Here is a 48,931-nt window from a genome sequence, read left to right as displayed (position 1 = left end):
GACCCGAGCGGGGTCCGCGGCAGCCGTTCCCAGGGAGCGCCTGAGGAGATCCGAAGGCGCCCCCCGGGGGCGGTGACTCGTGCCACTGGCTTCGCCACGCGCGCAAACGCACGCGGAACGGTTTGGGCGAATCGTTTCTGCACCCCTTGGGACAAGCATGCGCACCACCCACAACTTCATACGGCTCGACTCGCACCGCTTTCGCACCACCTCCAAGACACCCACGTCCCTGCCGACGTGTTACCCGACCGGAGGAAGCCGTGGCCCAGTCGCCCAGGTTTCGCAAAGACGCAGTCGCAGTACCGCAGGTCTCCGGGGAGAAACACCCGGTCGACGAGACCCTGCCACCTCTGAAGATGTTCACCAGCGGACTCCAGCACGTGGCCGCCATGTACGCGGGTGTCGTGGCCCCGCCCATGATCGTCGGTCCTGCCGTCGGGCTCTCCGCCACCGAGACCGCGTTCCTGATGGGCGCCTCGCTCTTCACCGCGGGCCTCGCCACCCTGCTCCAGACCCTCGGCTTCTGGAAGATCGGCGCCAAACTCCCCTTCGTCAACGGCGTTTCCTTCGCCGGTGTGACCCCGATGATCGCGATCGGAAAGGGGGAGGGGGACGACGCCCTCCCCGTCATCTTCGGCGCGATCATCGTCGCCGGAGTCGTCGGCTTCTTCGCCGCCCCCTACTTCGGCAAGCTGGTCCGCTTCTTCCCGCCGGTCGTGACGGGCACGGTCATCACCCTGATCGGCGTCTCGCTCCTGCCCGTCGCCTTCAACTGGTCGCAGGGCGGGAACAGTACGGCCACCGACTACGGCTCGGTGAAGAACATCGGCATGGCCGCGGTCACCCTGGTCATCGTGCTGCTGATGCGCAAGTTCCTGCGCGGGTTCCTCCAGCAGATATCCATCCTGCTCGGCCTGGTCGCGGGCACGCTCATCGCCCTCCCGCTCGGCATGACCGGCTTCGACGCCGTCAAGAACGCCTCGGTGATCGGCTTCCCGACCCCGTTCCACTTCGGCGCCCCGCAGTTCCAGGTCGCCGCGATCATCTCGATGTGCATCGTCATGCTGGTCTGCATGACCGAGTCCACCGCCGACATCCTGGCCCTGGGCAGGATCGTCGGCCGGCCGGCGGACGCGAAGACCATCGCGGGGGGCCTGCGCGCCGACACCCTCGGCAGCGCGATCAGCCCGCTGTTCAACGGCTTCATGTGCAGCGCCTTCGCCCAGAACATCGGGCTCGTCGCCATGACCAGGGTACGCAGCCGGTTCGTGGTCGCCGCGGGCGGCGGCATCCTGATCCTGCTCGGTCTGTGCCCGATGGCGGCCTCCGTCATCGGCGTCGTCCCGCTGCCGGTCCTCGGCGGCGCCGGCATCGTCCTCTTCGGGTCGGTCGCGGCCAGCGGCATCCAGACCCTGGCCGGCGCTGCCATGGAGAAGGGCGAGAACGCCCTGATCGTCGCCGCCTCCGTGGGCATCGGCCTGATCCCGATCGCCGCGCCGGATTTCTACCACGCCTTCCCGAAGGACCTGCTGGTCGTCCTCGACTCCGGCATCAGCACCGGCTGCGTCGTGGCCATCCTGCTGAACCTGGCCTTCAACCACCTCGGCGTTCGAAGGGCCGCGGCCGCGGGAGCCGCTCCGGACCCGGTGCCGGTGCACTAGACCGTGTCGTCGAAGTCCCGTCCGGCCGACGCTGCTTTGACGACATTCCCCGGCGTCCGGCCCCGGCTGGAGCGTACGGCGGTGCGGACGCCACCCACTGCGGGTGTGGCGTCCGCACCGCCGCGTCCGTCCTCAGCAGGTCGAGTGGAAGAGGCCGCCGACCCGCTCGGTCTCGGCCAGCCGGTTGTAGAGGGTTACCGCGGTGGTCGTCTCCTCGACGTGCACCTCGACCCCGGCCGCCCGGAGCGTATCGAGGGTCTCCGGCATGACCCCCAGGCGCTGGTCCATGCCCCGGCCCAGGACGACCGCCGTCACCCCGACATCGAGGAGCTCGCGCACGTCCTGCGGCTGGATGCCGGGATAGTGGTGGGTGCCGTGCTCGGCCCAGTCCCACGGGCGGCCGCCGCCCGGGTAGAGCTTGAAGTCCTTGCCGGGCGCGAGCCCTTCGGCCTCGATGAGCCCCCAGGAGACGTGCGTGATACGCGGGGACACTGCCGCAGCGGGCGCGGGTGTCGGAGCCGGATCCGGAGCCGCCTCTGGAGCGGGGGGAGTCCACAGCATCAGGTTGCTCATCAGGTCGGCCTGCTCGATCGCGTCGTCCAGGGCGTGGTGCGTGTGACGCCGCTTCGACAGCAGTTCGCGGGGCATCCGGCCCTTGACGGCCGCCCTCAGCGGCACCCGCGCCTTCGTCGCGTAGAGGGTCTTCATGTCCAGGCAGCCGGAGTGGCCGAAGGGGCTGTCCCCGCCGAAGCGCATCAGGTACCAGTACAGGAAGGTCCAGTCGAAGGAGGCCGGGTAGCCGCACATCACCGGCTGCGCCCCCGCGGAGACCTCCCGTACCCAGGTGCAGAACTCGGCCATGGCGACCGCCGGATCGGCGCCCTCCCGCACCAGCCGGTCGCGGTCCAGCCCGCTGACGGCGAGCGCCTCGGGGACGTACGCGTCGCTGATCGGCCGCAGCTCCCGGTAGAAGGTCCGCTCCTGCGGATCGGCGGCCGTATACGAGGCGCCGTCCTGCCGGCCGGCGACCGCGGCCCCGAAGCTGATCATCGAATACGGTCCGGGAATGGGTCCGTCGGCCTCGATGTCGACGGAGATGTAAAGACCGGGACGTGCGGTACGGGCTGCCATGCGCGAGAGCATGCCAGCCCGCACCGCGCCGTTCACCCGGATTTACCCGGTCCCACGCACGGTGGCCGGCCGTGGCCGGTGCGTGCGTCCGGCGGCCGGTCGACGGCGGACGCGGGCGGGGGGAGGATGGAAGGCGGGGAGCCTCGGAGCGAAGGAACGGTCATGTTCGCAGACACCAAGGCATTCAGCGGATTCTCGGTCGACGACCTCGGCAAGGCCAAGGAGTTCTACGAAGGCACCCTCGGCCTGCGCGTCTCGGAGCACACGGACATGGGCCTGCTGTCGCTGCACCTGGCGGGTGACACCACCGTCATGGTCTACCAGAAGGACGACCACGAGCCCGCGACCTTCACGATCCTCAATTTCCCCGTCGACGACGTCGCCCGGGCCGTCGACGAGCTCACCACCCGCGGCGTCCGGTTCGAGCGCTACGACGGGTTCGACATGGACGCCAGGGGAATCGTCCGGCCGGCGGGGAACGAGCCGACCATCGCCTGGTTCAAGGACCCGGCGGGCAACGTCCTGTCGGTGCTGGACGGATCCCCCTAGCCGGCGCTTCCTCCGGTTCGAGGCCCCGGAGCGCCTAGGAGGCCGGGGTCAGGAACATTGCGGTGTGGTCCCCGCCCGCGGTGTTCTTGCAGCTGAAGCCCGAGGTTGCGGGCTGGGCGACGGCCAGGGACAGGCAGCGCCCGGCCGCCAGCTGGCCGAAGTAGTTCGGGTGCATGGACTCCTGGATCAGACCCTGCGACTCGTTGTTGTCGATCCAGCGTGCCCATTCGCTCGTCTTCGCCGACGCCGGGACGGTGGAGCTCACCTGCTTGCTCGCCTTGGCGCACACCTCACGGCCCTGCAGCATGTCCCGCAGGTCCAGGAACTGCACCCCCTTGGCCGCGGCTACGCCCTTGATGCGGCCTGCGATCTGCGGCACGAGCGAGTCCCGCGCCCAGTCCGAGTCCAGGTTCCAGAAGGGGCAGCCGCCCGTGTTGAGCCGGCTCCAGTCGCTCTGGGTGTACCGGTTCTCCGCGCCGCGCGGGATCGGCGACGGGTAGGACTGCAGCACGATCCGGTACGAGGAGTCGGCGTACCCGGCCGCGCGCATCACGGCCCGCACCTCGTCCACGGACTTCCCGACCTTGCCCATGACCGCGTCGATCTTCTGGTCGACGGCGTACTGCTGGTCGTCGTGGCAGTAGGAGTTCCAGATGATGAAGTCGTACGCGCAGTTCTTGATGATGTCGGCGAAGCCCAGGTCGTTCCCGCCGACGGACAGGGCGATGACCTTGACGTCGTGGCTCGCGGCCACCGCGGCGAGCTGATCGGCCTGCGGGGCCTCGCCCTTGAAGGCGACGCCGCCGTTGGAGGCGCGGAAGACGTTGTCCGAGACCGCCCCCGAGCAGGCCAGGTTCACGGCGACGTCGGCGATCGGTCCGGCGCTGCGCACCTCGGCGGAGTCGGAGCGGTGGCAGCCGCCCGCGGTGGGTCCGTAGACCTTGCCGGGGTCGTAGGTGCTGCCGCTGACCCAGCCCCGGTCGGTGCCGTTGCGGCTCCCGGTGTTGGTCAGGCTGTTGCCCTTCCAGCGTCCGGCCTCGCCGGAGATGTAGCTGTCACCCATGGAGACCACGGCGGTGGGCCCGTTTCCGGGGCTGGCCGCGGAGGTGCCGGCGCCGGCGCCCACCAGGGCGGTGACGGCGAGCGGAAGAACCATCCCGGCACCGGCCAGTCGTCGCACGCGACTGCGGTCACGGTCCTTGCGGACGTTGCGGAATCCGATCACAGCGGAACTCCTGCGTTCGGCCACGCCGAAGTCGGCAACGACTGCGTTGCGTGGCTGGGAAGTGGGGGTACCGCCGGCCGGTGGCATCGGAAAGGTGACACGGGGCCGCTTGTTACCGCTAGGTACAGGCAAGTTACGAACAAGTAACAACAGGCCGGTCGTTCGGCGCCCCCGCCTGCGGACTCAGCGCCTCCGCAGCCTCGGAACCTCCGGCGGGGCCTCCGGCGAAACCTCCGGCGGGGCCTGACGGCCCGTCCGGCCGCCCGGGACCCCGCCCCGGCCGCGCTACCGGCCTGTGCCTACGCCGTGTTGTGGAATGCAAACGGCTCCGCCCCCGTGCCGTGAGGCGACGGGGGCGGAGCCGGCCGGCTTCGACTGCTGTGCGTTCCAGTCGAACCCGGGTCTCAGCCGACCAGTTGGTCGTATGCGGGGAGCGTGAGGAAGTCCGCGTAGTCCGCATCCAGGGAGACCTGGAGGAGGAGGTCGTGTGCCTGCTGCCACTTGCCGGACGCAAAGGCCTCCTCGCCGACCTCGGCGCGGATGGCGGCCAGTTCCCCGGCCGCGATCGTACGGGTCAGTTCGGCCGTGGCCGTCTCGCCGTTCTCGAACACGACACCGGCGTTGATCCACTGCCAGATCTGCGAGCGCGAGATCTCGGCGGTGGCCGCGTCCTCCATCAGGCCGAAGATGCCGACGGCGCCGAGGCCGCGCAGCCAGGCCTCGATGTAGCGGATGCCGACCTGGATCGCGTTGCGCAGGCCCTCGTACGTCGGCTTCGCGTCCAGGGAGTCGATCGCGATGAGCTCGCCAGGGGCCACCGAGACGTCCTCGCGCAGCCGGTCCTTCTGGTTCGGCTTCTCGCCGAGCACCGCGTCGAAGGAGGCCATCGCGATCGGGACCAGGTCGGGGTGCGCGACCCAGGAGCCGTCGAAGCCGTCGCCCGCCTCGCGGTCCTTGTCGGCCTTGACCTTCTCGAAGGCGACCTTGTTGACCTCGGCGTCCTTGCGGGACGGGATGAAGGCCGCCATGCCGCCGATGGCGTGTGCGCCGCGCTTGTGGCAGGTGCGGACCAGCAGTTCGGTGTACGCCCGCATGAACGGGGCGGTCATCGTCACCGCGTTGCGGTCCGGCAGGACGAACTTCTCGCCGCCGTCGCGGAAGTTCTTCACGATGGAGAACAGGTAGTCCCAGCGGCCCGCGTTCAGGCCGGCCGCGTGGTCGCGGAGCTCGTAGAGGATCTCCTCCATCTCGTACGCGGCGGTGATCGTCTCGATGAGGACGGTCGCGCGGACGGAGCCCTGCGGGATGCCGACGTAGTCCTGGGAGAAGACGAAGATCTCGTTCCAGAGGCGCGCCTCCAGGTGCGACTCCGTCTTCGGCAGGTAGAAGTACGGGCCCTTGCCGAGGGCGATCAGGCGCTTCGCGTTGTGGAAGAAGTACAGGCCGAAGTCCACGAGTGCGCCGGAGGCCGGGCCGCCCTCGAACTGCAGGTGGCGCTCCTCCAGGTGCCAGCCGCGCGGCCGCATGACGACCGTCGCCAGCTCCTCGGCGGGCTTGAGGGCGTAGGCCTTGCCGGTGCGCGCGTCGGTGAAGTCGATGCGGCGCTCGTACGCGTCGATGAGGTTGAGCTGGCCGAGGACGACGTTCTCCCACGTGGGAGCCGAGGCGTCCTCGAAGTCGGCGAGCCAGACCTTGGCGCCCGAGTTCAGGGCGTTGATGGTCATCTTGCGGTCCGTCGGACCGGTGATCTCCACACGACGGTCGTTCAGCGCGGCCGGGGCCGGCGCCACCTTCCAGTCGCCCTCGCGGACCTGTGCGGTGTCCGGGAGGAAGTCGAGGGTGGAGGTCCGGGCGATCTCGGCACGGCGCTCGGCGCGGCGGGCCAGGAGCTCGACGCGGCGGGGGGCGAACCGCCGGTGGAGCTCGGCCACGAAGGCGAGGGCCGCTTCGGTGAGGACTTCGTCCTGCCGGGGCAGGGGCTCGGCGTCGACGATGGCCAGCGGGGACGGCGCTGGTGCGGACATATCTGTCACTCCTTCAGCGGCGGTGCCTGGCGGCCGCGGGGGAATGCTCGCGCGAGACGGCACGCAGTGCCGTCGGGTGTGGAGAGTTCCGGGATACGGTCGCGGGCGCCGTCTGTGGGTTCAGGGCGCTTCTGACCAGTGGATAGTAATTTCCTCATGGTGGAAGTTCAATGGTTTGTTGATGTCGAGATTCTCTTGGTCGACAGATTCCGCCGTCTGGTGGCCCTCAGTGCCATTGTCGTCACGCCGTGCTCAGAGCAGACGTGCCAGGTCGGTGGGCGTGTCGATGTCATAGGCCTCCGCGACGTCCGAGCACTCCACCAGCATGAGCTCTTCGGCATGTCGTGCGAGGTGCACCCGCGCGCCCTTGTCGCCCGTCGCCGTCGCCGCGATGTCGGCCCAGCGGTCCGAGCCGAACAGCACGGGGTGGCCGCGCTCCCCGTCGTACGCCGCCGCCACCAGGCTCGCGGGGGAGCGATAGGCCTCCCGGACCCTGGCCACGGCCGCCGGGCCGATGCCCGGCTGGTCCACCAGCGAGACCAGGGCCGCTCGGGCGTCCGTACCGGCCAGTGAGGTGAGGCCGACCCGCAGGGAGGAGCCCATCCCCTCCGCCCAGTCGGGGTTGTCCACGACCACGCAGCCGTTCAGGTCGGCGCGCTCGCGGACCTCGCAGGCCGAGGCGCCGAGCACCACGTGCACCGGGCCGCAGCCCGCATCGCGCAGCACCCGTACGGCGTTCTCGACCAGCGGGCGGCCGCGGTAGGGGAGCAGTGCCTTGGGCCGCCCGCCGAGCCGGCGGCCGCCGCCGGCCGCCAGGAGCAGGCCCGCGATCACGGGTGGAGCGGAGTGGGAGTTGGCTGACATGCCACCGATTCTCGCTCCTGCACGCGATCCCGTGAGCGCCGCTGCAAGATGCGCCTTACGGAGGCCACCACGGCCTCGATCCGCAGCGGCCGGGAGATCCGGCTCTCGGCGGCAGCCAGCAGGGCACGTTCGTCACGGTCGGTCAACATCTCGGCGTCTCCTTGCCAATCGGGGGCCAATACGGCGAGTCTGGTCCCCGATTGGCCTGGCCGTCAGAGCCAATCAGGGGAGGTTGGCATGGCAAACGGGCGAGTGGTCCACACAGCGGACAGAACCATCGGCAGCCGTCAGCTGGCGGCCCTGCTGCCGGCCGACGTGCTGGCCCGCCCCGGCTACCGGGCGCTCGCCCACGCCGTCCGCGCGCTGATCCTCGACGGCCGCATCGCCCTGCACGTCCGGCTGCCCGCCGAACGTGAGCTCGCCGAGGCGGTCGGCGCCAGCCGGGCCACCGTCACCGGCGCCTACGACCTGCTGCGCGAGAGCGGCTACGTCCGCAGCCGGCGCGGCTCCGGCACCTGGACCGAGCTTCCCGACGGCCACCTGCCGGTCGGCTCGCCCGCCCTCATCGGCGGCGGCACCGGGGGCCGGCCCGACGGTGACCCCGGGGTCGACCTCGCCATCGCCGCCATGGGCGCACCCGAGGGCAGCCTCGCCGAGGCCTTCGCATGGGCCGCACCCCGACTGTCCGGGCTCGCCCGCCACCCCGGGTACCACCCCTTCGGCCTGCCCGACCTGCGCACGGCCGTCGCCGACCGGTTCACCCGGCGCGGGCTGCCCACGCGTCCCGAGCAGATCCTCGTCACGGCCGGAGCCCAGCAGGCCTTCGCACTGGTCGTCAGCATGCTCTGCCGGGCCGGGGACCGGGTCGTGACCGAGAACCCCACCTACGCCAACGCCCTCGACGCCCTGCGCCACGCACGCCTGCGCACCGCGTCCATCGCCGTCTCCGACGCGGGCTGGGACATGGAGATCGCCGAGTCCACGCTGCGCCAGACCGTGCCGAGGATGGCGTACGTCATCCCCGACTTCCAGAACCCGACGGGCGCCCTGATGCCGCCGGAGCAGCGGCTGCGGCTGCTGGCGGCGACCCGCGCGACCGGGACCTGGCTGGTGGTCGACGAGACCATCGCCGACATCGCGCTGGACGTCCCCGCACCCGTGCCGATGGCCTCCCTCGCCCCGCGCGGCGGCGCCGATCACGTGATCACCATCGGCTCGCTCAGCAAGACGCACTGGGGCGGCCTGCGCGTGGGGTGGGTCCGGGCCACCGCGAAGATGATCACCGAGCTGACGGCCGTACGGGTCTCGGCCGACATGACCGGCTCGGTGCTCGACCAGCTGGTCGCGCTCCCGCTGATGGACGACATGGACCGGTCACTGCCCGCGCGGCTCGCGCAGCTGCGGATCCAGCGCGAGGCCCTGGTGCAGTCGCTCCAGCGGTACACCCCCGAATGGTCCTGGCAGCTCCCGCCGGGCGGGCTCTCGCTCTGGGTCGACCTGGGCGAGTCGGTGAGCTCCGCACTGGCCGAGCGGGCGGCGGCCGCCGGTGTGCACATCGGCCGCGGTGCGCGCTTCGGGGTGGACCCGGGCACTTTCGAACACCGCCTCCGGATTCCGTACACGCTCCCGCCGGACCGGTTGGAGGAGGGTGTGCGCCGGCTGGCGAGCGCCTTCCACGACGGGGTCCCGCTGCCGTCGGCGGTGGAACGGCCGCACTGGGTCGCATAGGGGGTGGGCCTCCGCCGGGAGGGCTCCTGCGACCCGGCGGAGGAGGAGTCAGGAGACGCTCAGGGCCACCAGGCAGGTGTCGTCCTCGTGCTCCTCGGGCGTGTACGCGTCCATGATGCGGTCGAGGGTGTCCTGGGGGCCGAGCCCGCCACAGCCCGCGAGCACCTTGCGCAGGAGGTCGATGCCGTCGGCGATGTCCTCGCCCCGGCGCTCGACCATGCCGTCCGTGTAGAGCAGGAGGAGATCGCCGGGAAGAAGGTCCGTGGTCGCGGTCTCGTACTCATGTCCGGGCAGCAGCCCGAAGAGCGGGCCGCGGTGCTCCGTGTCCAGCACCGAGGCCGTCCCGTCGCGCAGCAGCAGCGGCGCCGGATGGCCGGCGCACGCCCAGCGGAACCGCCGCTCCCGGTCGATGTGCCCGATGACACCGGTCGCGGTCTCGGCGGCCGGGTCGGCGCACAGCAGCTCGTTGAGCCAGGTGGTGAGCTGGCCCGCATGGGTCCCCGGGGAGTGGGCGAGACCCGCGAGGGCGTGCCGCTGCTGCGCCATCCGGGCCACCGCGCTCAGCCCGTGCCCGCAGGCATCGCCGATGGCGAGCAGGATCCGTCCGTCCGGCAGCAGGCGGCATTTGTACCAGTCCCCGCCCACCGCCGCGTCCGTCTCCGCCGGCATGTACGCGGCCGCCACGGACAGTCCCGCCTGGGCGAGCTCGGCGGAGTGCGTCGGCAGCAGTGCCTCCCGCAGGGTGGCGGCGACCCGCCGCTCGGCGGCCGCCTCCTCCCGCAGCCGGTCGGACTGCCTGCGCGTCGCAGCCAGCCGCTGCCGGCTGCGCACCTGCGACGTCAGATCCCGCGCGATGACGTGCACCGACCAGGGAAGCCCGTCGGTCGCGATCACGGGGTGCCCCACCAGGTGCAGGGTGCGCACCTCGCCGAGCACGCTGAAGCGGATCTCGGTCCCCGACGGCTCCTCTCCGTCGACCAGCGCCAGCAGGAACCTCCCGAAGCGCGGTACGTCGTCCAGCAGGACCGTGTCACACAGTTCCGCGAGCGACAGGGGCCGGGACGGATCGCTGCGGAAGATCGACGACAGCCCCTCCGACCAGGTGATCTCCCCCGACAGCAGGTCCCAGGTGCCCCAGCCCATGGACGCGATGTACTGCGCGTCGAGCGACAGCAGCTCCATGCGGTTGTGGGCGGCGCGCCACGTCGCCAGCACCTTGCCGCCGCAGGACGAGGCGTCGTACAGCAGCTTCGTACGGTGCAGACCGTCGCTGCGCTGCTCCGTGTAGTCCAGGGCGTACGCCTTGAGGGCGCGGCCGGTGCTCAGGACGGAGTCCAGGGCGCCGACCAGGCCTCCGACCGCGGCCCCGGGCTGCACTTCGAGCAGCCGCCGGCCGATCTGGCGGTCGGGAGCGTCCAGCCACTCGGCGGCACGGACGTGGTTGCCGGCCTTGACCGTGAAGTCGACCGTCTGCCCGGACTCGTCGCGTACGGGTGTGAACAGCGCGGCCGACAAGGGAATGGCGGGCAGGGTCGCGCAGACGCACGCCCACGGATCGTGCCCTTCGCCCTCGTCACCGCAGCCGTGCCCGGGCCCTCCCGTACCGCACGAGCAGTGCTCCTCGTCCTCGTCCGCCCGCCGCGCCCCGGCCGGAGCGGGGCTTTCGTCGAGCCGGACCCCGGCCCCGTGCCGTGCGGCGTCCCGCAGAGCTCTCACCTCGCGGGCGAGATGCTGCTTGAGCGTGTCGGGGTCCTGGGGGATTACGGGGCTCATGGGTCACCACCGGCGGGGTCGCTGGCACGGACGGAGCGCCGCGGGGTCACGCCGCGACCGTGCCCGTGCGCAGGCTGGTCAGGAGTCGGGTCGGGAGTCCGGTCGGGAGTCCGTCAGTAGTCCGGTCAGGAGTTCAGGTACAGGATCCCCCGGTCCCGTCCGCACAGCTCGCGCAGCAGAGGGCCGGGGCATGGGGGCGGTGGCCCGGTCCCCTCCGTTCGTCCGCTGGTCCGGTGCTGTGCGAGGGGCGCCTGCCCTCGCGCCGACCGTCCACGCGCCCCCGGACACCGAAGAGGCCGTCCGGCCCATCGGGCCGGGACGTCCGGCCGCGCCCGAGCCCCCGCGGCCCCGCCGGCCTGCCGCTACGGGGTGCGGATCAGTCGGCGGGTGGCGGCGGCCGCGACCGCCGAGGTGCGGGAGTCGACTCCGAGCTTGGCGTAGATGTGCACCAGATGGGACTTGACCGTGGCCTGGCTGAGGAAGAGCTTCTTGGAGATCTGCTGGTTCGACAGGCCGTCAGCGACCAGCTGCAGCACCTCCAGCTCCCGCTTCGTCAGCGCCTCCGCCGGAGTCCGCATCCGGTCCATCAGGCGCAGCGCCACCGCCGGGGCCAGCGCGGACTGGCCCGCCGCGGCCGTTCGTACGGCCGCAGCCAGCTCCTCCGGCGGGGCGTCCTTGAGCAGGTAGCCGGAGGCGCCCGCCTCCACCGCCGCCAGGATGTCCGCGTCCGTGTCGTACGTGGTCAGCACCAGCACCCGGGGGGCGCCCGGACGGGCGGTGATCAGGGCCGTCGCCTCGGAGCCGTGCATGCCGGTCCCGAACTGGAGGTCCATCAGGACCACGTCCACCGGCTCGCGGGCCGCCAGCTCCACCGCACGCTCGGCGGTCGCGGCCTCGGCCACCACCGCGAAGTCGGCTTCGGTGTCCAGCACCGCGCGCAGCCCCGCCCGGACCACCGGGTGGTCGTCGGCGAGCAGGAGACGGATGGTCACGGTGCCTCCACGGGTTCCAGCGGCAACGGCAGGGTGACGGCCACGGCGGTGCCCTGGCCGGGATCGGACTCGACGGTGAACAGCCCGCCCAGGGTCTCGGCGCGCGAGCGCATCGCGGGCAGCCCGAAGCCCCCGTCGCCGGAGCCGGAGCCGCAGCCCGACGCGGCCGCGGAGGGATCGAAGCCGTGGCCGTCGTCGACGATGTCCAGCGTGACCGAGGCGTCCATGAAGGTCAGGGTGATCTCGGCCCGCCCGGCCCGTGCGTGCCGCACCACATTGGCCAGCGCCGACTGCGCGATCCGCAGCAGGGCCACCTCGTACGGGGTGGGCAGCACCCGTGGGCTGCCGCTCAGCGAGAACCGGACCCGCGGCCCCGGCACACCCGTGCACAGCCGTTCCAGCGCGGCGGCGAGCGATCCGTGCTCCAGGTCGGGCGGGGTCAGGGCCCGTACGAAGCGGCGGGCCTCGGCGAGGTTGTCCTGGGCGGCCTCCCGGGCCCGGGCGATGTGCTCCAGGGCGGGCGCCTCCTGCGGCAGCGCCCGCTCGGCGGCCCGCAGCAGCAGCTGGATGGACGACAGTCCCTGGGCGAGGGTGTCGTGGATCTCCCGGGCCAAACGCTCGCGCTCGGCCAGGATGCCGGCGCCCCGCTCGGCCGCGGCCAGCTCGGCCCGCGTCGTGATGAGCTCCTCGATCAGCTCGCGGCGGCGTTCGCTCTCGCGGTACAGCGCCTGGTAGCCCAGGACGGTCGCCACCGCCACCGCCCCGCCCAGCAGCGGCCCGAGGAAGGCCCCGGGCGTCACCGCGCTGCTGTGCGCGAGGAAGCCGCCGATGGCCGCGCAGGCGGTCACCGCGACGGCCGCGACGCCCCAGCGCAGCCGCAGCAGGTGCAGTTCGAGGAAGTACAGCGGGAAGGCGATCCACAGCCCGTCGGGGGAGACCGCGAGCAGCGCCGACCAGGCCGCCCCGAGCCCGGCAAGCCACACGGCCCCGGCGCTCGGCGAACGGTGCACCGCGGGGGTCCGTACGCCGCCCGCGTATACGGTGGCCAGCACCGCGCAGGCGGCGACCACCCAGCCGGCCCGCGGCGCGGAGTCGGCGACCGCCCGCCCGGCGGCGAGGGCGAGCAGCCCGAACAGCAGCGCGTGCAGGCACAGCCGCAGCACTTTCGACACGGGGGTGGGGGCGCGGGAGGCGGGGGGAACGGGCGGACCGGGGGGAACGGGCGGACCGGGCGGTCCGGGGGGAACGGGAGCAGTCATGGCCCGACCAGCGTAAGTGGGCGGGGAGCGGTCCCGGTCAACCGAAAGTTCGATGTCCGGGTGCACCCTTCGATACGAGGATCGCTCCTGTGGCGCGATGCCTTGTGTCCACGCGGAACACCAGGGTGGGGGACATGTTCGTCGCATGGAGAGATCTACGGTTCGCCAAGGGCCGCTTCGCCCTCATGGGCTCGGTCGTTCTGCTGATCACGCTGCTGGTCGGCCTGTTGTCGGGGCTCACCTCCGGCCTGGCCCGGGAGAACATCTCGGCCATCACCGGCCTGCCCGCGTCCCACCTGGCCTTCGCCGCGCCCACCGGGGACCAGAAGGTGTCCTTCACCAACTCCCAGGTGCCCGAGTCCGCCTGGCTGGCCTGGAGGGGCCGGCCGGGGGTGACGGCCGCGGAGCCGCTCGGCATCCGCACCACCAACGCCGTCTCGGGTGAGCGCACCGCGGCCGTCTCCGTCTTCGGCGTGGACCCGGCCGGGGGCCTCGGTCCGCGGAAGGCCGGCCTCACCCAGGGCCGGGTCGTCCTTGCCGAGAAGGCCGCGAAGGAGCTGGGCGGCATCACGGCCGGCGCCAAGCTCAGGATCGGCCCGCTCGAACTGACCGTGGCCGCCGTCTCCGGGACCGCCGCCTACAGCCACACCCCGGTCGTGTGGATGGACCTCAACGACTGGCAGCGCATCGGCAACCCCGGTACCTCCATCGACACCCTCGCCACCGTCGTCGCCGTCTCCGGCAGCGGCCTGGACCTCGCCGCCGCGGACGAGGCCGCCTCCACCAAGGCGCGGACCGTCGACGAGGCCCTGGGCGCCATCGGCTCGTACCAGGCCGAGAACGGCTCGCTCCAGCTGATGCGGGGCTTCCTCTTCGTCATCTCGGCCCTGGTCATAGGGGCCTTCTTCACGGTGTGGACGATCCAGCGCAGCGGTGACGTCGCCGTCCTGAAGGCACTGGGTGCCTCCACCCCGTACCTCCTCAAGGACGCCCTCGGCCAGGCCGTGGTGATGCTGGCGATCGGAACCGGCCTGGGCACCGCGCTCGCCGCCGGTTTCGGTGCACTGATCAGCGGCGGTGACGTGCCCTTCGTCCTGGACGCCGCCACGGTGCTCGTCCCGGCCGCGATCATGATCCTGCTCGGCGCGCTGGGCGCGGCCCTGTCCATCCGGCGGATCACCGCCGTCGACCCGCTGACCGCCCTCGGGAGCGCCCGATGACCCTGCTCGTCCACGACGTCACGCTCACCTACCCCGACGGCGACAGCCGGCTCACCGCCCTCGACGCGGTCCGCCTGGAAGTGCCCGCCGGAACGCTGACGGCGGTGATCGGACCCTCCGGATCCGGCAAGTCCAGCCTGCTCGCGGTCGCCGCCACGCTCGTGACGCCGGACTGCGGCCGGGTCGTCGTCGCGGGCCGGGACACCACCGGCCTGAGCCCCGCCGAGAAGTCGGCCCTGCGCCGGGAGAAGATCGGCATCGTCTTCCAGCAGCCGAACCTGCCGGCCTCGCTGACGGCCGCCGAACAGCTCCAGGTCATGGCGCACCTCTCCGGCCGCCCCGCGCGGGCGGCGCACCGCCGCGCGCTCGAACTGCTGGACGCGGTCGGCCTGGCCGACAAGGCCGGGAGGCGTCCCCACCAGCTCTCCGGCGGCCAGCGCCAGCGGGTGAACATCGCCCGCGCCCTGATGAACGAGCCGGCCGTCCTGCTGGTCGACGAGCCGACCAGCGCGCTGGACCACGAGCGCGGCGCGGCCGTGCTCGACCTGCTGGTCAGCCTCACCCGCGAGCGCTCCACCGCCACGGTGCTGGTCACCCACGACCACGCCCACCTGGAGCGGATGGACCGTACGGCGACGATGGCCGACGGCCGCCTCACCCAGGGCCCGGACCCGGTCCGGGCGCCCTGAGCGGCGTACGGGACTGCCCCGGCGCCCCTCGTGGAGAGGGGCGCCGGGGCAGTCCGCGCGGGGCTGGGGGCTACGCCGGGGTCTGGTTGGACAGCGCCACCGACAGCTCGGCGGCGACGCCCTGCAGAATCGGCACGAACGACTCGGCCACGGCCTCGGTGACACGGCCGGCCGGACCCGAGATGGAGATCGCGGCGGCGGTCGGCGAGTTCGGCACGGAGACCGCGAGGCAGCGGACTCCTATTTCCTGCTCGTTGTCGTCGACCGCGTAGCCCACCTTGCGGACCTGCTCCAGCGCGTCGAGGAAGCCCTCGGGCGTGGTGATGGTCTTCTCGGTCGCCGCCGGCATCCCGGTGCGGGCGAGAAGGGCGCGCACCTCTTCGGCCGGGGTGTGGGCCAGGAGCGCCTTGCCCACACCGGTCGAGTGCGGCAGCACCCGGCGGCCGACTTCGGTGAACATGCGCATGGAGTGCTTGGACGGCACCTGGGCGACGTAGACGATCTCGTCCCCGTCGAGCAGCGCCATGTTCGCCGTCTCGCCGGTCTCCTCGACCAGCCGGGCGAGGTAGGGGCGGGCCCAGGTCCCCAGCAGGCGCGACGCGGACTCGCCGAGGCGGATCAGGCGGGGGCCGAGGGAGTACCGTCGGTTGGGCTGCTGGCGGACGTAACCGCACGCCACCAGGGTGCGCATCAGGCGGTGGATCGTGGGCAGGGGCAGACCGCTGGCGGCGGAGAGCTCGCTGAGGCCGACCTCACCCCCGGCATCGGCCATGCGTTCGAGCAGATCGAAGGCGCGCTCAAGAGACTGGACGCCACCGCTGGCGGCAGGGGTCTTCGAGGAAGCGTCGGTGGTGCTGGCGCTGGACGTCGGCACGGCGCGGTCCTTTCGGTGCTGGCAGGCAAGAGAGCAGCCTACCCGGCGGTCGGCGTCGGCCCTAGTGCTGGGGTCAGGGCCGTCGCCGCCGGTCAGAGAGGGTTTGTCCTGGTGGCGGACGTCCTCGGGAAGTTACCCGCCACGCCCCCGGCGGCGGTAGCTCCATTCTGTATAGCGAAATCCTAATTCCATGCTGTGGAAACATCCAACGGTGATCCCGGGGTGTCAGTGGTCCGTCCGGGCGCTCTTGACTGGCTCCGGATCGCCGGGAAGACTCCGTCAACAGAACGTTGAATTTCGCTCTGTGGAAGTAGATGGGGAGGTTCCGGTGTCCGACGTGGCTGTGGAACTGGTACTGCGCTCGACGCGCGTCATCACCCCCGAGGGGACGCGTGCCGCTTCGGTGGCCGTCGCCGGCGGGAAGATCACGGCCGTGCTGGCGTACGAGGCCGAGGTACCGGACGGAGCCCGGCTGCAGGACTTCGGCGACGACGTCCTGCTCCCCGGCCTGGTCGACACCCACGTCCACGTGAACGACCCGGGCCGCACCGAGTGGGAAGGCTTCTGGACGGCCACCCGCGCCGCGGCGGCCGGAGGCGTCACCACGATCCTCGACATGCCGCTGAACTCCCTGCCGCCGACCACCACGACCGGCAATCTGCGCGTCAAGCAGGAAGTCGCCCGCGCCAAGGCGCACGTGGACGTCGGCTTCTGGGGCGGCGCCCTGCCGGACAACGTCAAGGACCTGCGCCCGCTGCACGACGCCGGCGTCTACGGCTTCAAGTGCTTCCTGTCGCCCTCGGGCGTGGACGAGTTCCCCGAGCTCGACCAGGAGCAGCTGGCCACCTCACTCGCCGAGATCACCGGCTTCGGCGGCCTGATGATCGTGCACGCCGAGGACCCGCACCACCTCGACGCCGCGCCCGTCGTCCCCGGCCCCAAGTACGCCGACTTCCTGGCCTCCCGTCCGCGCGACGCCGAGAACACCGCGATCGGCAACCTGATCGCCCAGGCGAAGCGGCTGAACGCCCGCGTCCACGTGCTGCACCTCTCGTCGTCCGACGCACTGCCGCTGATCGCCGCCGCCAAGGCCGAGGGCGTCAGGATCACCGTCGAGTCCTGCCCGCACTACCTCACCCTCACGGCCGAGGAAGTGCCGGACGGCGCCAGCGAGTTCAAGTGCTGCCCGCCCATCCGCGAAGCCGCCAACCAGGACCTCCTGTGGGACGCGCTCGCCGACGGCACCATCGACTGCATCGTCTCCGACCACTCGCCCTCCACCGCGGACCTGAAGACCAGCGACTTCTCCACCGCGTGGGGCGGCATCTCCTCCCTCCAGCTGGGCCTGCCCGCCATCTGGACCGAGGCGAGGAAGCGCGGACGCTCCCTCGAGGACGTCGTCCGCTGGATGTCCGCCGCCCCGGCCGCCCTCGCCGGCCTGGCGCAGAAGGGCGCGATCGAGGCCGGCCGCGACGCCGACTTCGCCGTGCTCGCCCCCGAAGAAACGTTCACCGTGGACCCGGCCGAGCTCCACCACCGCAACCGGGTCACCGCTTACGCGGGCAAGACCCTGTACGGCGTCGTGAAGTCCACCTGGCTGCGCGGTACGCAGATCGCCGACCACGGCACCCCGACCGAGCCCACGGGCCTCCTCATCGAAAGGCAGAACTGACAGTGGCACAGCGTTCAACTGGACCGGCCTCCTTCACCGGTAACGCGAACCCGTACGGAGGCGGCGACCCGTACGCGGACTACCGCACCGCGGACTTCCCCTTCACCCAGTACGCGAACCTCGCCGCCCGTGAACTGGGCGCCGGAGTCATCGCCGCCAACGACGAGTTCTTCGCCCAGCGCGAGAACCTGCTGATCTCCGAGGCCGCGCACTTCGACCCGGAGGACTTCGGCCACAAGGGCAAGGTCATGGACGGCTGGGAGACCCGACGCCGCCGCGGCATCTCCGCCACCCAGCCCTGGCCGACCGCCGAGGACCACGACTGGGCGCTCGTACGCCTGGGCGCCCCCGGCGTCATCCGCGGGGTCGTCGTCGACACCGCCCACTTCCGCGGCAACATGCCGCAGGCCGTCTCCATCGAGGCCACCAACTGGGAGGGCGCCCTCGCGCCGACCCCGGAGGAGCTCCAGGGCGACGACGTGAAGTGGACGACCATCGTCGCCCGCACCCCGGTCGGCGGCCACGCGGCCAACGGCTTCGAGGTCGACGTCGAGCAGCGCTTCACGCACCTGCGCGTCAACCAGCACCCCGACGGCGGCATCGCCCGCCTGCGCGTCTACGGCGAGGTCCTGCCCGACCCGAAGTGGCTCGCGGCGCTCGGCTCCTTCGACGTGGTCGCACTGGAGAACGGCGGCTCCGTCCAGGACGCCTCCAACCGCTTCTACTCCCCGCCGGCCAACACCATCAACCCGGGCCGCTCCCGCAAGATGGACGACGGCTGGGAGACCGCGCGCCGCCGCGACAACGGCAACGACTGGATCCGCTACCAGCTCGTCACCGAGTCCGAGATCCGCGCCGTCGAGATCGACACCGCCTACCTCAAGGGCAACTCGGCCGGCTGGGCCTCTCTGTCCATCAAGACCGGCGAGGAGGGCGAGTGGACGGAGTTCCTGCCGCGCACCCGCCTGCAGCCCGACACCAACCACCGCTTCGTCCTGGACGCCCCGGCGGTCGGCACGCACGTGCGCATCGACATCTTCCCGGACGGCGGCTTCTCCCGCCTGCGCCTGTACGGCTCCCTCACGGAGGCCGGCGCGGCCGCGCTGACCGCCCGTCACCAGGAGCTGGGGGGCTAGCCACGCAGCGCGTGGAGCCTGCCCGGGGGCCGACACCCCCGGGCAGGCTCCGCCCTGCCAGCCCCCTTACAGCGCAGGCCGGCGCCATTGCGCCCCCTCCGGCGTTCGAGGCGCGGGGCGCGCCGTTCCTGCCCCGCCGGCGTTTGGGGCGCAGGGTCCGGGGCGGAGCCCCGTGCACCGAACCCGCAGGCGCCTTGCATCCTTGGCCCGCCGGCGTTTGAGGCGCAGGGTCCCGAGGTCCGGGGCGAGCCCCTGCCACGAGCCCGGACCCGCACGCCAGGGCTCGAGCCGCCGCACGCCCGGCAAGAGGGCTACGCGGCGTGCCCGCCGTCCACGGCGAACTCGGCCCCCGTGACGTACGCGGCCTGCGGCCCCGCCAGGAACGCCACCACGTCCGCCACCTCCCGCGCCGCCCCGAACCGCCCGAGGGCCGTCATCGCGGCCTGCGGCCCGGCGTACGGCCCGTCCGCCGGGTTCATGTCGGTGTCCACGGGCCCCGGGTGGACGATGTTCGCGGTGATCCCGCGTCCGCCCAGCTCCCGGGCCAGCGCCCTGGTCAGCCCGATCAGCGCCGACTTGCTCATCGTGTAGAGCGTCCCGCCGGACCCCGGCACCCGCTGTGCCATGCAACTGCCGATGGTGATGATCCGCCCGCCGGCGCCCAGCTCCGTTGCCGCCGCCTGCGTGGTCGTGAACACCCCGCGCACGTTGACCGCGAGCACATGCTCCACATCGGCCGCGGTCAGTGCCTCCAACGGCCCGAGCACCCCCACGCCGGCGTTGTTGACCAGTACGTCGAGCCGCCCGAACTCCCGCACGGTCCGCTCCACCGCGCCGGCGGCGGCCACCGGATCCCCGGCATCGGCCCGCAGGGCCAGCCCCCGCCGCCCGCACGCCTCGATCTTTCCGACCACCTCGTCCGCGGCCTCCTCGCCGCTGACATAGGTGAACGCGACGTCCGCCCCGTCCTGTGCCAGCCGCAGGGCGGTCGCGGCCCCGATCCCCCGGCTGCCACCTGTCACCAGTGCCACTTTGCCGTCCACGGCGTTCCTCCTCGGTTGTTTCCCTTGCCCACCAAGTGGTTGTTGGTTCAATGAAATGCCCGACGGGTCGACGGCGCTGGCGGGAATACGACCTTGCGTTCGGCGCGGTCTGGTCGGTCGAACCGGGGTGCGGCCCGTGCGTGGCGCGGCGATGAGTTCGCGGGGGTCGGGGAGTCTGCATTCGTGTAAGGGCGACCGAGCAAGGAGCGCAGAGCCATGGGCAAGCTGACCCTGACCACCTTCGTGACCCTCGACGGCGTGATGCAGGCCCCCGGAGGGCCGGACGAGGACCGCAGCGGCGGGTTCGAGTACGGCGGGTGGCTGGTGCCGTTCTACGACGAGGGCATGGGGGAGTTCACCAGGGAGGTCTTCGGGCGGACCGGGGCGTTCCTGCTCGGGCGCCGGACGTACGAGATCTTCGCTTCGTACTGGCCGGAGCACGACGACCCCGCCGACCCCATCGCGGGCAACCTGAACCGGCTGCCGAAGTACGTGGCCTCCACCACCCTCAAGGAGCCGGCCTGGGGGCCGGCCACCGTGCTCGACGGGGAGCACCTGCAGAGCGAGATCGTCCGGGTGAAGGACGCGCTGGACGGGGAGCTGCAGGTGCACGGCAGTGGGCAGCTGGCGCAGTGGCTGCTGGCCCGCGACCTCGTCGACGAGCTGAACCTGCTGGTCTTCCCCGTGGTCCTGGGCACGGGGCGCCGACTGTTCCCCACCGGCGGGCTGCCGACCGCCTACGAGGTGGCGGACTTCCGCACGACTCCGGCAGGGGTCGCCATCTCCACCTGCCGCCCGACGGGCAGGGCCTCGTTCGGCACCTTCGAATGAGCCGGGCCGTGTCCTTGCGATCCCGCCGGGGAGACAGGATCCGAAAGGCGCGGCCCTACCGCGGATCCAGCGCCAGCTGGACCACACGCCCCTCGCGCAGGACCAGCAGGTCCGGGGACTCGTGCTCGTAGTGGCGGATGCGGCCGACCGGGCCCGGCGGACGGATGTGGGGGGCCAGGAGCAGCAGGAAGTCCTCCAGCTCCGGCAGCTGTTCCTCGTGGATCTCCTGGCGGGCCGTCAGCGCCCACCCGTCGCGCTCGGCCGGGGCGAAGGCACCGACGAGCATGCCCCCGACGCGCCAGGCCGGGCCGCGGGACGAGAGGAGACCGGCGTCCGGCGCCAGTTGCCGCCGGACCTCTGCGAGTACGGCGTCCGGCGTGCTGCCGAGCAGGTCGAACGCCAGGTCCAGGGCGTAGAGATCAGCCATGCGCCCGATGCTACGGGTCCGGTGCGGGCGGCCGGGAAAGGGGTCGCCCCGCATGATCGGCTCCGGTACGGTGTGCCCGCACCCGTGCGAGCCGCCGAAGTCTCCACCTGTCCCGTGACGTTGGAGACCTCCGATGACCGTGATTCCGCCGGCCCCCGAAGCCGCCCCCCGCCGGGCCCGGCTCGCCGATCTGCCCGTGCTGGCCGTCGCCGTCGTGTGGGGCGGCAGCTACCTCGCAGCCAAGGGCATCACCACCACGCACACCGTGATCGCCGTGCTCGTGCTCCGGTTCGCCCTGGTCCTGCCCGTGCTGGTCGTCGTCGGGTGGGCGCGGCTGCGCGCGCTCGGCGCGCCCCAGCTGCGCGGCGCCGGGGGACTGGGCCTCGTGCTCGGCGGGATCTTCCTCCTGGAGACCTACGGGGTCGTCCACACCTCCGCCACCAACGCCGGGCTGATCATCAGCCTGACCATGATCTTCACACCGCTCGCCGAAGCCGCGGTGCGGAGGCGGGCGCCGTCCCCGGCCTTCCTCGGCGCCGCCGGCGTTTCCGTCGCGGGTGTCGTGTTGTTGACCCAGGGCGCCGGCTTCACCGCGCCCGGCCTCGGTGACCTGCTCATCCTGGGCGCCGCCCTCGCCCGCACCCTGCACGTCCTGCTGATGGCCCGGGTCGAGGCCGTCCAGGAAGCCGATGCGCTGTCCCTGACCACCGTGCAGCTCGGCGGCGCCGTCCTCGTCTTCGCCCTGCTGGCCGCCGTGCCGGGGACCGGAGCCACCCCCTGGGCCGCCGCCGCCGGCTTCGGGGCCGCACAGTGGGCGGGCCTGGCCTTCCTCTCCGTCTTCTGCACACTCTTCGCCTTCTTCGTGCAGATGTGGGCCGTACGCCGCACCTCGCCCTCCCGGGTCAGCCTGCTGCTCGGCACCGAGCCCCTGTGGGCGGCCGTCGCCGGCATCGCCATCGGCGGTGAGCACCTCGGCCCGCTCGGCTACGCCGGCGCGGCCCTGGTCCTCGTGGGCACCGCCTGGGGCCGCCGGGCGGTCACCCCCGCACCCGCCCCCGTCCCGGCCGCCGACGGCACCGTCCCCGCCGCCGGCACCGTCCCCGCCCCGGCCACCGGCTGAGGGTGTCCGGAAAACGCCGCAGCCAGGGGTGAGCCCCCGCCATAGGGTGGCCCAATGCCCCGCCCCACGCCCGTGCGCTCAGAGGACCGGCAGGTCCGGGAGCTCCTCCAGCCGGACCCGGCGCCGCTCCCGGCGGGAGAGCTCGCAGGCCTCCGCGATCCGGAACGCCGCCAGCGCCTCCCGGCCGTCGCACGGATTGGCGCCCGCGCCCCGCACCAGCTGGACGAAAGCCGACAGCTCGGCCTCGTAGGCCGGGGCGAAACGTTCCAGGAAGCTCGTCCACGGCTTGCTCGCCGGGGGCGGGCCGTGAGGTTCGGTGGAGGCGATCGGCGTCCTGTCGTCCAGCCCCACGGAGACCTGGTCCAGCTCCCCGGCCAGCTCCATCCGTACGTCGTACCCGGCGCCGTTGCACCGGGTACCGGTGGCCGTGACCAGGGTTCCGTCGTCCAGGGTGAGGACCGCCGCGGCCGTGTCGATGTCGCCCGTCGCCCGGAACTGCGGCGGACCCGCGTCCGATCCGGCCGCATACACCTCCACCACCTCGTGCCCGGTCACCCAGCGGACCATGTCGAAGTCGTGCACCAGGCAGTCCCGGTACAGCCCGCCGGAGGTCGCCAGATACGCGGTGGCCGGCGGCGCCGGATCGGCCGTCATCGTCCGTATGGTGTGCAGCCGCCCCAGGGCGCCCGAACGGACCAGCTCGCGGGCCGTGCCGTAGCCCGCGTCGAAGCGGCGCATGAAGCCCACCTGGAGCAGTCCGCCCGCGGCGGCGACCTCCCGCAGCGCGGCCAGCGACCGGTGCAGGTCCGGGGCCAGCGGTTTCTCGCAGAACACCGGCAGCCCGCCGCGGACCGCCCGTACGACGAGCTCCGCGTGTGCCTCGGTCGCGGACGCCACCACCACCGCGTCCACGCCCCAGGTGAAGACCTGCTCCACGGAGGGCGCGGCGGTGGCCCCGAGCCGGTCGGCGAGGCGCGCCGCCCGCGCGGGATCGGCGTCCGCGAGCAGGAGCGAGCCCGCCTCCGGGTGGCGGGCCAGTACAGCCGCGTGGAAGGACCCGATCCGGCCCGTTCCGATCAAGCCGATGCGCATGCACTCAACCTGGCCCCGTACGGGGGACCTGTCAATCTGCCCGCGCATGTCAACCTGCCCGGGCATGCCCCGATGCCCCTTCACGGCCGACTGTGGCGGATACTGAGCGGCTGGACCGGAATGGAGCCGGAATGCCCGGATTGGTGACCGGCTCGACGACGGACCGCATTGGTGACGAGGGAAGGGCGCGGCGACGTGGCTAGGGTTCGGACAGGGGTGCGCGTCGTGGGCGTCGTGCTCGCGGCGGTACTGGGGGCCTCGCTCGCGGGGTGCAGCAGTACCGGCGGCAAGCGCGCCGAGGAGCGGGCGAAGGCCGAGGCGCAGGGCCGGCCCGCCGTCTCCACCCCGCGCTGGACCTTCGCGATGGTCACCCACGCGGGCGATGGCGACACCTTCTGGGACATCGTCCAGAAGGGTGCCAAGGAGGCCGCGGCGAAGGACAACATCAACTTCGTCTACGCCCACGACGACCAGGCGCAACAGCAGGCGCAGTTCGTCCAGAACGCCATCGACCAGAAGGTCGACGGGATCATCGTGAGCCTGGCCAAGCCCGAGGCCCTCAAGGACGTCGTCGCCAAGGCCGTCAAGGCCGGCATCCCGGTGGTCACGGTCAACTCGGGCTCCGCCCAGTCCGCCGAGTACGGCGCGCTCACCCACATCGGCCAGGACGAGCAGATCGCCGGCGAGGCCGTCGGCGCCGAGCTGGGCAAGCGAGGGAAGAAGAAGGCCGTGTGCGTCCTGCACGAACAGGGCAACGTCGGTCACGAGCAGCGCTGCGCCGGCGCCGCGAAGACGTTCTCCGGCACCCTGGAGAACCTGTACGTCGAGGGCACCAACATGCCCTCCGTCCAGGCCGCGATACAGGCCAAGCTGCAGGCGGACCCCTCCGTCGACGCGATCCTCACGCTCGGCGCGCCCTTCGCCCCCACCGCGGTCAAGGCGAAGGAGGCGGCCGGCAGCAAGGCCGAGGTGGACACCTTCGACCTGAACGAGTCCGTCGCCCGCGACCTCGAGTCCGGCGCCCTCGGCTTCGCCGTCGACCAGCAGCCCTACCTCCAGGGCTACGAGGCCGTCGACCTGCTCTGGCTCTACCGCTACAACGCGAACGTGCTCGGCGGCGGCCGCCCGGTGCTCACCGGACCGCAGATCGTCACCGCCGGCGAGGCCGCCAAGCTGGAGGAGTTCATCAAGCGGGGCAGCCGATGAGCGCGCACGCCGCCGTCGACGAACGGCTCGCACCCACCTCCACCGTGCGTAAACTGCTCGGCCGCCCGGAGCTGGGCGCGGTGGTCGGCGCCGCCGTGTTCGTCTTCTTCTCCATCGCCGCCCCCAGCTTCCTGCAGGCCTCCAGCCTCAGCACGATCCTGTACTCGGCCTCCACCATCGGGATCATGGCCGTCCCGGTGGCCCTGCTGATGATCGGCGGGGAGTTCGACCTCTCCGCGGGTGTCATGGTCACGACCTCGGCGCTGGTGAGCTCGATGGTCAGCTACCAGATGACCGCGAACGTCTGGGTCGGCGTCCTGGTGTCGCTGCTGGTCACCCTGGCCATCGGCTTCTTCAACGGCTTCATGCTGACGCGTACGAGACTGCCCAGCTTCATCATCACGCTCGGCACCTTCCTGATGCTGACCGGTCTGAACCTCGGCTTCACGAAGCTGATCAGCGGCACGGTCTCCACCAAGACCATCGCCGACATGGAGGGCTTCTCCTCCGCCCGCGCCCTGTTCGCCTCGCAGTGGACCGTCGGCTCGGTCACCCTCAAGATCACCGTCCTGTGGTGGCTGCTCCTGGTCGCGGTGGCCACCTGGATCCTGCTCCGCACCCGCGCCGGCAACTGGATCTTCGCCGTGGGCGGCGGGGCCGACGCGGCCCGCGCCACCGGCGTGCCCGTCGTGAAGACCCGTATCGGCCTCTACATGGGCGTGGCCCTGTGCGCCTGGATCTCAGGCCAGCACATCCTCTTCTCCTACGACGTGGTCCAGTCGGGCGAGGGCGTGGGCAACGAGTTCCTCTACATCATCGCGGCCGTCATCGGCGGCTGCCTGATGACCGGCGGCTACGGCTCGGCCATCGGCTCGGCGGTCGGCGCCTTCATCTTCGGCATGACCAGCAACGGCATCGTCTACGCCCAATGGAACCCGGACTGGTTCAAGTTCTTCCTCGGCGCGATGCTCCTCCTGGCGACGCTCCTCAACGCATGGGTCCGCAAGCGGGCGGAGGCGCGGGCATGACCACCGCACTGGTGAAGCTGACCGACGTCAGCAAGTACTACGGCAACATCCGCGCCCTCCAGGGGGTCTCCCTGGAGGTCTCGGCGGGCGAGATCACCTGCGTCCTCGGCGACAACGGCGCCGGCAAGTCCACCCTCATCAAGATCATCGCTGGGCTGCACCAGCACGACGCGGGCACCTTCGAGATCGAAGGCGAGCAGACCGTGCTCGCCAACCCCCGCGCGGCCCTGGACCACGGCATCGCCACCGTCTACCAGGACCTCGCCGTCGTGCCGCTCATGCCCGTCTGGCGCAACTTCTTCCTCGGCTCCGAGCCCACCAGGGGCCGCGGCCCCTTCCGCCGCCTCGACGTGGACCTCATGCGCGAGACCACCCGCGCCGAGCTGCTGCGCATGGGCATCGACCTGCGCGACGTCGACCAGCCCATCGGCACCCTGTCCGGCGGTGAACGGCAGTGCGTGGCCATCGCCCGCGCCGTCCACTTCGGCGCGAAGGTCCTCGTACTCGACGAACCCACCGCGGCCCTCGGCGTCAAGCAGTCCGGAGTGGTCCTCAAGTACGTCGCCGCCGCCCGCGACGCCGGCCTCGGGGTGGTCCTGATCACGCACAACCCGCACCACGCCCACCTGGTGGGCGACCGTTTCGTCCTCCTCAAGCGCGGCACCATGGCGGGCAGCCACACCCGCGACTCGATCACGCTCGACGAGCTGACCCGGCAGATGGCGGGAGGCTCCGAGCTGGACGAGCTGAGCCACGAACTGGAGCGAGTGGCAGAATCAGGGGCAGACGCCACAGCCGGCGCAGCCGCCCGGCCCGCCCCGGACGGCCCCGACGGCGCGACCGGTCCGGCCGGCACCGCCGACCCGGCTTCCCGCACCACCGCACCCAAGAGGGACGACACGACTCGATGAGCACGTACCGGGACTTCACGCTCACCCACCGGGGGTCGGCGCGAGGCACCGTCCTGCGGACCATCGGCACCCGTGAGCGACGGTCGCACCTGACCGCCCCGCGCGTCCCGACCGTCGGCATCGACATCGGCGGCACCAAGGTGATGGCCGGTGTCGTCGACGCCGACGGCATCATCCTGGAGAAGATCCGCGCGGAGACCCCGGACAAGTCCAAGAGCCCCAAGGTCGTCGAGGACACCATCGTCGAGCTGGTGCTGGACCTCTCCGACCGGCACGACGTGCACGCGGTCGGCATCGGGGCGGCCGGCTGGGTCGACGCCGACCGCTCCCGCGTCCTGTTCGCACCCCACCTGGCCTGGCGCGACGAGCCGCTACGCGACGCCCTGCAGTCCCGGCTGGCGGTCCCGGTCATGGTCGACAACGACGCCAACACCGCCGCGTGGGCGGAGTGGCGCTTCGGCGCCGGCCGCGGCGAGGACCACCTCGTCATGATCACGCTCGGCACCGGCATCGGCGGGGCCATCCTCGAGGGCGGCCAGGTCAAGCGCGGCCGGTACGGGGTCGCGGGCGAGTTCGGCCACATGCAGGTCGTCCCCGGCGGCCATCGCTGCCCCTGCGGCAACCGCGGCTGCTGGGAGCAGTACAGCTCCGGCAACGCCCTGGTCCGCGAGGCCCGTGAGCTGGCCGCCGCCGACTCGCCGGTCGCGTACAACATCATCGCCCGCGTCGGCGGCAACGTCTCGGAGATCACCGGGCCGCTCATCACCGAGCTGGCCCGCGAGGGCGACGCCATGTGCGTCGAGCTCCTCCAGGACATCGGTCAGTGGCTCGGCGTGGGCATCGCCAACCTCGCCGCCGCCCTCGACCCCTCCTGCTTCGTCATCGGCGGCGGCGTCAGCGCCGCCGACGACCTGCTGATCGGCCCCGCCCGGGAGGCCTTCCGCCGCCACCTCACCGGCCGCGGCTACCGGCCCGAGGCCCGCATCGCCAAGGCCCAGCTCGGCCCCGAGGCGGGCATGGTCGGCGCCGCCGACCTCGCCCGGCTCGTCGCCCGGCGCTTCCGCCGCGCCACCCGCCGCCGGGTCGAGCGCTACGAGCGCTACGCACAGCTGGGCCGACGCGACACCGCACCCCAGGACCAGGAAGAACAGTGACACCGCCCTCCCTGCCCCACCAGGCCTCCGCCCCCGACGAGAGCGGCACGCAGCCGCCCACCGCCGAGGACCGCAGGCACGTCGTCAAGCGCCGCTGGATCACCGCGATCATCATCCTGCTGCTGATCGGCGTACCCGCGGGCTATCTGGCGATCTCCACCCAGCAGAGCCGCGAGAGCGGCCGCGACAAGGCCGCCAAGGTCGGCGCGTCCACGGTGCGCCCCGGCTGGCCCTCCCGGGTGCAGCGCAGCATCTACGAGGTGCCGATCCCGGACAAGGCCTGGCGGGTCGGGTTCCTGGAGACGAACAACTGGCGCACCAGCCGGCTCTACACCCAGTTCGCCGTGACCCCGCCCGAGCTGGACGCGTTCCTTGCCTCCGTCGGCACCAGCCGGGAGGAGCTGACCCCCGGGGTCTCCATCTCCGCCCACGACACCTCGGTCGCGGGCTGGGACTGGACGCAGGGCACCGGATGGCTCGGCACCACCATCGAACAGGACGACCCGCGGCCCACCCGCGACATCACGGTCGACCTCAGCGACCCCAAGGTCTCCAAGGTCTACGTGGTCTCCACAACCACCCCGTGACCGGGGCCGGCCCCCCGTTAGCCTGGGATCATGAAGCTCACCAAGCGGCTGCACTCCTGCGTCCAGTTGGAGAAGGACGGGCGCACGCTCGTCATCGACCCGGGCGCCTTCAGTGAACCGGACGCGGGACTGGGGGCCGACGCCCTGCTGGTCACGCACGAACACCCCGACCACTTCGAGGAGGGCCGGCTGCGGGCCGCCCTCGACGCGAACCCGGCGGCCGGGCTGTGGACCCTGCGCAGCGTCGCCGAGAAGCTCGCCCCGGCCTATCCGGGCCGGGTGCACACCGTCGGTCACGGCGACGCCTTCACCACCGCCGGGTTCGACGTCCAGGTGCACGGCGAACTGCACGCGGTGATCCACCCGGACCTTCCGCGGGTGACGAACGTCGGGTATCTGGTGGACGCCTCACTCTTCCACCCCGGCGACGCGCTGACCGTGCCGGGAGTCCCGGTGGAAACCCTGATGCTCCCGGTGCACGCCCCGTGGAACAAGGTCTCCGAGGTGATCGACTACCTCCGCGAGGTCAAGCCGCGCCGGGCCCTCGACATCCACGACGCCTACCTCTCCGACCTCGCCCGGCCGATCTACGACGGCGCCCTGAACGCCCTGGGCGGCACGGACCACGGCCGACTCACCGCCGGGGACAGCGCCGATCTCTGAGTGTCGGTGCCGGGCGGTAGGTTGGCACGTATGCGTATCGCCACCTACAACGTCAACTCCATCACCGCCCGGCTGCCCCGCCTGCTGGCGTGGCTGGAGAGCTCCGGCACGGACGTCCTGTGCATCCAGGAGACCAAGTGCTCGGCGGAGCAGTTCCCGCACGCCGAGCTGCGCGAGCTGGGTTATGAAGCGGCCGTCAACGCCACCGGCCGCTGGAACGGCGTCGCCCTGCTCTCCAGGGTCGGCCTGGAGGACGTGGTCCTGGGGCTGCCCGGCGGGCCCGACTACGAGGGCGTCCAGGAGCCCCGCGCGATCTCCGCCACCTGCGGCGGGGTCCGGGCCTGGTCGGTGTACGTGCCCAACGGCCGCGAGGTCGCGCACGACCACTACGGCTACAAGCTGGACTGGTTCCGCTCCCTGACCACGGCCATCGCCGAGGACGCGGCCGGCCCGCGCCCCTTCGCCGTGCTCGGCGACTTCAACGTGGCCCCGACCGACGAGGACGTCTACGACCCGGCCGTCTTCGCGGGCCTGACCCACGTCACCCCCGCCGAGCGGGCCGCCCTGGAGGCGCTGCGGGCCGCCGGGCTCTCGGAGGTGCTCCCGCGCGCGCTGAAGTACGACCGCGCGTACACCTTCTGGGACTACCGGATGCTCGCCTTCCCCAAGAACAAGGGCATGCGCATCGACCTGGTCTTCGGGAACGAGCCCTTCACCAAGTCCGTCACCGACGCCTACGTCGACCGCGAGGAGCGCAAGGGCAAGGGTGCGTCCGACCACGCGCCGGTCGTGGTGGACCTGGACGTCGAGCGGTAGGACACCCTCCGGACATCCCGGCCGGCGGAACCAGGCGCGCCCTGTGGCCAGCGGCGGATCCTGGTGCGACGCTGGGCGGTATGAACATCCCTTTCCTGGACAACTGGCTGAACCGGCGTGAAACGGAACAGGGTGCGGGGCTGGCCGCCGCCTTCGCGGACGACCCCGAGGGCGTCGCCGAGCTGTTCTCGGAGTGCGAGATGCTGCGTGTCCAGGCGCGGGCGGCCGGGCTCGAACTCGACGAGAGCCAGGCCTCGTTGGAGGCGCTGGACCAGCTGATGCCCCGCTGGCGGCGGGATCCCGAGGCGGCGCCCTGGCTCGGCAACGACGCGGGCTTCTACCTGGGGACCGTGATCATCCGGACCATCCCGGGGGCCGGTTGGCAGGTGTGGCCCAACGGCCAGCCGGTCATCCTGCTGGCCTCGGGCCGGGAGCTGAACGTGATCGAGTCGGGGGTGTCCTGGGCGATGACCGGATCCCCCGAACTCAGTCAGGTGTTCGCGGAGGCGTCCGAGGGCTGAGATCCCGGCGTGTCGGAGCGAAGTGCCCTTCCGCGGCTGGATAGTTTGCGCTGACCTCGACACACCGACAAATGGGCAGGGCAGGGCAGCGCATGGCCGTCGATCCGTTGATCGAGCTGCGGGACGTCAACAAGTACTTCGGACCCCTGCACGTACTGCGGGACATCAATCTCACCGTCGGGCGCGGGGAGGTGGTGGTGGTCATCGGCCCCTCCGGTTCCGGGAAGTCCACCCTCTGCCGGGCGATCAACCGGCTGGAGACCGTCGAGTCGGGCACGATCCTGCTGGATGGGGACCCGCTGCCCGCCGAGGGCAAGGAGCTGGCCCGGCTGCGCGCCGAGGTCGGGATGGTCTTCCAGTCCTTCAACCTCTTCGCGCACAAGACCGTCCTCGCGAACATCTCGCTCGCGCAGGTCAAGGTCCGCGGGCGCAAGAGAGAGGAGGCGGACCAGCGCTCCCGGGAGCTCCTGGAGCGCGTGGGCCTCGCCGACCAGGCCGCGAAGTTCCCCGCCCAGCTCTCCGGCGGCCAGCAGCAGCGCGTGGCCATCGCCCGCGCCCTCGCCATGGACCCCAAGGCGCTGCTCTTCGACGAGCCCACCTCCGCGCTCGACCCGGAGATGATCAACGAGGTGCTGGAGGTCATGCAGCAGCTCGCGCGTGAGGGCATGACCATGGTCGTGGTCACCCACGAGATGGGCTTCGCCCGCTCCGCCGCGAACCGCGTGGTCTTCATGGCCGACGGGCGCATCGTCGAGGACCGGACCCCGGAGCAGTTCTTCACCGCCCCGGAGAGCGACCGGGCCAAGGACTTCCTCTCCAAGATCCTCAAGCACTGAGGGGACCGGGAGCAGCGCCGCCGGCCGGGCGCAACCGCCGCCCCGACCGGCTGCGAGGGGCTCGCCCGGCGGCGGCCGCGGATCACTGCTCGCGCAGCGGCACCGAGACGTAGCTGGGATCGGTGCGCGGCGAGGAGAAGGTCAGCTGCGCGCCGCTGGGGTTGTGCTCGATGTAGAGCGGATCGACGGTGTCGACGACCAGGGCGAGCCGGTGACCCGCGGGCACGTCGTAGGCGGTGGAGAAGAGCTCCAGGTCCACGCCGAAGGCCTGGCCCGGGGTCTTTCCGTGGAAGGTGTACGGGGCGTTGCTGACGAGCTTGCCGATGCCGAGCGGGCCGACGTCGTAGAGGTAGGCGACGAAGGTGCCGTCGGCCTTGGTGGGCGTGACGGTGGTGTGCAGCTCGACGGTGCCGCGGACCCGGCGTGCCGCGGCGTAGCGCTCCGACTGCCAGACGGCGGCGAACGCCCGGGGCAGGAGCGGGATGGAGGCGGCCGGAGGGGCCTTGACGAACTGGTCGAGGACGCTGGAGAGCAAGACGATGCCGCCGTTGGCGCCGGAGTCGATGTTGGCGAAGAGGTGCTCGCTGTCGGAGAGGGCGAGTTTCTCGGTGCCGCCGGAGCCGACCGACTTCCAGTCGGCGTAGCCCTCGTAGCCGTCGTCGCTGCGGGACTTGATCTGGACCGGGGCCTCGGTGTCGATGCCGTTGCGCTCGCCCTTGAGGTAGCGGTCGAACCAGCGGTGGGCGTTGGTCCAGGTGTCGTTGGGCAGGCCGAGCAGCCCGGTGCCCTCGGCGGTGGCGTGGTCCCCGGGCCGGAACTCCAGGCGCTTGGGGCCGGTCAGCCGCTCGTAGAACTTCGCGTACTGGTTGGGCGGGAAGACGGTGTCGCCCCAGGCGTTGCCGAGCATGATCGCGGCGCCGTTGGCGTTGATCCGGTCCACCTGCTCGGCGGCCGAACGCTTCCTGCCCCAATCGATCATCTGCTGCTCCCGGTCCAGCCGGGAGCCGAGGAAGTCGCCGAGGATCGACTGGAGTTCGGGTCCGGGCCGGCCGGTGAGGTATCCGGCGGCGCCGAGCAGTCCGGCGGCCTGGAGGTGCTGGGTGCGGCCGGAGTAGATGGATTCGATGAGGTCGGCCCAGCCGCTCATCGCGACCACCGCCTTGATACGGGGGTCGTGCGCGGAGGCCAGCAGGCTGATGCCGGCTCCGTACGAGACCCCGCCGAGGCCGATGCGGTCCGGGTCGGCGGGGGAGTGGGTGAGCGCCCAGTCGATGACGGCGCTGACGTCGGCGATGTCCGGCGGGCCCGCCACCTCGATCCGGCCGCCGGAGAGCCAGAAGCCGCGGGAGGTGTAACTGACCACGACGTAACCGGAGTCGGCGAGCTTCTTGGCCTGGGCGACGTATTCGATCTGCGGCATGCCCCAGCTCGTGGGCAGCACGATCAGCGGGTACCTGCGGCCGCTCTCGGCCCCGGCCGGGGTGAAGACGTTGCCCTTGAGGGTGATGCCGCCGGAGCCGGGGATGTCGTGGAAGCTCAGTCCCGACGGAGCGGCCGAGGTGTCGGCGGCGGCTGCCACGGAGGGGGCGGGAGCTGCCTGGGCCTGGTGGGGGGCCAGGCCCAGGGCGGCTGCCGCCAGCAGGGCTGCCACGGCTGCGGCGGTGGTGGTGCGTTGCATCTATCGCTCCTCGCGTACGCCGGGGTCGTCAAAGTGACCCGACGGTAACGGGGAGCGGTTACCGGAGGTAACCCGTAAGTAAGTTACGTGGTGGTAACAATTGAACGGGAGTCAGCCGTGAAACTTCCCGGTCAGCCGTTCTGCGGGGTGCCGGACAGGGCGCTCTTGGCCTTCCACTGCTCCCAGCTCAGGTTCCACTCGCCGTAGCCGTTGCCGAGGTCCGCGTTTCCCTTGGAGCCGGAGCCGACCACCTCGAAGGGGTCGCCGATCTGGGACTGCGCGAAGAAGTCCTTCGCATCGGCGTCGCTCATCCCCACGCAGCCCGAACTGGCGTTGGCGCGCCCGAAGTTGCCGCTGTTCCACGGAGCGGCGTGCGCGTACATGCCGGACCAGGTCAGCCGCATCGAGTAGTCGACCATCTTGTCGTAGGCGTCGTCGAGGCCCACCGTCTGGGAGTCCATCCGGATGGTGCCCTCCTTCGACATGATCACCATCTTCCCGGACCAGGAGGCCTTCTTGCCGCCCGGGGTGCCGGCCGAGATCGGGATCGACTTCTGCGCCTGGCCGTCCTCGGTCACCGACATCTTCTTGGTGTCGAGGCTGACCTCGATCCGGCGGTCCTTGCCGATCTTGAACTCGGTGTTGTAGTCCTTGGCGAAGAGGCCGCCGCCCTTGCCGGAGTCCACGCCGTTCAGGTTCATCTCGACCTTCACGTCCGTGCCGGACTTCCAGTACTCCTTGGGCCGCCAGTCGATGCGGTCGTTGCCGGAGTAGTCCTTGATCCAGCCCCAGGAGCCCTCGGTGTTGTCCGAGGTGGTGACCTTGAGCTGCTTCTCCACCTCGGCCTTGTTCGCCACCGGGTTGTCGAAGACGATCGAGACCGGCATCGCCACGCCCACCGTGCTGCCCTTGGGCACGTTGATCGAGACCTTGTTCACCTTGTCGGCGGCGCTGGTCTTGAACTGCGCGGTGGCGCTCTGGCTCTCGGTGTTCTGGGCCTCGACCTTGTACTCCGCGCCGGGTGCGGCCTTGCGCTCCGAGGTCCAGGTCCTGCCGTCGTCGGATATCTTGCCCGGCAGCTCCGCGCCCTTGGCGTCGGTCACCTTCACCTGGGCCAGCTTGCCCTCGGCGATGGTCACCGTGACGGGCTCGCCCGCCTTCACCTGATCACCGGTCAGGTTCACCGAGACCGCCATGGCGGCCTTCGGCTTCATCTCGGTCTTCTCCGTACCGCCGTCGCCGCCCGAACAGGCGGTCAGCGCGGCGGCCAGAAGTGCGGTGCCCGCCATGGCGGTGCGGCGTGTGCGGCTCAACGAAGGCCCCTTCGAGTATGGGTGGTGACGACCGTTCGCATCTGTAGATGCACACCGGACGACTCTAGGTTGCACAATCAGCTGAAAAGATCGTCCTTTCGGTTGTGACGTGGACCGCAGCGAAACGGTCATCGTCCGGTCACAATCGGCGCGCACTTCGGTCATGGGCGGCTGTGAGAGTCCTGTGGGCAACTCGCCAGGACGAACAGGAAGGCCGTCAGCCGTGTGTGCACTGCTCGTGACCCCCGCTCGGCAGGACCAGGACCAGGAACTGCAGGTGCGCGCCCTGACCGTCCCCGAATACCGGGCATTTCTTTCCCGGCGCCGTCAGGCGAGTTTTCTCCAGCAACCGTCCTGGGCCTGCGTAAAGGACCTTTGGCGCGCGGAAAGGGTCGGATGGCACTACCCGGGCGGTGAGATCGAGGGCGCCGGACTCGTTCTTTACCGCCAATTCCCCGGGACCCGGAAATACTTCGCGTACCTTCCCGAGGGGCCCGTGGCCGACTGGTCCGACCCGCACATCGACCGCTGGCTCAGCCCGCTCCTGCACCACCTGCGCGCCTCCGGCGCCTTCGCCGTCCGCATCGGCCCCACCCCCGCCTACCGCCGCTGGGACGCGACCGCCGTCAAATCCGCCACCGGGCCCGGCCGGCAGATATCCGACGTGCTCGCCACCGAGGTCGACCCGGTGGGCGCCGCCCTCGCCGACCGGCTGCGCACCCGCGGCTGGAAGCGCTGTGGCGGCGAGGACGACGGCGACGCCCAGCCCCGCCACGTCTTCCGCGTGCCGCTGGCCGGACGCACACTCGACGACCTGTGGGCCGGCCTCAACCAGGAGTGGCGGCGCAACGTGCGCAAGGCCCACAAGGCCGGTGTCGAGACCGTCGTCGGCACCGCCGCCGACCTGCCCGAGTTCTACCGGCTGCTGCGGATCACCGAGGAGCGCGACGGCTTCCGGCTCGGCCGCTCCCTCGCGTACTACGAGCAGCAGTACCGGGTCCTGAACGAGGAGCAGCCCGGCCGGATGCGGCTGTACCTCGGCGTCCACCAGGGCGAGATCCTCGCCGCCCACACGATGATCGTCGCCGGCGGCCGGGTCTGGTACCAGACCGGCGCCTCCGCCGACCACCGGCGTGACGTGCGGCCCAGCAACGCCCTGCAGTGGCGCATGATGTGCGACGCCCACGCCCTCGGAGCGGACGAATACGACATGCGGGGGGTACCCTCCACTCTCGACCCCGGCGAACGTTCTTTCGGGCTGCTGCGCTGGAAGCTCGGCACCGGCGGACAGGTCGTCGAGACGCTCGGAGAGTGGGAGATACCGATGGACGGAGTCGCCAACACGGCGCTCTACAAGGCGTTCCAGGCCTACCTGGCCCGCCGGTGACGGCCACCGACACCAGAACGGACTCCCCTGCCGCCCAGGCCGCCCCGGCAGCGGGCGGCGCGACACCGGGAAAGACCTCGGTGCTGCGCAGTGGTGCGCTCATGGCGGCCGGTTCGATCGTCTCCCGCGCCACCGGCTTCATCCGCTCCGCCGTCGTCGTCGCGGCGCTGGGCACCGGACTGCTCGGCGACGGCTACGCCGTCGCCAACACGGTCCCGAACATCATCTACATGCTGCTCATCGGCGGAGCGCTCAACGGCGTGTTCGTCCCCGAGCTGGTCCGGGCGGCGAAGGAGCACGCGGACGGCGGCTCCGCCTACACCGACCGGCTGCTCACCGCCTGCACCGCGGCGCTCGTGACGCTCACCGCCGTGGCCGTCCTCGCCGCCCCCCTGATCATCTCGGTGTACACCGACTACAGCGGGGCCCAGCAGAGCACCACCGTGGCCCTGGCCCGGTACTGCCTGCCGCAGATCCTCTTCTACGGCCTCTTCACCCTGCTCGGCCAGGTACTCAACGCCAGCGGCCGGTTCGGGGCGATGATGTGGACCCCGGTCCTCAACAACCTCGTGATCATCGCCGTCTTCGGGTTGTTCCTCTACGTCTCGCACGACGCGACGGGCGGCCTCACCGCCGACGAGACCCGGCTGCTCGGCCTCGGCACCACCGCCGGCATCGTCGTCCAGGCCCTCGCCCTGGTCCCCTCGCTGCGCGCCGCCCGCTTCCGCTGGCGCCCCCGCTTCGACTGGCGCGGCAGCGGACTCGGCCGCCCGCTGCGCAACGCGGGCTGGCTGGTCATGCTGGTCCTCACCAACCAGATCGGCTACTGGGTCGTCACCCGGCTCTCCACCACCACCGGGCAGCACGCCGTCGAAGCCGGACTCGCCGGCGGCGCCGGCTACACCGCCTACAGCAACGCCTACCAGCTGTGGATCGTCCCGCAGGGCATCATCACCGTTTCCCTGGTGACCGCCCTGATGCCCCGGATGAGCGCGGCCGCCTCCGACGGCGAACTCGCCACCCTGCGCGGCGACATCTCCTACGCGCTGCGCTCCAGCGCCGCCCTCGTCGTCCCCGCCGCCGCGCTCTTCGCCGCGCTCGCCCCCTGGGTCATCGGCAGCGTCTTCGAGTACGGCCGCACCGGCGCCGCCGACGTCGAGGTCATGGCGGGCATGCTCATCGCCTTCGCCCCCGGCCTGATCGCCTACTCCGCCCAGTACGTGCTCTCGCGCGGCTTCTACGCCCTCTCCGACACCCGCACCCCGTTCTTCCTGAACCTGGTCATCGCCACGCTGAACGCCGGGCTGTCGGCCGCCGCCTACTTCCTGCTGACCCCGCGCTGGGCGGTCACCGGCATGGCCGCGGCCTCCTCCGTCGCCTTCCTCGCCGGCGCCGCCGTGACGGCGTACACCCTGGCCCGCCGGCTCGGCCCGCGCACGGGAGCCCGCAGCGCACGGCGGACGACCGCCGCACGGACCCACCTGCGGCTGCTCGTCGCCTGCGCCCCCGCGGCGGCCGCCGGATACGCGGCCGCACGCGCCGCCGAACGCTTCGGCGACTTCGCCGCGGTCGGGGCGGGAACCGCGGCGCTGGCGCTCGTCGTCGTCCTCCTCGCCGGGCCGCTGCGCCTGACGGAGATCACCGACCTGCTGGACTCCCTGCGGCGCAAGGTCCGCCGGTAGCGGGAGACAAGGCCACGGAACACCTTGGGATACTGACCGGATGCCACGCGTACTGCTGATCGAGGACGACCCGTCCATCCGGGAGGGCGTGGGCCTCGGCCTGCGCCGCCGCGGCCACGAGGTGAGCTCCGCCGAGACCGGCGAGGAAGGCCTCGCCCTGATGGGGGCCTTCCGCCCCGAGCTCGTCCTGCTCGACCTGATGCTGCCGGGGATCAACGGCGTCCAGGTCTGCCACCGCATCCGCGAGACCAGCGAAGTGCCGATCATCATGCTCACCGCGCGCGGCGACGACTTCGACATAGTCATCGGCCTGGAGGCCGGCGCCGACGACTACATCGTCAAGCCCGCCCGCACCGAAGTCATAGAGGCCCGCATCAAGGCCGTGCTGCGCCGGCTCAACGACCCGGTCGGCGCCCGCCCCGAGGTCGAGGTACACGCCGAACTCGCCATCGACCGCAGCGGGCTCACCGTCACAAAGAACGGCGAGCGCGTCGCCCTCGCCCCCAGCGAGCTCAAGCTCCTGCTACACCTGTCGGCCTCGCCCGAGCAGGTCTTCTCGCGCCAGCAGCTCCTGGAGTACGTCTGGGACCACAGCTACCACGCGGACGCCCGGCTCGTGGACGCCTGCGTCCGGCGGCTGCGCCACAAGATCGAGGAACCCGCCGGCAGCCCCCGCTACATCCAGACCGTGCGCGGCTTCGGCTACCGCTTCGGCCCCCTGTAGCCCGCGGTGCGACGCATAGCACCGCTCGGGCTGCGCACCCGGCTGATCGCCGCCTTCCTGCTGGTCGCCGCGATCAGCGCGGGGACCACCGCCGCCCTGACCTATCAGCAGGCGCGCAACGCCATCCTCAAGCAGACGCAGGACACGGCCGTCAACACCCTGCGAGACCAGGTCGAGCAGCAGGAGATCCGCCTCCCCCTGAGCCAGCAGGAGCTCCAGCGCATCGTCATCGAACTCGGCAAGCGCGGCAAACCCCACCCGTGGATCATCTTCGGCGAGTACGGCGGCCTGCGCGTCTCCACCAATCCCGGCACGCCCACCTCCACCGTGATCACCGACCGCCTGCGCGACAAGGTCCGCAACAACGAGTACGCCGCCTTCCAGCGCGTCGAGGACCAGCGCGGCAACCCGTGGCTCACCATCGGCGTCCCCGCCCTCTTCGAGCACAACGGCTACACCGAAGCCACCGGGGTCGTCTTCTACGCCAGCGTCCCGCTCGCCACCGAGAGGCAGACCGTCGAGGCCATGGTCGACGCGGCACAGCAGGGCGCCGTGCCGGGGCTGGCCATCGCCATCGTCCCCGCCCTGCTGGCCGCCCGCAGCGTGCTGCGGCCGGTCCGCGACATGCGCCGGGCCGCCCAGAGGCTGGGTCGCGGCCGCCTCGACACCCGCATCGAGGTCCGGGGCGCCGACGAACTCGCCGGACTCGCCCGCACCTTCAACGAGACCGCCCGCGCCCTGGAGCAGTCCGTGCGCGAGCTGCAGGACGCGGAGACCAGGGCCCGCCGCTTCGCCTCCGACGTCTCCCACGAACTGCGCACCCCCCTCGCCGGGATGCTCGCCGTGACCGAGGTCCTCGACGAGGACGCCGCGCACCTCGACGCCGACACCGCCAAGGCCCTGCGCCTGGTCAGCGCCGAAACCGGCAAACTCGCCGTCCTCGTCGAGGACCTGATGGAGATCTCCCGCTTCGACGCCCGGGCCGCCGAGCTCAACCTCGACGACGTGGACATCGCCGAAGCCGTGCGCAAATCCCTGGAACGACGCCGCTGGGACGACGACCGCGTCGTCACCGACCTGCCGGACCGGGTACGGGCCCGGCTCGACCCGCGCCGCTTCGACGTGGTCCTCGCCAACCTCGTCGGCAACGCCCTGCGGCACGGAGGCGCCCCCGTACACGTCACCGTGCGGACCGCACCGGGTGAGGACGGCGAGCGGCTGCTGATCGACGTCGCCGACAGCGGGCCCGGCATCGCCCCCGAAGTGCTGCCGCACATCTTCGACCGCTTCTTCAAGGCCGACGCGGCCCGGACCCGCTCCGCCGGCAGCGGCCTCGGACTCGCCATCACCCTGGAGAACGTCCGCCTGCACGGCGGAACCCTCCGGGCGGACAACGGGCCCTCCGGAGGAGCCCTCTTCACCCTCGACATGCCGCTGGAGGCCCGCGTATGACAGGGCGGAAGACGAGGTCCCGGGCCACGGCGGCCACGGCCGCGCTGGCGGGCTGCGCCCTGCTGCTCACCGGATGCGGGATCAAACGCACCGGGGTGATCGACAGCGGCCACGCCGCCACCGTCAAAGTCCCCGGCGGCAGCAACGCCGCCGTCCTCTACTTCGTCTCCAAGGAGGGCGACCGGCTCGTCCCCGTCCCGTTCGCCATCTCCGCCGACTACACCCTCGCGCCCTCGCCGCTCGTGCGGCTGCTGCTGAACGGCCCCAGCGGTCCGGCTCAGGAGGCCGGTCTCACCACGGCGCTGCCCCGGCTGTCCGACGAGCAGAGGGATGCGGTGACGGTGAGCGAGTACACGCCGGACAAGGGGCTGACGGTCCAGGTGCCGTTCGCCGTGGGCAACCTGTCGGACCTGGCCCGCAACCAGCTGGTGTGCACCGTCGGCGTCTCCGCCGTGCCGGACACCCTCACCCAGGTCGCCCTCCAGGGCACCGACACCACCCTCCTCTCCGCCGACTGCAACCCGCGGCGCTGACGTGCGCGGCCGGCCGCGCCCTTGCGGGCGGGGCCGTGCACCCCTCACGGTGGCCCCATGGACCACGCCGCGGACGTCCCCGACGTCTTCGACCCCCGGATCTACGCCGAGGGCATCCCGCTCGCCCGCTACCGGGTGCTGCGCTCGCAGCACCCGGTGGCCTGGCAGGAGGAGCGGGAGATCGCCGGATGGCCCGCCGGCCCCGGCTTCTGGGCCGTCACCCGGCACGCCGACGTCGTACGCGTCCTGCGCGACCACCGCACGTACTCCTCCTGGGCCGGCGCCACCCAGATCCGCGACCCCGACCCGGCCGACCTGCCGTTCCTGCGGAGCACCATGCTCAACCAGGACCCGGACAAGACCGCCGGGGACCACGGCAGGCTGCGGCGGCTCGTCTCCCGCGCCTTCACCCCCGCCCGTGTCGACGCCTTCGCCGGGCGGGTCCGGGAACGCGCCCGCGGCCTGCTCGCCGACACCCGGAAGAACGCGAAGGACGGGGCCGCCGACCTCGTGCACACCGTCACCGACGAGTACGCCCTGCTGAACCTCACCGACCTGCTGGGCGTCCCGCCCGCCGACCGGGCCCTGCTGCTGGAGTGGACCGTACGGATCATCGGCTACCAGGACCCCGAGGACGCTCCCGCGCCGCTGCTCGGCCCCGACGGCAAGCCGCTGAACCCGCGCTCCCCGGCGCTGCTCGGCGAGATGTTTGGCTATGCCCGCGAACTGGCCGCCCACAAGCGGGCGCACCCCGGTGACGACGTGATGACCGCCCTGGCGCAGGCCGGACTCGCCGACGCCGAACTGGAGATGTTCTTCTTCCTGCTCACGGTCGCGGGCAACGACACCGTCCGCAGCGCCGCCCCCGGCGGCCTGCTCGCGCTGGCCCGCGACCCGGACGCCTACCGCCGGCTCGCCGCGGGGGAGGTTCCGGTGGACCGGGCCGTCGAAGAGCTCCTGCGCGTCCACCCGCCGGTGCTCAGCTTCCGCCGCACGGCCGCCGTCGACACCGAACTCGCCGGGCAGCCGATCCGCGCCGGGGACAAGGTCGTGGTCTTCCACGCCTCCGCCAACCACGACGAGCGCGTCTTCACCGACCCCGGCCGCCTCGACCTCGGCCGCACGCCCAACCCGCACGTCTCCTTCGGTGACGGACCGCACGTCTGCCTCGGTGCCCACTTCGCCCGGCTCCAGCTGCGGACCTTCTACGAGGAGTGGTGCGCGACCATGCCCGTACCCGAACCGGCGGGCCCGCCGAGGCGGCTGGTGTCCAACTTCATCAACGGGATCACACGGCTGCCGCTACGGGTGTCCGGGCCGCCGCGGTGACGTCCGCGACCAGCTCGGTCACGTCCGGCCCGTAGGCATCCGAGTTGATCACCTTCAGCATGATGCAGAACGACCCGCCGCCGTACTTGCGGGCCAGACCCTCGTGGTGCCTGGCCAGGTACCGGGCCGCCGCCTGGTTGCTGTTGGCGGTCTGTCCCGACAGCAGGAACACCGGCCGGGAGCCCTGCCCGGTGGTCAGCCGCGCCAGCAGGACGTACTCGACCTGGCCCTTCACCCAGCGGTATGCCTCCCCACCGATCCGGATGGCCCCGCGATCCGGGTCGCCCGCCGGGAGGCCGACGTCGGTTTGCACGCCCGGCAGCATGGACGCCAGATGTGCGGTCGTCCGGACATTGGAGGTCGGCCCGCCGACGCAGAACTCGGTGCGCTCGCCGAAGCCCTGCCGGGCCGCGTCGTGGGTGACGATCTGAACGTTCGCCCCGCAGTCCTTGATCAGGGAGGAGATCTCCAGCAGGGCGAAGGCGTCGTTGCGGTGCAGGGACGAATCGGTGCCGCCCATCTGCCGGTTGACCACGAACAAGCAGTCGGAGCCGGTCGGCAGCCCGAAGAACGCCTGCTTGCGGCGGAGCGCGCGCCGCCAGAGGTATGTCCGGGAGAACCAGCCGAAGCCGCCGCTGAGGGCGGTGGCTATCACCCCGAGCACGATGTTGCGCACGTCGTCGTTCATGCGCGGGATGCTAGGCCATCCGGTGCCCCGGGGTCAGCGGCAGGTGCCACGCCGGTGAACTACGCCGCGCGCCCGACGTCCTGACGGGACGGCGGGACGGCGGCTAGGCTCGGCGCACGCTGCCACTGGAGGTCCGGATGCACCGTCCCGCCGCCCGCACGTTGCCGCTGCTGGCCCTCGTCGCCGCACTCGTCTCGACCGGGGCCGCCGCCCCGCCGTCGGTCCCGACGGCCCCGGCCAAGGTCCCGGTCGCCGCCGGCTACGGCGGGGCCGTCGCCAGCGTCGACGCCGACGCCTCCGCCGCGGGCATCGCCGTGCTGCGCTCGGGGGGCAACGCCGTGGACGCGGCCGTCGCCACCGCCGCCGCGCTCGGCGTCACCGAGCCCTACTCGGCGGGCATCGGCGGAGGCGGCTACTTCGTCTACTACGACGCGCGCTCGCGCCGGGTGCACACCATCGACGGCCGTGAGACCGCCCCCGCGACGGCCACCGCCGCGCTGTTCCAGGAGAACGGCGTGCCCATCCCCTTCGCCGAGGGCCAGACCAGCGGCCTCGGCGTCGGTGTCCCCGGCACCCCCGCCACCTGGACGAGCGCCCTCGACGCCTGGGGCAGCCGGCCGCTGCGCCACCTGCTGAAACCCGCCGAGAAACTGGCCCGTGACGGCTTCACCGTGGACGCCACCTTCCGCGCCCAGACGGAGCTCAACCAGGCCCGCTTCAAAGACTTCCCGGACACCTCGAAGCTCTTCCTGCCGGGCGGCGCCCTGCCGGTGGTCGGCTCCACCTTCAAGAACCCCGACCTGGCCGACACCTACGCGGAACTCGCCCGCAAGGGGACCGGAGCCCTCTACCGCGGTCCCCTCGCCGAGGACATCGTCCGGGCCGTCCGCACACCCCCGGTGGACCCGGCGGCCACCCGGAAGGTCCGGCCCGGAGACCTGACCACCGGCGACCTGCGCGCGTACGCGACCAAGCGGCAGGATCCGACCCGCGTGGGCTACCGCGGCCTGGACGTCTACAGCATGGCGCCGTCCTCCTCCGGCGGCACCACCGTCGGGGAGGCGCTGAACATCCTGGAGCGGACCGACCTCTCGAAGCTGTCCGAGGTGCAGTACCTGCATCACTTCATCGAGGCCTCCCGGATCTCCTTCGCCGACCGGGGCCGCTGGGTCGGTGACCCGGCGGCCGAGGACGTGCCGACGCGGGAACTGCTCTCGCAGCGGTTCGCCGACTCGCGCGCCTGCCTGATCCGGCCGGACCGGACGCTGACCAGCCCGCTCGCCCCTGGCGACCCGCGCCACCCCGCGCCCTGCGCCGCCACCGGGCAGGCCGCCCCGACCACCTACGAGGGGGAGAACACCACGCACCTGACGGTCGCCGACCGCTGGGGCAACGTGGTCTCCTACACCCTCACCATCGAGTCCACCGGCGGCAGCGCGATCACCGTCCCGGGCCGCGGCTTCCTCCTCAACAACGAGCTCACCGACTTCTCCTTCGCCCCGGCCGCGCCGGGAGTCCCCGACCCGAACCTGCCCGGTCCCGGCAAGCGGCCGCGCTCCTCGATGGCCCCGACGATCGTGCTGGAGCACGGCCGGCCGGTGCTCGCGGTGGGCTCCCCGGGCGGCGCCACCATCATCACCACCGTCCTGCAGATCTTGACCGGCCACGTGGACCGGGGCCTGCCGTTGGTCGACGCGATCGCCGCACCGCGGGCCAGCCAGCGCAACCAGGCCACGACCGAGCTGGAGCCGGGTCTGTGGGACAGCCCGCTGCGCGCCCGGCTGGAGGCCCTGGGCCAGGGTTTCCGCCTGAACCCGGAGATCGGCGCCGCCACCGGCGTCCAGCGCCTGCCGGACGGCCGCTGGCTGGCGGCGGCCGAGACCACCCGCCGCGGCGGCGGCTCGGCCATGGTCGTCCGCCCGCACGGCAGGCCGTAGGGCCCGCTACAGCGCGGTCAGGATCCTCGGGCCCCCGGTGGTGATCGCGACCGTGTGCTCCGCGTGGGCGGCGCGGGTGCCGTCGACGGTGCGCAGGGTCCAGCCGTCGCCGTCGCATCGGTAGTCGTCCGTGCCGCCGGCGATCAGCATCGGCTCGATGGCGAGGACCATGCCGGGGCGCAGCTTCATGCCGCGTCCCGGCGGGCCCTCGTTGGGCACGCCGGGGTCCTCGTGCATGCCGCGGCCGACGCCGTGGCCGCCGAAGCCGTCCGGGACGCCGTACCCGGCGGCGCGGCAGACGGTGCCGACGGCGTGGGCGATGTCCCCGATCCTGTTGCCGGGCACGGCGGCGGCGATCCCGGCGGCGAGGGCCGCTTCGGAGGTCTCGATCAGCCGGAGGTCGGCGGGGCGGGCCCGGCCGACGGTGAAGCTGACCGCCGCATCGCCGACCCAGCCGCCGAGCTTCGCCCCGCAGTCGATGCTGACCAGGTCGCCGTCGCGCAGCCGGTACCCGTCGGGGATGCCGTGCACGATCGCGTCGTTGACCGAGGCGCACACCACGGCCGGGAAGGGCACCGGCGCGAACTGCGGCCGGTAGCCGAGGAAGGGGGAGGTCGCGCCTGCCTCGCGGAGCACCTCGCGGGCCACCCGGTCCAGCTCCAGCAGGGACACCCCGACGCGCGCCGCTTCCCGGACGGCGGCCAGGGTGTGCGCGACGACCCGGCCCGCGGCGCGCATCTCGTCGATCTCTCGGTCTGTCTTCAGTTCCACCATGCCAATAACTATACCGGTATAAAAATAACGGGATAGTTATTGGTGTGCGGGGTAGGATGTGCGCATGGTCCGTACCCCTCTCACCCCCGAAGAGCGCGAACGCGGCGAGCGGCTGGGCGCCCTGCTGCGCGAGGCCCGCGGCGGCCGCAGCATGGTCGAGGTCGCGGCCGGCGCAGGGCTCTCCGCCGAGACCCTCCGCAAGATCGAGACCGGCCGGGCGCCCACCCCCGCCTTCTTCACGGTCGCCGCCCTCGCCGAGGCGCTCGGGCTCTCGCTGGACGACGTGCTGCGGCGCTGCGCGGTCGTACCCGCCTGAGGCTCTCCTCCCGCCGGGCGCCGCTGCAGCCTGCCGTACGGGCGGGCCCCGGCGGCCGAACGGCCCAATCGGCGGTGGGGATCGCGCAGGCCGGGGCAAGCGTGAAGGTGTGTCAGCCACGAACGCAGCCAAACGACTCGGATTCGCAGCCGTCGGCGCCCTCCTCGCGGGAGGCCTGCTGCTCGCGGCGTGCGCGCTGCCGGAGGACCGGCCGGGACCCGCACGCGAAGCGGACGGCCGGGGCAGGCACGGAACCGTGGGGCCCGGCGTACCGGGCGGTCCCTGAGCACCCCGCCGCACCCGCACGACGCCGCCGCGCCGGGCTCGACGGGAACTGCGGGGGAGGCTCAGGCGGGCAGGCGCAGCAGGACCAGGGGCGGGCTGGTGGGCCGGAGCGACCCTCCGGCCGGTTCGAGCGTGAGGCCGACCGCGCCGGCGCCCGCCGTGTCGCCGTCCAGGAGGACGGTCCCGTCCTGCTCGATGAAGCCGGCCGGACGCATGGTTCCCGCCTGCTCCAGCCAGAGCTGGTACGTACGGCCCGGGGCGGGGGCGGGCAGCCCGGCGGCGGCGAAGACGGCCCTGTTCTGCCGGGCGGAGGAGACGACCGTGGTGGCCGCCCCGTTGCGGGCGGGTGCGCGGACGGTCCGTGCGTCGGGCGCGGCGAGGACCGCCCCGATGGTGGACGTGTGCTGCTCGGCCCTCAGGGCGCGCTGCTCGTACTGCAGGCTCTCCTGGTGCCGCCAGGCGGCGAGTCCGGCGAACACGGCGGCGGCCAGGCTCGCGGCGACGGCGAGTGACAGGGCTCTGCGTCGCAGTGCGCCGCCGATCGCGACGGGGGCGGTGAGGGGGGCGGTGCGCGGCGGGAGCTGGCGCACGCCGTCGACGGCCGCCATGGTGCGGTGCTTCATCGTGGCCGGCGGGGGATGGGCGGCGGCGGCCGCCAGGCGCGCGGCGGTGGCCTCGAACTCCGCCGCCTCGTGCCGGCAGGCCTCGCAGGTGGCGAGATGGGCGGTGAACGCCGCGCGCTCGGCCGGCTCGAGGGCGTCGAGGGCGTAGGCGCCGGCGAGGACGTGGAGGTCGTGGCGCTCCTGGTTCATGCGGTGACCCCCATGCAGTCGCGCAGCCGGATCAGACCGTCGCGCATGCGTGTCTTGATCGTCGGCAGGGGCGTGTGCAGGGCTTCGGCCACCTCACGGTAGGTCAGGCCCTGGTAGTAGGCCAGGGTCACGGCATGCCGCTGGAGTTCGGTGAGGAAGCCCATGCAACGGCGCACCTGCTCGCTCTCCAGGCGGGTTTCGACCTGCTCGGCGACGTCGTCGAACGGTGTCCGGTGGTCGCGTGCGGCCTGGGCGTGGTCGCGGTCGGCCGCCGCCTGGGCGGAGCGGACCCGGTCCACGGCCCGCCGGTGGGCGATCGCCGCAGCCCAGGTGGTGACGCTGCCGGCTTCGGGCCGGTAGCGGGCGGCCTGCCGCCAGAGGTCGATCATCACCTCCTGGGCGACCTCCTCGGACTGGGCGCGATTGCGCACGACCCTGATCGCGATGCCGAACACCAGCGGTGCGAGGGCGTCGTAGAGCCCGGAGAAGGCCTGCTTGTCGCCGTGGGCGACCTTCGCCATGGTCTCGGCGAGGTCGGCGTCGCGGTCGGTGCGCCCGCCCCGGCGGGGCCGGCCCGTCCGGCCGGTGTCGAACGGCAGCGGCCGGGTCACGCGGCCTGCCCCGGCGGCGACCCGGTACGGCGCCGGCCGGCCGCAGCCGGCCGGGGGCGGGTTGTCCCTCGCATGGCGGTCCTTCCGTGGGGCGTGGCGGCCGAACCGCCCGACGGGCGGCCCGGCCGCGGATCCGGGGAGGCGGACCCGATGGTGTCTTCGTAGCGGACGGGCGTGCGGATGGGGGGCGTTTCCCGAAAGCCGGTCAGCTGTCGCCCCGCTTCCGCGAGGGAAGGCCGGCCGATGGCGGCGCGTGCTCGCCCACTAGGGTCGGGGCCATGGGTCTCGAAGAGCTCGGCAAGGCGCGGTACGTCAGTCTCACCACCTTCCGCAAGGACGGCACGCCCGTGGCGACGCCGGTGTGGGCGGTGGCCGACGGGGGTGAGCTCTACGTATGGACGCGCAGCGATTCGTGGAAGGTCAAGCGGATCCGCAATGACGGGCGGGTCACCGTCACCGCGTGCGACGTGCGCGGACGCGTCCCGGAGGGGGCGCCCGTGCGGGAGGGCGAGGCCCGGCTGCTCGACGAGGCGGGGCTGCGGCGCGTGCGGAAGCTGCTGTCGCGCAAGTACACCTGGCAGTTCTGGGCGCTGGACGTACCCGCGGCCCTGGCTCGGCGGGGGAAGCGGCCGCACACCGCGATCGCCGTCAAGCTTTGAGACTCCCGTAGCCCGCCCGTAACACCGGTGGGGTCCAATGCGGTCATGGAGACCGTGACTTCACTGGCGATCAGTCGACTCTCGGGATACTTGCGGGGATTGACACAGAAACTGGATCCCGGCGCAGGCTGGTACGGGGAGTTCCTGCGCCGGGACCCGGAGGGCGTGCGGGCCTGCCTCGACGGGGCGGCGATGCCCCCGTGGGACGTGGTGGAATCCCTGCTGCGGGACCTGGCGGGGGCCCGGGGCGCGGAGTTCGCGGCGCGGGAGACCGTATACGCGGCCCGGCTGCGGGCGGCGGCCGTCGCCGCGTGGGACCGGCTGCCGGGCGGCGAGGAGGAGCTGTGGACCCTCCTCACGGCGGCGGCCGCGCAGCGGGCCGAGTCGGAGGAGTCGCTGCGGAGCCTGACGGCCAGGCTCGGCGAGAGCGTCGGAGCGGCGGAGACGGACGCCCTGACCCGGGAGCTCTCGTGGACCCAGGACGACGTGGCCCGCGCGGCGGCCCGGCACGAGGACCTGGCGGCCCGCCTCCAGGCCCTGCGCGCCGCCCCCACCGCCCCCACCGCCCCGTGGCCCGCCCCGCCGCAGCCCGAGGACGCCCTGCCCGGCGTCCCCCGCCAGCGCCCGGCACCCCCGCCCACCCGCCCGGATGCTCCTGTCGGGTGGAGTGAAAGGCCTACCGTCCGTACCGAGGCTCCCGTCGAGCGGGGCGGCGAACCGGTCACCCGGGCCGAGCCGCCCGTGGGGCGGGCCGACGCCGGCGGCGGCCGTGCCGAGGCTCCCGTCGGGCGGGCCGAGGTTCCCGTCGGGCGGGCCGAGGTTCCCGTCGGGCGGGCCGAGGGACGGTGGACGCGTGGTGGGCGGCGGGCCGGGGGTGCCCGGTATGCGGGCGCGGCGGCGCCCGAGGCCGCGCCCTTCATGCCGCCGCCGGGCCACCCGGCCGGCGACGGCGTGCCGGGCACCGGCCAACCCGCCCCGCGCGGCGCGAGGTTCGGCCGCACACAGGATCCGGCCCCCCGGGCCGCCCGGTCCGGCCCGCCCCGGACGGGGCCCGCATCGGGTCCGGAGCCCGCACTGGAGCCCGCACCGGAGTCCTTGCCCGGCCCGGAGGGCATGACGCACGGGGCGGCTCCCGCCGGGACCGTCCGGGCCGTCGCCGCCGAACTCCTCGCGCTGCGCGCGCAGGGCCGCAGCGGCGAGGCGCACGCGCTGCTGTGCGAGGCCGCCGCCTGGCCCGCCGAGCGGCTGCCCGCGCTGGCCGCCGAGCTGGCCCGCGCCGGACTCGCGGCCGACTGGACCACCCTGCTGTGGGAGGCGGCGTCGCTCCCGCCCGAGCAGCTCGCGGCGGCCGCCGCCGCGCTCGGCGACGCCGGGCGGGAGGCCGACTGCGACGCCCTGCTGCGCCAGGCAGTGGCCCGTCCGGCCGCCGAGGTCGCGGACGCGGCGCTCGCCCTCGGCGGCTCCGGCCGGATCCGCGAGGCCGACGCCCTGCTCGGCGCCTTCGTCCGGGTCCGCACCGCCGAGGAGGCGGCGGGCCTGGCTCGGCACGACCCGCAGTGGTTCGCCCCGCGCCTGCTCCAGGCGGCCCGTGCGCTGCCCGGCACCCGGCATCGCGACCTGGTGCACGCGCTGCGGGTGGCGGGCATCGGAGCGCCCTGAACGGGGTGTGGTGGGGGGGGGGGGGGGGGGCCCCCCCCACAGCGACCCCAACCCCCCAAC

45 protein-coding genes are annotated in these 48,931 nt (G+C 72.4%); 28 read left to right on the top strand and 17 right to left on the bottom strand.

The features are described 5' to 3' along the window. The first annotated feature begins 260 nt into the window (after nucleotides 1–260). Nucleotides 261–1,661 carry a nucleobase:cation symporter-2 family protein gene (locus ACWGIF_RS23895; RefSeq protein WP_453500513.1) on the top strand — a complete coding sequence of 467 codons (1,401 nt, stop codon included), beginning with the start codon at nucleotides 261–263 and terminating at the stop codon, nucleotides 1,659–1,661. Nucleotides 1,662–1,793: 132 nt separating this feature from the next. Here ACWGIF_RS23895 and ACWGIF_RS23890 read toward each other — a convergent pair whose 3' ends face one another. Continuing rightward, the gene (locus ACWGIF_RS23890; RefSeq protein WP_453500512.1) at nucleotides 1,794–2,792 is read right to left on the bottom strand and encodes an MTH938/NDUFAF3 family protein; all 999 of its coding nucleotides are present in this window, start codon (nucleotides 2,790–2,792) and stop codon (nucleotides 1,794–1,796) included. A 162-nt stretch (nucleotides 2,793–2,954) separates the two neighbouring features. Here ACWGIF_RS23890 and ACWGIF_RS23885 point away from each other — a divergent pair, with 162 nt between their 5' ends. Beyond that, nucleotides 2,955–3,341 (top strand): VOC family protein, encoded by a 387-nt coding sequence (locus ACWGIF_RS23885; protein ID WP_453500511.1) that lies wholly within the window; start codon nucleotides 2,955–2,957, stop codon nucleotides 3,339–3,341. 34 nt (nucleotides 3,342–3,375) lie between these two features. Here the strand turns inward: ACWGIF_RS23885 and ACWGIF_RS23880 are convergent, their stop codons facing one another. The 3 genes from ACWGIF_RS23880 to ACWGIF_RS23870 all read right to left on the bottom strand — a co-directional run bounded on the left by ACWGIF_RS23880 (nucleotide 3,376) and on the right by ACWGIF_RS23870 (nucleotide 7,454). Next, entirely contained in the window at nucleotides 3,376–4,497 is a 1,122-nt protein-coding gene (locus ACWGIF_RS23880; RefSeq protein WP_453500517.1) for a GDSL-type esterase/lipase family protein, read from the bottom strand. A gap of 473 nt (nucleotides 4,498–4,970) precedes the next feature. Further along, entirely contained in the window at nucleotides 4,971–6,590 is a 1,620-nt protein-coding gene (aceB, locus tag ACWGIF_RS23875) for a malate synthase A (RefSeq protein WP_453500510.1), read from the bottom strand. Nucleotides 6,591–6,842: 252 nt separating this feature from the next. Continuing rightward, nucleotides 6,843–7,454: a nucleotidyltransferase family protein gene (locus ACWGIF_RS23870; RefSeq protein WP_453500509.1), complete on the bottom strand. Its 612-nt coding sequence runs from the start codon at nucleotides 7,452–7,454 to the stop codon at nucleotides 6,843–6,845. Nucleotides 7,455–7,691: 237 nt separating this feature from the next. Between ACWGIF_RS23870 and yczR the strand changes: the two genes are divergently transcribed. After that, nucleotides 7,692–9,182, top strand: a complete 1,491-nt coding sequence (gene yczR, locus ACWGIF_RS23865; RefSeq protein ID WP_453500508.1) for a MocR-like transcription factor YczR — start codon at nucleotides 7,692–7,694, stop codon at nucleotides 9,180–9,182. 48 nt (nucleotides 9,183–9,230) lie between these two features. On the opposite strand, the gene ACWGIF_RS23860 is transcribed toward yczR, so the two are convergent. The 3 genes from ACWGIF_RS23860 to ACWGIF_RS23850 form a co-directional block, all read right to left on the bottom strand. After that, on the bottom strand, nucleotides 9,231–10,955 hold the full coding sequence (locus ACWGIF_RS23860; protein WP_453500507.1) for a PP2C family protein-serine/threonine phosphatase: 1,725 nt from the start codon (nucleotides 10,953–10,955) through the stop codon (nucleotides 9,231–9,233). 362 nt (nucleotides 10,956–11,317) lie between these two features. Continuing rightward, on the bottom strand, nucleotides 11,318–11,947 hold the full coding sequence (locus tag ACWGIF_RS23855; RefSeq protein WP_453500506.1) for a response regulator: 630 nt from the start codon (nucleotides 11,945–11,947) through the stop codon (nucleotides 11,318–11,320). After that, nucleotides 11,944–13,119 carry a sensor histidine kinase gene (locus tag ACWGIF_RS23850; RefSeq protein WP_453500505.1) on the bottom strand — a complete coding sequence of 392 codons (1,176 nt, stop codon included), beginning with the start codon at nucleotides 13,117–13,119 and terminating at the stop codon, nucleotides 11,944–11,946. Before ACWGIF_RS23850 ends, ACWGIF_RS23855 begins: the two co-directional genes overlap by 4 nt. A 221-nt stretch (nucleotides 13,120–13,340) precedes the next feature. Here ACWGIF_RS23850 and ACWGIF_RS23845 point away from each other — a divergent pair, with 221 nt between their 5' ends. After that, nucleotides 13,341–14,426 (top strand): ABC transporter permease, encoded by a 1,086-nt coding sequence (locus tag ACWGIF_RS23845; protein WP_453500504.1) that lies wholly within the window; start codon nucleotides 13,341–13,343, stop codon nucleotides 14,424–14,426. Beyond that, a complete protein-coding gene (locus ACWGIF_RS23840; protein WP_453500503.1) occupies nucleotides 14,423–15,115 on the top strand; it encodes an ABC transporter ATP-binding protein in 693 nt (230 codons plus the stop codon). The genes ACWGIF_RS23845 and ACWGIF_RS23840 overlap by 4 nt, the downstream gene beginning before the upstream one ends. Before the next feature lie 70 nt (nucleotides 15,116–15,185). On the opposite strand, the gene ACWGIF_RS23835 is transcribed toward ACWGIF_RS23840, so the two are convergent. Further along, the gene (locus ACWGIF_RS23835; RefSeq protein ID WP_453500502.1) at nucleotides 15,186–15,989 is read right to left on the bottom strand and encodes an IclR family transcriptional regulator; all 804 of its coding nucleotides are present in this window, start codon (nucleotides 15,987–15,989) and stop codon (nucleotides 15,186–15,188) included. A 337-nt stretch (nucleotides 15,990–16,326) separates the two neighbouring features. Here ACWGIF_RS23835 and allB point away from each other — a divergent pair, with 337 nt between their 5' ends. Continuing rightward, on the top strand, nucleotides 16,327–17,661 hold the full coding sequence (allB, locus tag ACWGIF_RS23830) for an allantoinase AllB (protein ID WP_453500516.1): 1,335 nt from the start codon (nucleotides 16,327–16,329) through the stop codon (nucleotides 17,659–17,661). A 2-nt stretch (nucleotides 17,662–17,663) separates the two neighbouring features. Continuing rightward, nucleotides 17,664–18,797, top strand: a complete 1,134-nt coding sequence (gene alc / locus ACWGIF_RS23825) for an allantoicase (RefSeq protein ID WP_453500501.1) — start codon at nucleotides 17,664–17,666, stop codon at nucleotides 18,795–18,797. 311 nt (nucleotides 18,798–19,108) lie between these two features. Here the strand turns inward: alc and ACWGIF_RS23820 are convergent, their stop codons facing one another. Then, nucleotides 19,109–19,840 carry an SDR family oxidoreductase gene (locus ACWGIF_RS23820; protein WP_453500500.1) on the bottom strand — a complete coding sequence of 244 codons (732 nt, stop codon included), beginning with the start codon at nucleotides 19,838–19,840 and terminating at the stop codon, nucleotides 19,109–19,111. Nucleotides 19,841–20,056: 216 nt separating this feature from the next. On the opposite strand from ACWGIF_RS23820, the gene ACWGIF_RS23815 reads away from it, so the two are divergent. After that, the gene (locus tag ACWGIF_RS23815) at nucleotides 20,057–20,671 is read left to right on the top strand and encodes a dihydrofolate reductase family protein (protein ID WP_453500499.1); all 615 of its coding nucleotides are present in this window, start codon (nucleotides 20,057–20,059) and stop codon (nucleotides 20,669–20,671) included. A gap of 55 nt (nucleotides 20,672–20,726) precedes the next feature. Here ACWGIF_RS23815 and ACWGIF_RS23810 read toward each other — a convergent pair whose 3' ends face one another. Continuing rightward, the gene (locus tag ACWGIF_RS23810; protein WP_453500498.1) at nucleotides 20,727–21,098 is read right to left on the bottom strand and encodes a hypothetical protein; all 372 of its coding nucleotides are present in this window, start codon (nucleotides 21,096–21,098) and stop codon (nucleotides 20,727–20,729) included. Between the two features lie 133 nt (nucleotides 21,099–21,231). Between ACWGIF_RS23810 and ACWGIF_RS23805 the strand changes: the two genes are divergently transcribed. Further along, nucleotides 21,232–22,218 (top strand): DMT family transporter, encoded by a 987-nt coding sequence (locus ACWGIF_RS23805; protein WP_453500497.1) that lies wholly within the window; start codon nucleotides 21,232–21,234, stop codon nucleotides 22,216–22,218. A 78-nt stretch (nucleotides 22,219–22,296) separates the two neighbouring features. Here the strand turns inward: ACWGIF_RS23805 and ACWGIF_RS23800 are convergent, their stop codons facing one another. Next, entirely contained in the window at nucleotides 22,297–23,310 is a 1,014-nt protein-coding gene (locus tag ACWGIF_RS23800) for a Gfo/Idh/MocA family protein (RefSeq protein WP_453500496.1), read from the bottom strand. Between the two features lie 195 nt (nucleotides 23,311–23,505). Between ACWGIF_RS23800 and ACWGIF_RS23795 the strand changes: the two genes are divergently transcribed. The 9 genes from ACWGIF_RS23795 (at nucleotide 23,506) to ACWGIF_RS23755 (ending at nucleotide 31,032) form a co-directional block, all read left to right on the top strand. Further along, nucleotides 23,506–24,516: a sugar ABC transporter substrate-binding protein gene (locus ACWGIF_RS23795; protein ID WP_453500495.1), complete on the top strand. Its 1,011-nt coding sequence runs from the start codon at nucleotides 23,506–23,508 to the stop codon at nucleotides 24,514–24,516. Further along, on the top strand, nucleotides 24,513–25,544 hold the full coding sequence (locus ACWGIF_RS23790) for an ABC transporter permease (RefSeq protein WP_453500494.1): 1,032 nt from the start codon (nucleotides 24,513–24,515) through the stop codon (nucleotides 25,542–25,544). Before ACWGIF_RS23795 ends, ACWGIF_RS23790 begins: the two co-directional genes overlap by 4 nt. Then, nucleotides 25,541–26,455, top strand: a complete 915-nt coding sequence (locus tag ACWGIF_RS23785; protein WP_453500493.1) for an ATP-binding cassette domain-containing protein — start codon at nucleotides 25,541–25,543, stop codon at nucleotides 26,453–26,455. Before ACWGIF_RS23790 ends, ACWGIF_RS23785 begins: the two co-directional genes overlap by 4 nt. Next, a complete protein-coding gene (locus ACWGIF_RS23780) occupies nucleotides 26,452–27,609 on the top strand; it encodes an ROK family glucokinase (protein WP_453500492.1) in 1,158 nt (385 codons plus the stop codon). Before ACWGIF_RS23785 ends, ACWGIF_RS23780 begins: the two co-directional genes overlap by 4 nt. Then, a complete protein-coding gene (locus ACWGIF_RS23775) occupies nucleotides 27,606–28,196 on the top strand; it encodes a hypothetical protein (RefSeq protein ID WP_453500491.1) in 591 nt (196 codons plus the stop codon). The genes ACWGIF_RS23780 and ACWGIF_RS23775 overlap by 4 nt, the downstream gene beginning before the upstream one ends. Nucleotides 28,197–28,226: 30 nt before the next feature. Then, nucleotides 28,227–28,859 carry an MBL fold metallo-hydrolase gene (locus tag ACWGIF_RS23770; RefSeq protein ID WP_453500490.1) on the top strand — a complete coding sequence of 211 codons (633 nt, stop codon included), beginning with the start codon at nucleotides 28,227–28,229 and terminating at the stop codon, nucleotides 28,857–28,859. 30 nt (nucleotides 28,860–28,889) lie between these two features. After that, nucleotides 28,890–29,675 (top strand): exodeoxyribonuclease III, encoded by a 786-nt coding sequence (locus ACWGIF_RS23765; RefSeq protein WP_453500489.1) that lies wholly within the window; start codon nucleotides 28,890–28,892, stop codon nucleotides 29,673–29,675. 80 nt (nucleotides 29,676–29,755) lie between these two features. Further along, nucleotides 29,756–30,196 (top strand): DUF6278 family protein, encoded by a 441-nt coding sequence (locus ACWGIF_RS23760; protein ID WP_453500488.1) that lies wholly within the window; start codon nucleotides 29,756–29,758, stop codon nucleotides 30,194–30,196. A gap of 92 nt (nucleotides 30,197–30,288) precedes the next feature. Next, nucleotides 30,289–31,032, top strand: a complete 744-nt coding sequence (locus ACWGIF_RS23755; protein WP_453500515.1) for an amino acid ABC transporter ATP-binding protein — start codon at nucleotides 30,289–30,291, stop codon at nucleotides 31,030–31,032. Between the two features lie 82 nt (nucleotides 31,033–31,114). Here ACWGIF_RS23755 and ACWGIF_RS23750 read toward each other — a convergent pair whose 3' ends face one another. Continuing rightward, nucleotides 31,115–32,710, bottom strand: coding sequence for a CocE/NonD family hydrolase (locus ACWGIF_RS23750; RefSeq protein ID WP_453500487.1), 1,596 nt, complete (start codon nucleotides 32,708–32,710; stop codon nucleotides 31,115–31,117). Between the two features lie 131 nt (nucleotides 32,711–32,841). Further along, nucleotides 32,842–33,999: an Ig-like domain-containing protein gene (locus ACWGIF_RS23745; RefSeq protein WP_453500514.1), complete on the bottom strand. Its 1,158-nt coding sequence runs from the start codon at nucleotides 33,997–33,999 to the stop codon at nucleotides 32,842–32,844. Nucleotides 34,000–34,246: 247 nt separating this feature from the next. On the opposite strand from ACWGIF_RS23745, the gene ACWGIF_RS23740 reads away from it, so the two are divergent. Genes ACWGIF_RS23740 through ACWGIF_RS23715 form a run of 6 tightly spaced genes read left to right on the top strand, consistent with a single transcriptional unit; the run spans nucleotide 34,247 to nucleotide 41,130 of the window. Further along, nucleotides 34,247–35,410 (top strand): lipid II:glycine glycyltransferase FemX, encoded by a 1,164-nt coding sequence (locus ACWGIF_RS23740; RefSeq protein ID WP_453500486.1) that lies wholly within the window; start codon nucleotides 34,247–34,249, stop codon nucleotides 35,408–35,410. Continuing rightward, nucleotides 35,407–37,092, top strand: a complete 1,686-nt coding sequence (gene murJ, locus ACWGIF_RS23735) for a murein biosynthesis integral membrane protein MurJ (protein WP_453500485.1) — start codon at nucleotides 35,407–35,409, stop codon at nucleotides 37,090–37,092. The genes ACWGIF_RS23740 and murJ overlap by 4 nt, the downstream gene beginning before the upstream one ends. A 40-nt stretch (nucleotides 37,093–37,132) precedes the next feature. Next, complete coding sequence (locus ACWGIF_RS23730; protein ID WP_453500484.1) at nucleotides 37,133–37,816, top strand: response regulator; 684 nt, start codon at nucleotides 37,133–37,135, stop codon at nucleotides 37,814–37,816. A gap of 6 nt (nucleotides 37,817–37,822) precedes the next feature. Then, nucleotides 37,823–39,268 carry an ATP-binding protein gene (locus ACWGIF_RS23725; RefSeq protein ID WP_453500483.1) on the top strand — a complete coding sequence of 482 codons (1,446 nt, stop codon included), beginning with the start codon at nucleotides 37,823–37,825 and terminating at the stop codon, nucleotides 39,266–39,268. Continuing rightward, nucleotides 39,265–39,801 carry a hypothetical protein gene (locus ACWGIF_RS23720; protein ID WP_453500482.1) on the top strand — a complete coding sequence of 179 codons (537 nt, stop codon included), beginning with the start codon at nucleotides 39,265–39,267 and terminating at the stop codon, nucleotides 39,799–39,801. Before ACWGIF_RS23725 ends, ACWGIF_RS23720 begins: the two co-directional genes overlap by 4 nt. Nucleotides 39,802–39,858: 57 nt before the next feature. Beyond that, entirely contained in the window at nucleotides 39,859–41,130 is a 1,272-nt protein-coding gene (locus ACWGIF_RS23715; RefSeq protein ID WP_453500481.1) for a cytochrome P450, read from the top strand. Here ACWGIF_RS23715 and ACWGIF_RS23710 read toward each other — a convergent pair. Further along, entirely contained in the window at nucleotides 41,090–41,818 is a 729-nt protein-coding gene (locus ACWGIF_RS23710) for a hypothetical protein (protein WP_453500480.1), read from the bottom strand. The genes ACWGIF_RS23715 and ACWGIF_RS23710 overlap by 41 nt on opposite strands. A 137-nt stretch (nucleotides 41,819–41,955) precedes the next feature. On the opposite strand from ACWGIF_RS23710, the gene ggt reads away from it, so the two are divergent. After that, nucleotides 41,956–43,755: a gamma-glutamyltransferase gene (gene ggt / locus ACWGIF_RS23705; protein WP_453500479.1), complete on the top strand. Its 1,800-nt coding sequence runs from the start codon at nucleotides 41,956–41,958 to the stop codon at nucleotides 43,753–43,755. A 6-nt stretch (nucleotides 43,756–43,761) separates the two neighbouring features. Here the strand turns inward: ggt and map are convergent, their stop codons facing one another. Then, nucleotides 43,762–44,529: a type I methionyl aminopeptidase gene (map, locus tag ACWGIF_RS23700; RefSeq protein WP_453500478.1), complete on the bottom strand. Its 768-nt coding sequence runs from the start codon at nucleotides 44,527–44,529 to the stop codon at nucleotides 43,762–43,764. Between the two features lie 64 nt (nucleotides 44,530–44,593). Between map and ACWGIF_RS23695 the strand changes: the two genes are divergently transcribed. Then, complete coding sequence (locus ACWGIF_RS23695; protein WP_385155989.1) at nucleotides 44,594–44,845, top strand: helix-turn-helix domain-containing protein; 252 nt, start codon at nucleotides 44,594–44,596, stop codon at nucleotides 44,843–44,845. 347 nt (nucleotides 44,846–45,192) lie between these two features. On the opposite strand, the gene ACWGIF_RS23690 is transcribed toward ACWGIF_RS23695, so the two are convergent. Then, nucleotides 45,193–45,942 carry an anti-sigma factor gene (locus tag ACWGIF_RS23690; protein WP_453500477.1) on the bottom strand — a complete coding sequence of 250 codons (750 nt, stop codon included), beginning with the start codon at nucleotides 45,940–45,942 and terminating at the stop codon, nucleotides 45,193–45,195. Beyond that, on the bottom strand, nucleotides 45,939–46,553 hold the full coding sequence (gene sigK / locus ACWGIF_RS23685; protein ID WP_453500476.1) for an ECF RNA polymerase sigma factor SigK: 615 nt from the start codon (nucleotides 46,551–46,553) through the stop codon (nucleotides 45,939–45,941). Before sigK ends, ACWGIF_RS23690 begins: the two co-directional genes overlap by 4 nt. Nucleotides 46,554–46,831: 278 nt before the next feature. Between sigK and ACWGIF_RS23680 the strand changes: the two genes are divergently transcribed. Then, nucleotides 46,832–47,212, top strand: a complete 381-nt coding sequence (locus tag ACWGIF_RS23680) for a PPOX class F420-dependent oxidoreductase (RefSeq protein WP_453500474.1) — start codon at nucleotides 46,832–46,834, stop codon at nucleotides 47,210–47,212. Between the two features lie 99 nt (nucleotides 47,213–47,311). Beyond that, complete coding sequence (locus tag ACWGIF_RS23675; protein ID WP_453500472.1) at nucleotides 47,312–48,871, top strand: hypothetical protein; 1,560 nt, start codon at nucleotides 47,312–47,314, stop codon at nucleotides 48,869–48,871. The last annotated feature ends 60 nt before the right edge of the window (nucleotides 48,872–48,931 follow it).

The organism is Streptomyces sp. NPDC054849 (assembly GCF_053610945.1).
The sequence above is the reverse complement of the archived record's forward strand: the minus strand, read 5'-3'. Positions and strand labels throughout refer to the sequence as shown.

Coding starts and splice junctions, on each gene's coding strand:
- ACWGIF_RS23880 (WP_453500517.1), bottom strand. CDS start 4,497: ATGGTTCTTCCGCTCGCCGTCACCGCCCTGGTGGGCGCCGGCGCCGGC.
- ggt (WP_453500479.1), top strand. CDS start 41,956: ATGCACCGTCCCGCCGCCCGCACGTTGCCGCTGCTGGCCCTCGTCGCC.
- aceB (WP_453500510.1), bottom strand. CDS start 6,590: ATGTCCGCACCAGCGCCGTCCCCGCTGGCCATCGTCGACGCCGAGCCC.
- ACWGIF_RS23805 (WP_453500497.1), top strand. CDS start 21,232: ATGACCGTGATTCCGCCGGCCCCCGAAGCCGCCCCCCGCCGGGCCCGG.
- ACWGIF_RS23870 (WP_453500509.1), bottom strand. CDS start 7,454: ATGTCAGCCAACTCCCACTCCGCTCCACCCGTGATCGCGGGCCTGCTC.
- ACWGIF_RS23890 (WP_453500512.1), bottom strand. CDS start 2,792: ATGGCAGCCCGTACCGCACGTCCCGGTCTTTACATCTCCGTCGACATC.
- map (WP_453500478.1), bottom strand. CDS start 44,529: ATGGTGGAACTGAAGACAGACCGAGAGATCGACGAGATGCGCGCCGCG.
- ACWGIF_RS23715 (WP_453500481.1), top strand. CDS start 39,859: ATGGACCACGCCGCGGACGTCCCCGACGTCTTCGACCCCCGGATCTAC.
- ACWGIF_RS23755 (WP_453500515.1), top strand. CDS start 30,289: ATGGCCGTCGATCCGTTGATCGAGCTGCGGGACGTCAACAAGTACTTC.
- ACWGIF_RS23750 (WP_453500487.1), bottom strand. CDS start 32,710: ATGCAACGCACCACCACCGCCGCAGCCGTGGCAGCCCTGCTGGCGGCA.
- ACWGIF_RS23730 (WP_453500484.1), top strand. CDS start 37,133: ATGCCACGCGTACTGCTGATCGAGGACGACCCGTCCATCCGGGAGGGC.
- ACWGIF_RS23800 (WP_453500496.1), bottom strand. CDS start 23,310: ATGCGCATCGGCTTGATCGGAACGGGCCGGATCGGGTCCTTCCACGCG.
- ACWGIF_RS23690 (WP_453500477.1), bottom strand. CDS start 45,942: ATGAACCAGGAGCGCCACGACCTCCACGTCCTCGCCGGCGCCTACGCC.
- ACWGIF_RS23780 (WP_453500492.1), top strand. CDS start 26,452: ATGAGCACGTACCGGGACTTCACGCTCACCCACCGGGGGTCGGCGCGA.
- ACWGIF_RS23840 (WP_453500503.1), top strand. CDS start 14,423: ATGACCCTGCTCGTCCACGACGTCACGCTCACCTACCCCGACGGCGAC.
- ACWGIF_RS23770 (WP_453500490.1), top strand. CDS start 28,227: ATGAAGCTCACCAAGCGGCTGCACTCCTGCGTCCAGTTGGAGAAGGAC.
- ACWGIF_RS23710 (WP_453500480.1), bottom strand. CDS start 41,818: ATGAACGACGACGTGCGCAACATCGTGCTCGGGGTGATAGCCACCGCC.
- ACWGIF_RS23815 (WP_453500499.1), top strand. CDS start 20,057: ATGGGCAAGCTGACCCTGACCACCTTCGTGACCCTCGACGGCGTGATG.
- ACWGIF_RS23810 (WP_453500498.1), bottom strand. CDS start 21,098: ATGGCTGATCTCTACGCCCTGGACCTGGCGTTCGACCTGCTCGGCAGC.
- ACWGIF_RS23720 (WP_453500482.1), top strand. CDS start 39,265: ATGACAGGGCGGAAGACGAGGTCCCGGGCCACGGCGGCCACGGCCGCG.
- ACWGIF_RS23765 (WP_453500489.1), top strand. CDS start 28,890: ATGCGTATCGCCACCTACAACGTCAACTCCATCACCGCCCGGCTGCCC.
- ACWGIF_RS23790 (WP_453500494.1), top strand. CDS start 24,513: ATGAGCGCGCACGCCGCCGTCGACGAACGGCTCGCACCCACCTCCACC.
- ACWGIF_RS23745 (WP_453500514.1), bottom strand. CDS start 33,999: ATGGCGGGCACCGCACTTCTGGCCGCCGCGCTGACCGCCTGTTCGGGC.
- ACWGIF_RS23680 (WP_453500474.1), top strand. CDS start 46,832: ATGGGTCTCGAAGAGCTCGGCAAGGCGCGGTACGTCAGTCTCACCACC.
- ACWGIF_RS23860 (WP_453500507.1), bottom strand. CDS start 10,955: ATGAGCCCCGTAATCCCCCAGGACCCCGACACGCTCAAGCAGCATCTC.
- ACWGIF_RS23845 (WP_453500504.1), top strand. CDS start 13,341: ATGTTCGTCGCATGGAGAGATCTACGGTTCGCCAAGGGCCGCTTCGCC.
- ACWGIF_RS23695 (WP_385155989.1), top strand. CDS start 44,594: ATGGTCCGTACCCCTCTCACCCCCGAAGAGCGCGAACGCGGCGAGCGG.
- ACWGIF_RS23885 (WP_453500511.1), top strand. CDS start 2,955: ATGTTCGCAGACACCAAGGCATTCAGCGGATTCTCGGTCGACGACCTC.
- ACWGIF_RS23760 (WP_453500488.1), top strand. CDS start 29,756: ATGAACATCCCTTTCCTGGACAACTGGCTGAACCGGCGTGAAACGGAA.
- yczR (WP_453500508.1), top strand. CDS start 7,692: ATGGCAAACGGGCGAGTGGTCCACACAGCGGACAGAACCATCGGCAGC.
- ACWGIF_RS23785 (WP_453500493.1), top strand. CDS start 25,541: ATGACCACCGCACTGGTGAAGCTGACCGACGTCAGCAAGTACTACGGC.